The sequence below is a fragment of the Acidimicrobiales bacterium genome (genome assembly GCA_016794585.1).
GTDB lineage: Bacteria > Actinomycetota > Acidimicrobiia > Acidimicrobiales > DATDAH01 > JAEUJM01.
Genome location: JAEUJM010000019.1, coordinates 115,343 through 162,235, shown reverse-complemented (window position 1 = coordinate 162,235; position 46,893 = coordinate 115,343). Strand labels below are relative to the sequence as shown.

Annotated in this window: 64 protein-coding genes (1 of these 64 running past the window's edge); 54 read left to right on the top strand and 10 right to left on the bottom strand. The window is 71.3% G+C overall.

Going from position 1 to position 46,893, the window contains the following annotated elements; all coding sequences use genetic code 11:
• A partial coding sequence (gene rpsJ / locus JNK12_11840; protein ID MBL8776623.1) for a 30S ribosomal protein S10 occupies positions 1–304 on the top strand: 304 nt, incomplete at its 5' end.
• 413 nt (positions 305–717) lie between these two features.
• Positions 718–939 carry a hypothetical protein gene (locus JNK12_11835; GenBank protein ID MBL8776622.1) on the top strand — a complete coding sequence of 74 codons (222 nt, stop codon included), beginning with the start codon at positions 718–720 and terminating at the stop codon, positions 937–939.
• A gap of 30 nt (positions 940–969) precedes the next feature.
• On the opposite strand, the gene JNK12_11830 is transcribed toward JNK12_11835, so the two are convergent.
• From JNK12_11830 to JNK12_11820, 3 genes are read right to left on the bottom strand one after another with little or no spacing between them, the layout of a single operon-like run.
• Positions 970–1,209, bottom strand: coding sequence for a hypothetical protein (locus JNK12_11830; GenBank protein MBL8776621.1), 240 nt, complete (start codon positions 1,207–1,209; stop codon positions 970–972).
• Positions 1,209–1,397, bottom strand: coding sequence for a hypothetical protein (locus JNK12_11825; protein ID MBL8776620.1), 189 nt, complete (start codon positions 1,395–1,397; stop codon positions 1,209–1,211). The genes JNK12_11830 and JNK12_11825 overlap by 1 nt, the downstream gene beginning before the upstream one ends.
• The gene (locus JNK12_11820) at positions 1,394–1,687 is read right to left on the bottom strand and encodes a hypothetical protein (protein MBL8776619.1); all 294 of its coding nucleotides are present in this window, start codon (positions 1,685–1,687) and stop codon (positions 1,394–1,396) included. The genes JNK12_11825 and JNK12_11820 overlap by 4 nt, the downstream gene beginning before the upstream one ends.
• Positions 1,688–1,797: 110 nt before the next feature.
• Here JNK12_11820 and JNK12_11815 point away from each other — a divergent pair, with 110 nt between their 5' ends.
• Entirely contained in the window at positions 1,798–2,715 is a 918-nt protein-coding gene (locus JNK12_11815) for a catalase family peroxidase (protein MBL8776618.1), read from the top strand.
• A gap of 157 nt (positions 2,716–2,872) precedes the next feature.
• Here the strand turns inward: JNK12_11815 and JNK12_11810 are convergent, their stop codons facing one another.
• From JNK12_11810 to JNK12_11800, 3 genes are read right to left on the bottom strand one after another with little or no spacing between them, the layout of a single operon-like run.
• The gene (locus tag JNK12_11810; GenBank protein ID MBL8776617.1) at positions 2,873–3,298 is read right to left on the bottom strand and encodes a nuclear transport factor 2 family protein; all 426 of its coding nucleotides are present in this window, start codon (positions 3,296–3,298) and stop codon (positions 2,873–2,875) included.
• Complete coding sequence (ygiD, locus tag JNK12_11805; GenBank protein MBL8776616.1) at positions 3,295–4,080, bottom strand: 4,5-DOPA dioxygenase extradiol; 786 nt, start codon at positions 4,078–4,080, stop codon at positions 3,295–3,297. Before ygiD ends, JNK12_11810 begins: the two co-directional genes overlap by 4 nt.
• A 37-nt stretch (positions 4,081–4,117) precedes the next feature.
• Complete coding sequence (locus tag JNK12_11800; GenBank protein ID MBL8776615.1) at positions 4,118–4,843, bottom strand: HAMP domain-containing histidine kinase; 726 nt, start codon at positions 4,841–4,843, stop codon at positions 4,118–4,120.
• 128 nt (positions 4,844–4,971) lie between these two features.
• Between JNK12_11800 and JNK12_11795 the strand changes: the two genes are divergently transcribed.
• The 36 genes from JNK12_11795 (at position 4,972) to glmM (ending at position 28,753) form a co-directional block, all read left to right on the top strand.
• A complete protein-coding gene (locus JNK12_11795) occupies positions 4,972–7,404 on the top strand; it encodes an SMP-30/gluconolactonase/LRE family protein (GenBank protein MBL8776614.1) in 2,433 nt (810 codons plus the stop codon).
• Positions 7,405–7,594: 190 nt separating this feature from the next.
• Positions 7,595–8,242: a 50S ribosomal protein L3 gene (gene rplC, locus JNK12_11790; GenBank protein MBL8776613.1), complete on the top strand. Its 648-nt coding sequence runs from the start codon at positions 7,595–7,597 to the stop codon at positions 8,240–8,242.
• Positions 8,242–8,898 (top strand): 50S ribosomal protein L4, encoded by a 657-nt coding sequence (rplD, locus tag JNK12_11785; GenBank protein ID MBL8776612.1) that lies wholly within the window; start codon positions 8,242–8,244, stop codon positions 8,896–8,898. The genes rplC and rplD overlap by 1 nt, the downstream gene beginning before the upstream one ends.
• Complete coding sequence (gene rplW / locus JNK12_11780; protein ID MBL8776611.1) at positions 8,895–9,185, top strand: 50S ribosomal protein L23; 291 nt, start codon at positions 8,895–8,897, stop codon at positions 9,183–9,185. The genes rplD and rplW overlap by 4 nt, the downstream gene beginning before the upstream one ends.
• A 7-nt stretch (positions 9,186–9,192) precedes the next feature.
• Positions 9,193–10,029 (top strand): 50S ribosomal protein L2, encoded by an 837-nt coding sequence (rplB, locus tag JNK12_11775; protein ID MBL8776610.1) that lies wholly within the window; start codon positions 9,193–9,195, stop codon positions 10,027–10,029.
• A gap of 5 nt (positions 10,030–10,034) precedes the next feature.
• A complete protein-coding gene (gene rpsS / locus JNK12_11770) occupies positions 10,035–10,310 on the top strand; it encodes a 30S ribosomal protein S19 (protein MBL8776609.1) in 276 nt (91 codons plus the stop codon).
• A complete protein-coding gene (gene rplV / locus JNK12_11765) occupies positions 10,310–11,056 on the top strand; it encodes a 50S ribosomal protein L22 (GenBank protein MBL8776608.1) in 747 nt (248 codons plus the stop codon). The genes rpsS and rplV overlap by 1 nt, the downstream gene beginning before the upstream one ends.
• Complete coding sequence (gene rpsC / locus JNK12_11760; GenBank protein MBL8776607.1) at positions 11,056–11,955, top strand: 30S ribosomal protein S3; 900 nt, start codon at positions 11,056–11,058, stop codon at positions 11,953–11,955. Before rplV ends, rpsC begins: the two co-directional genes overlap by 1 nt.
• A gap of 1 nt (position 11,956) precedes the next feature.
• Positions 11,957–12,373, top strand: a complete 417-nt coding sequence (gene rplP, locus JNK12_11755) for a 50S ribosomal protein L16 (protein ID MBL8776606.1) — start codon at positions 11,957–11,959, stop codon at positions 12,371–12,373.
• The gene (gene rpmC, locus JNK12_11750; GenBank protein ID MBL8776605.1) at positions 12,373–12,606 is read left to right on the top strand and encodes a 50S ribosomal protein L29; all 234 of its coding nucleotides are present in this window, start codon (positions 12,373–12,375) and stop codon (positions 12,604–12,606) included. Before rplP ends, rpmC begins: the two co-directional genes overlap by 1 nt.
• Complete coding sequence (rpsQ, locus tag JNK12_11745; GenBank protein ID MBL8776604.1) at positions 12,603–12,881, top strand: 30S ribosomal protein S17; 279 nt, start codon at positions 12,603–12,605, stop codon at positions 12,879–12,881. The genes rpmC and rpsQ overlap by 4 nt, the downstream gene beginning before the upstream one ends.
• The gene (gene rplN / locus JNK12_11740; protein MBL8776603.1) at positions 12,878–13,246 is read left to right on the top strand and encodes a 50S ribosomal protein L14; all 369 of its coding nucleotides are present in this window, start codon (positions 12,878–12,880) and stop codon (positions 13,244–13,246) included. Before rpsQ ends, rplN begins: the two co-directional genes overlap by 4 nt.
• Before the next feature lie 8 nt (positions 13,247–13,254).
• Positions 13,255–13,560: a 50S ribosomal protein L24 gene (locus JNK12_11735; GenBank protein MBL8776602.1), complete on the top strand. Its 306-nt coding sequence runs from the start codon at positions 13,255–13,257 to the stop codon at positions 13,558–13,560.
• The gene (rplE, locus tag JNK12_11730; protein MBL8776601.1) at positions 13,560–14,135 is read left to right on the top strand and encodes a 50S ribosomal protein L5; all 576 of its coding nucleotides are present in this window, start codon (positions 13,560–13,562) and stop codon (positions 14,133–14,135) included. The genes JNK12_11735 and rplE overlap by 1 nt, the downstream gene beginning before the upstream one ends.
• Positions 14,135–14,320 (top strand): type Z 30S ribosomal protein S14, encoded by a 186-nt coding sequence (locus tag JNK12_11725; protein MBL8776600.1) that lies wholly within the window; start codon positions 14,135–14,137, stop codon positions 14,318–14,320. The genes rplE and JNK12_11725 overlap by 1 nt, the downstream gene beginning before the upstream one ends.
• A 13-nt stretch (positions 14,321–14,333) precedes the next feature.
• Positions 14,334–14,738 carry a 30S ribosomal protein S8 gene (gene rpsH / locus JNK12_11720; GenBank protein MBL8776599.1) on the top strand — a complete coding sequence of 135 codons (405 nt, stop codon included), beginning with the start codon at positions 14,334–14,336 and terminating at the stop codon, positions 14,736–14,738.
• A gap of 13 nt (positions 14,739–14,751) precedes the next feature.
• Entirely contained in the window at positions 14,752–15,297 is a 546-nt protein-coding gene (rplF, locus tag JNK12_11715; protein MBL8776598.1) for a 50S ribosomal protein L6, read from the top strand.
• Positions 15,298–15,302: 5 nt separating this feature from the next.
• The gene (gene rplR / locus JNK12_11710) at positions 15,303–15,668 is read left to right on the top strand and encodes a 50S ribosomal protein L18 (protein MBL8776597.1); all 366 of its coding nucleotides are present in this window, start codon (positions 15,303–15,305) and stop codon (positions 15,666–15,668) included.
• 18 nt (positions 15,669–15,686) lie between these two features.
• On the top strand, positions 15,687–16,298 hold the full coding sequence (rpsE, locus tag JNK12_11705) for a 30S ribosomal protein S5 (protein MBL8776596.1): 612 nt from the start codon (positions 15,687–15,689) through the stop codon (positions 16,296–16,298).
• A gap of 3 nt (positions 16,299–16,301) precedes the next feature.
• Positions 16,302–16,577 (top strand): 50S ribosomal protein L30, encoded by a 276-nt coding sequence (gene rpmD / locus JNK12_11700; protein ID MBL8776595.1) that lies wholly within the window; start codon positions 16,302–16,304, stop codon positions 16,575–16,577.
• Positions 16,574–17,062, top strand: coding sequence for a 50S ribosomal protein L15 (gene rplO, locus JNK12_11695; GenBank protein MBL8776594.1), 489 nt, complete (start codon positions 16,574–16,576; stop codon positions 17,060–17,062). The genes rpmD and rplO overlap by 4 nt, the downstream gene beginning before the upstream one ends.
• 57 nt (positions 17,063–17,119) lie before the next feature.
• Positions 17,120–18,451 carry a preprotein translocase subunit SecY gene (gene secY, locus JNK12_11690; protein MBL8776593.1) on the top strand — a complete coding sequence of 444 codons (1,332 nt, stop codon included), beginning with the start codon at positions 17,120–17,122 and terminating at the stop codon, positions 18,449–18,451.
• Complete coding sequence (locus JNK12_11685; GenBank protein ID MBL8776592.1) at positions 18,448–19,017, top strand: adenylate kinase; 570 nt, start codon at positions 18,448–18,450, stop codon at positions 19,015–19,017. The genes secY and JNK12_11685 overlap by 4 nt, the downstream gene beginning before the upstream one ends.
• A 36-nt stretch (positions 19,018–19,053) precedes the next feature.
• Positions 19,054–19,794 carry a type I methionyl aminopeptidase gene (gene map / locus JNK12_11680; protein ID MBL8776591.1) on the top strand — a complete coding sequence of 247 codons (741 nt, stop codon included), beginning with the start codon at positions 19,054–19,056 and terminating at the stop codon, positions 19,792–19,794.
• Positions 19,795–19,879: 85 nt separating this feature from the next.
• Positions 19,880–20,902, top strand: a complete 1,023-nt coding sequence (locus JNK12_11675; protein MBL8776590.1) for a hypothetical protein — start codon at positions 19,880–19,882, stop codon at positions 20,900–20,902.
• Positions 20,899–22,287: a hypothetical protein gene (locus JNK12_11670; protein MBL8776589.1), complete on the top strand. Its 1,389-nt coding sequence runs from the start codon at positions 20,899–20,901 to the stop codon at positions 22,285–22,287. The genes JNK12_11675 and JNK12_11670 overlap by 4 nt, the downstream gene beginning before the upstream one ends.
• A 273-nt stretch (positions 22,288–22,560) precedes the next feature.
• Entirely contained in the window at positions 22,561–22,674 is a 114-nt protein-coding gene (gene rpmJ, locus JNK12_11665) for a 50S ribosomal protein L36 (protein MBL8776588.1), read from the top strand.
• A gap of 14 nt (positions 22,675–22,688) precedes the next feature.
• Positions 22,689–23,066, top strand: a complete 378-nt coding sequence (rpsM, locus tag JNK12_11660; protein ID MBL8776587.1) for a 30S ribosomal protein S13 — start codon at positions 22,689–22,691, stop codon at positions 23,064–23,066.
• Positions 23,066–23,464 (top strand): 30S ribosomal protein S11, encoded by a 399-nt coding sequence (gene rpsK / locus JNK12_11655; protein ID MBL8776586.1) that lies wholly within the window; start codon positions 23,066–23,068, stop codon positions 23,462–23,464. The genes rpsM and rpsK overlap by 1 nt, the downstream gene beginning before the upstream one ends.
• On the top strand, positions 23,464–24,081 hold the full coding sequence (gene rpsD, locus JNK12_11650) for a 30S ribosomal protein S4 (protein MBL8776585.1): 618 nt from the start codon (positions 23,464–23,466) through the stop codon (positions 24,079–24,081). The genes rpsK and rpsD overlap by 1 nt, the downstream gene beginning before the upstream one ends.
• A gap of 84 nt (positions 24,082–24,165) precedes the next feature.
• Positions 24,166–25,104 carry a DNA-directed RNA polymerase subunit alpha gene (locus tag JNK12_11645; GenBank protein ID MBL8776584.1) on the top strand — a complete coding sequence of 313 codons (939 nt, stop codon included), beginning with the start codon at positions 24,166–24,168 and terminating at the stop codon, positions 25,102–25,104.
• Between the two features lie 9 nt (positions 25,105–25,113).
• Positions 25,114–25,467, top strand: a complete 354-nt coding sequence (rplQ, locus tag JNK12_11640; GenBank protein ID MBL8776583.1) for a 50S ribosomal protein L17 — start codon at positions 25,114–25,116, stop codon at positions 25,465–25,467.
• A gap of 13 nt (positions 25,468–25,480) precedes the next feature.
• Positions 25,481–26,320, top strand: a complete 840-nt coding sequence (gene truA / locus JNK12_11635; protein ID MBL8776582.1) for a tRNA pseudouridine(38-40) synthase TruA — start codon at positions 25,481–25,483, stop codon at positions 26,318–26,320.
• Positions 26,321–26,526: 206 nt separating this feature from the next.
• Entirely contained in the window at positions 26,527–26,976 is a 450-nt protein-coding gene (gene rplM / locus JNK12_11630; protein ID MBL8776581.1) for a 50S ribosomal protein L13, read from the top strand.
• A gap of 24 nt (positions 26,977–27,000) precedes the next feature.
• On the top strand, positions 27,001–27,393 hold the full coding sequence (rpsI, locus tag JNK12_11625; protein ID MBL8776580.1) for a 30S ribosomal protein S9: 393 nt from the start codon (positions 27,001–27,003) through the stop codon (positions 27,391–27,393).
• Positions 27,394–27,406: 13 nt separating this feature from the next.
• Positions 27,407–28,753, top strand: coding sequence for a phosphoglucosamine mutase (glmM, locus tag JNK12_11620; protein MBL8776579.1), 1,347 nt, complete (start codon positions 27,407–27,409; stop codon positions 28,751–28,753).
• A 40-nt stretch (positions 28,754–28,793) separates the two neighbouring features.
• On the opposite strand, the gene JNK12_11615 is transcribed toward glmM, so the two are convergent.
• On the bottom strand, positions 28,794–29,702 hold the full coding sequence (locus JNK12_11615; protein MBL8776578.1) for a ChbG/HpnK family deacetylase: 909 nt from the start codon (positions 29,700–29,702) through the stop codon (positions 28,794–28,796).
• Positions 29,703–29,838: 136 nt separating this feature from the next.
• On the opposite strand from JNK12_11615, the gene JNK12_11610 reads away from it, so the two are divergent.
• The 5 genes from JNK12_11610 to JNK12_11590 are packed head-to-tail and all read left to right on the top strand — an operon-like array spanning position 29,839 to position 36,774.
• Positions 29,839–33,315, top strand: a complete 3,477-nt coding sequence (locus tag JNK12_11610; GenBank protein MBL8776577.1) for an SIS domain-containing protein — start codon at positions 29,839–29,841, stop codon at positions 33,313–33,315.
• 30 nt (positions 33,316–33,345) lie between these two features.
• Positions 33,346–33,714: a holo-ACP synthase gene (locus JNK12_11605; GenBank protein ID MBL8776576.1), complete on the top strand. Its 369-nt coding sequence runs from the start codon at positions 33,346–33,348 to the stop codon at positions 33,712–33,714.
• Positions 33,711–35,078, top strand: a complete 1,368-nt coding sequence (locus tag JNK12_11600; GenBank protein MBL8776575.1) for an NAD(P)H-hydrate dehydratase — start codon at positions 33,711–33,713, stop codon at positions 35,076–35,078. The genes JNK12_11605 and JNK12_11600 overlap by 4 nt, the downstream gene beginning before the upstream one ends.
• Positions 35,079–35,135: 57 nt before the next feature.
• Positions 35,136–35,633, top strand: a complete 498-nt coding sequence (locus tag JNK12_11595; GenBank protein MBL8776574.1) for a CBS domain-containing protein — start codon at positions 35,136–35,138, stop codon at positions 35,631–35,633.
• Positions 35,605–36,774 (top strand): alanine racemase, encoded by a 1,170-nt coding sequence (locus JNK12_11590; GenBank protein ID MBL8776573.1) that lies wholly within the window; start codon positions 35,605–35,607, stop codon positions 36,772–36,774. Before JNK12_11595 ends, JNK12_11590 begins: the two co-directional genes overlap by 29 nt.
• Positions 36,775–36,784: 10 nt before the next feature.
• On the opposite strand, the gene mscL is transcribed toward JNK12_11590, so the two are convergent.
• A complete protein-coding gene (mscL, locus tag JNK12_11585; GenBank protein MBL8776572.1) occupies positions 36,785–37,156 on the bottom strand; it encodes a large conductance mechanosensitive channel protein MscL in 372 nt (123 codons plus the stop codon).
• Between the two features lie 88 nt (positions 37,157–37,244).
• On the opposite strand from mscL, the gene JNK12_11580 reads away from it, so the two are divergent.
• From JNK12_11580 to tsaD, 5 genes are all read left to right on the top strand, one after another.
• Entirely contained in the window at positions 37,245–38,102 is an 858-nt protein-coding gene (locus JNK12_11580) for a P1 family peptidase (GenBank protein MBL8776571.1), read from the top strand.
• A 143-nt stretch (positions 38,103–38,245) separates the two neighbouring features.
• Positions 38,246–38,728: a tRNA (adenosine(37)-N6)-threonylcarbamoyltransferase complex ATPase subunit type 1 TsaE gene (gene tsaE, locus JNK12_11575; protein MBL8776570.1), complete on the top strand. Its 483-nt coding sequence runs from the start codon at positions 38,246–38,248 to the stop codon at positions 38,726–38,728.
• Complete coding sequence (tsaB, locus tag JNK12_11570) at positions 38,722–39,429, top strand: tRNA (adenosine(37)-N6)-threonylcarbamoyltransferase complex dimerization subunit type 1 TsaB (protein ID MBL8776569.1); 708 nt, start codon at positions 38,722–38,724, stop codon at positions 39,427–39,429. Before tsaE ends, tsaB begins: the two co-directional genes overlap by 7 nt.
• On the top strand, positions 39,426–40,058 hold the full coding sequence (gene rimI / locus JNK12_11565) for a ribosomal protein S18-alanine N-acetyltransferase (GenBank protein MBL8776568.1): 633 nt from the start codon (positions 39,426–39,428) through the stop codon (positions 40,056–40,058). The genes tsaB and rimI overlap by 4 nt, the downstream gene beginning before the upstream one ends.
• Positions 40,055–41,059: a tRNA (adenosine(37)-N6)-threonylcarbamoyltransferase complex transferase subunit TsaD gene (gene tsaD / locus JNK12_11560; protein MBL8776567.1), complete on the top strand. Its 1,005-nt coding sequence runs from the start codon at positions 40,055–40,057 to the stop codon at positions 41,057–41,059. Before rimI ends, tsaD begins: the two co-directional genes overlap by 4 nt.
• A 10-nt stretch (positions 41,060–41,069) precedes the next feature.
• On the opposite strand, the gene JNK12_11555 is transcribed toward tsaD, so the two are convergent.
• Positions 41,070–42,674 (bottom strand): SGNH/GDSL hydrolase family protein, encoded by a 1,605-nt coding sequence (locus tag JNK12_11555; protein ID MBL8776566.1) that lies wholly within the window; start codon positions 42,672–42,674, stop codon positions 41,070–41,072.
• Between the two features lie 141 nt (positions 42,675–42,815).
• On the opposite strand from JNK12_11555, the gene groES reads away from it, so the two are divergent.
• The 3 genes from groES (at position 42,816) to JNK12_11540 (ending at position 45,392) form a co-directional block, all read left to right on the top strand.
• On the top strand, positions 42,816–43,106 hold the full coding sequence (gene groES / locus JNK12_11550) for a co-chaperone GroES (GenBank protein ID MBL8776565.1): 291 nt from the start codon (positions 42,816–42,818) through the stop codon (positions 43,104–43,106).
• Positions 43,107–43,112: 6 nt separating this feature from the next.
• On the top strand, positions 43,113–44,759 hold the full coding sequence (gene groL, locus JNK12_11545; GenBank protein ID MBL8776564.1) for a chaperonin GroEL: 1,647 nt from the start codon (positions 43,113–43,115) through the stop codon (positions 44,757–44,759).
• Between the two features lie 249 nt (positions 44,760–45,008).
• Entirely contained in the window at positions 45,009–45,392 is a 384-nt protein-coding gene (locus JNK12_11540; GenBank protein ID MBL8776563.1) for an SRPBCC family protein, read from the top strand.
• Here the strand turns inward: JNK12_11540 and JNK12_11535 are convergent.
• A complete protein-coding gene (locus JNK12_11535; protein ID MBL8776562.1) occupies positions 45,389–46,150 on the bottom strand; it encodes a two pore domain potassium channel family protein in 762 nt (253 codons plus the stop codon). The two genes, JNK12_11540 and JNK12_11535, sit on opposite strands and share 4 nt — an antisense overlap.
• A gap of 39 nt (positions 46,151–46,189) precedes the next feature.
• Here JNK12_11535 and JNK12_11530 point away from each other — a divergent pair, with 39 nt between their 5' ends.
• Positions 46,190–46,345 (top strand): hypothetical protein, encoded by a 156-nt coding sequence (locus JNK12_11530; protein MBL8776561.1) that lies wholly within the window; start codon positions 46,190–46,192, stop codon positions 46,343–46,345.
• Positions 46,345–46,893 carry the 5' portion of a CoA pyrophosphatase gene (locus JNK12_11525; GenBank protein MBL8776560.1) on the top strand. 132 nt of this gene lie beyond the right edge of the window, so the window shows 549 of its 681 coding nt (coding positions 1–549); the start codon lies at positions 46,345–46,347; its stop codon lies beyond the right edge, outside the window. The genes JNK12_11530 and JNK12_11525 overlap by 1 nt, the downstream gene beginning before the upstream one ends.

Sequence of the window (46,893 nt, the reverse complement as noted above, 5' to 3'; positions counted from 1 at the left end):
GATCCGGATCCGTCTCAAGGCGTACGACCACGAGATCATCGATCAGTCGACGAAGAAGATCGTCGAGACCGTGCTGCGTACGCAGGCCGACATCCGGGGCCCGATCCCGCTGCCGACCGACAAGCACCGCTACACGGTGATCCGCTCCCCGCACAAGGACAAGGACTCCCGCGAGCACTTCGAGATGCGCATCCACAAGCGCCTGCTCGACATCCTCGATCCCTCGCCCAAGACGGTCGACTCGCTCCAGCGTCTCGACCTCCCGGCCGGCGTGGACATCGAGATCAAGATCCAGAACGCCTAGTCAGCGTTTCTCTCTCGGCGGTGGGACCTCGGCCTGCGGGCCGGCGGGTCCTGCCGCCGAGTTCCGTTTCGGGCCATGCTCGCTCGTCCCTCGCTGCGCGTGGCCCGAAGCCGTCTCGGCGTCACCCCCCGGCCCTCCGGCCGAGCCCTGGCGGCCTGCGGGCCGACCGCTGACCGGAACCTGATGGGTCAAGGGGCGACCGCTCGGCTGGATGAGCTCTGCGGTGCCGTTCGTGCGTTTCTGCTGAGACACCCTCGTACCGGGGTCACCCCTTCCCCGCCGGCCGAGGCTGGCGACCACCGGGCCGTTCGCTCGCTCGATCCGCGGTGGCGCCTGCGCGGCCGCTGCACTACTTGCGCCCTCGAAGCGTCTCGGGAAGCGGTCGTCGGAGGGCGGTCGGTAGCGTGGCGGGCGTGCGGGACCAGCAGCGACGACGGCTTCGATTGGTCGTTTCGCCGCTGGTCGCCGTCACTCTCGTCTTCATCGTCGACGGCCTCCGCAACGGGCGGTCATTGGCGCAGGTCGCGGGCTTCGTCGGGCTCGAGGTCGCCCTCGCCGCCGTGATCTGGTTGATCGTCTGGGAGGCGACGACGCCGGACGGCCAGTCTCGGGGGACGGACCGCTCGGATCAGTGAGCTTCACTGCAGCCTGCCCGAGTGGTGCGGTCAGAGCGTCGACGGTGGCTCGTCGGTCAGGCTCCTCCAGTTCCAGAGCTCCATGAGGCCGAAGACGACGATGAGCGATGCACCGATGAGTACCGCCGTCGCGGCCCAGCCGCCCGTCACGCCCGCCAGCCGGCTGAGCATGACGACGAGAAAGCCGAGGACGGTCAGCAGGCGGCCGCGGTGGTAGGCGTCTGATCGCGTGCCGCCGAACATACGGGTGGCGAGGCGCCGGTCGGGCATCAGCGGGTGGCGAGGATGGCGACGGCGAGGACGAGGGTCTGGAGGGTCAGCGCCACCGCGAAGCAGGTGAGGAAACGACGCTGGGCGGCGGCGAGGTGAGCTTCGAGGCGAGCTTCGAACTGGGTGCAGGCAGCGTCGAAGCGATCACCGGGCCGGTACGGCGCCCTCGGTGCCGACGTGCTCGTCATCGGAGGGTGAGGATGACGGTGATCAGGACAGCGCTGAGGCTCATCACCGTTCCAGTGAGGGCGGCGTTGGTCTGACGGGCGCGGGACTCGATGACGCTGGTCAGGCGGTGCTCAAGGGCGTCCATGCGGAGCTGGATGCGCTCCTCGACCTGGTCGAGGTCGGCCTTGGTGGCGACGTCGCCCCAACCCATCGGGGGGAGGTGCTCCGTCAGGGTCTCGGCTCGGGATGGGCCCATGAGCTCGACCAACCTCTCGTGCAGTTCGTGACGGGTGCGTTCGGTGACGAACATCGGGGGAACCTCCAGGCAAGTGAGAGATCTGGAGGGGGAAGCGATCCCAGAGTAGTGCTGGGGTGTGACGACTCGCGGCGGCGGTTTCGTCGCGTCGCTAGCGTGACCGCATGGGGGAGATGAGCGGGGAAGCGCTGGTCGACGCGATCGAGGGGGCGTCGGGGCGGCATCCCGGGAAACGGCGGGCGCACGCCACCGGGATCGTGGCGACGGGGACGTTCACGGCCACGCCGGCGGCTGCGGACTTGTGCACCGCGGTGGCGATGCAGGGTGGTGCGGTGCCGGCCACGGTGCGGTTCTCGAACGGCACGGGGAATCCCGCCACCCGCGACGACGACCAGGACGGGCGGGGGATCGCCCTCAAGCTGCGGGCCGACGGGGACCCGGCGTGGGACCTGATCGGGCTGTCGCTCCCGCAGTTCTTCGTGCGCACGCCCGAGGACTTCGTCGCCTTCGTTGCCGCCCGCACCCCCGATCCGGCCACCGGCGAGCTCGACATGGCCAAGGTCGGCGCCTTCCTCGATGCGCACCCGGAGGCGCTCGGCGCCGCCGGCGCGGCCATCGCGGCGCCGATCCCGGCCAGCTACGCCCAGGTCCGCTACCACGGCATCCACTCCTTCTTCTGGACCGGGCCCGACGGCGCCCGGCGGGCGGTGCGCTACGAATGGGTGCCCGACGCGGGCGAGGCCGCGGTCGATCCGGACGAGTCCGGCCGACCGCCCGACCACCTGCGGCGGGAGCTGGCCGAGCGGCTCGCCGCCGGCCCGGCGTCGTTCGCCCTGTGGGTCGTGCTCGCCGGAGAGGGCGACGCGGTCGACGACCCGACCGACCGTTGGCCCGACGAGCGCGAGCGTGTCGAGGTCGGCCGGCTCGAGCTCACCGCGCTCGGCCCGGCCGACGCCGAGGACACCTTGATCTTCGATCCGGTGAACGTGCCCCCGGGCGTCGAGTGCTCGGCCGACCCGTTGCTCGCCGCCCGCTCCCGGGCCTACGGCGTCTCCTACGCGCGCCGCACCGCCGACCTCTGACCCGGGCGGCGGACCGCCACCCCGTTCTGGTGTGGAGTTGGCAACGCAGGTGTGGCCAGGGCGGTGCCAGAAGCGGAGACCTTTCGTTCTGGTAGTGAGTTGGCGACGCAGGTGTTGCAGACCACGTACCAGAACGAAGCGGGGGGCCGATGGCGGCTCAGGCGTCGGCGGGCGGGTGGAAGTCGCTGTGGAGTCGGGTGAGGCGGGAGGTGGCGATGCGCCAACCGGCGTCGGTCTTGCGGTAGGTCTCGTGGTAGTGGCCGTGGCCGTCGAGGCGCAGGCCGTTCGGCCAGATCACGATGTCGTGGAGGGCCCAGATGCCGGTGGCGGAGGTGGGGGAGGTGAGCTCGATCTCCGGCATGTGGCCCTGGTGCACGGTGACCGCGTCGGCCAGCACCTCCTGGAGGAAGGCGATGAACGCGTCGGCCCCGGTGATCACCTGGCCACCGGCCTCGGTGCTGTCGGCCACCAGCTCGTCGGTGAAGACGGACCGGAGGCCCGGCCAGTCCTTGGTGTCGAGACAGCGGAAGTAGCGCGCCTTCAGGCGCTTGAGGTCCTCGATGTCCTCGGCGGTGGTGTTCACAGGCCGAGTGTGTAGCTCGTCATCGACAGCGAGCCGTAGGCGTAGCCGTCGACGAGCGTGGCACAGGGCTCCCCGGCGGCCTGGGCGAGGCCGGCGAGGTACAGCAATGGCAGGAAGTGGTCCGGGGTGGGGACCGCCCGGTCGTAGTCGGGATGGCCGGCCAGGGCGAGGACGGACGCGGGATCGCTCGTGATCGCCGCCCGGGTCGCGTCGTCGAAGCGGTGGGCCCAGTCCTCGCCGGCCTCGGGCGTGCCCCACTCGATGAGGCGCAGGTTGTGCACGACGTTGCCGCTGCACAACACGAGGACCCCCTCGTCCCGCAGGGGGGCGAGGCGGGCGCCCAGGTCGAGGTGGTACTCCCACGGCTTGGTGGCGTCGATGCTGAGCTGGACGACCGGGATGTCGGCGTCGGGGAAGGCGTGCACGAGCAGCGACCACGTGCCGTGGTCGATCCCCCAGCTGTCGCGGTCCTGGCCGACCCAGACCGGGTCGACCACCTCGGCGATCCGGGACGCCAGCTCGGGATCCCCGGGTGCCGGGTACCGCACGTCGAAGAGGGCGTCGGGAAACCCGTAGAAGTCGTGGATCGTGGGCGGATCGGGCTGCGCGGTCACCGCCGTGGCGTTGATGTACCAGTGAGCCGACACGGCGAGGATGGCCCGCGGCCGGGGCACGCTGTCACCGAACAGGCGCCACCCGTCGGTGTAGCGGTTGTGCTCGAGGGCGTTCATGGGGCTGCCGTGCCCCAGGAAGGCGGCCGGCATCGTCGTGGCCTCGCTCATGGGTCGAGTGTTGCAGAGAAACGTGCGCGCGCAAAGATTAGGGGGCGATCGCGAGGTCGACGCAGAAGCGTGCGCCACCCTCGGGACCGTCCTCCACCCACGCCCGACCCCCGAGCGCCGCCGCGAACCGGGCGACGAGGTGCAGGCCGACCCCAACGCCGTCGCCGGCGGTGACGGACCCGCGGCGGAACGGCAGGAACACCGTCTCCCGATCCGAGGCCGCCACGCCGGGCCCGCTGTCCCAGACGACGAGCAGGAGTCGGTCGCCCTGGCGTCGAGCCTCCACGCCGATGCGGTCGGCCGGGCCCGTGTGCAGCGCGGCGTTGTCCAGCAGCGCTTCGAACAGGTGGCGCAGCAGGGTGCGGTTGACCCGGGCCGACACCGACGCGCCGTCGAGGTCAACCTCTCGGTCGCGGGCGCGGGTGGCGGCCTGGGCCGACCGAGCGACCTCGGCGACGTCGATCTCGTCGATCGGCAGCGCCACGTGCTCCTCGGCGCGCACCACCCGCTCCAGGAGGAGCAGGTCCTCGTTCGTCCGCTGCAGGTCGCCGGCGCTCTCCGTCAGCAGTGCGAGGGCGCGACGCCATTCGGGCCCGTCCGGGGCCAGCCGGCCGCCGGCGAGGAGCTCGGCCGCATGGATGACCGTCGCCAGCGGGGACCGCAGGTCGTGGGTGAGCGCGAGCAACAGGTCGGCCGCCAAGGCGTCGGACGGGACGTCGGACGCCGGCACCGGAGGATCCGGGGGGAGCACGTCTGCGGTCACGGCGTCCTCCGAGGGCAGTCGGTGCGTTCGCACCGGGACGGGACCCACCCGCCCGCGCATTCCCATGGTACTCGGGACCGATCACCCGGCCGGCCGCCGCGCCATCGCGCTCGTCTAGGTTGTGCACCATGCCGAGGGCCGGAGGCAGCGCAGGGCGGGCGCGTGGTCGCGTCCGGGCACGGAGGACGGCGTGGTGCGCGGCGGCGGTGGTGGTGCTCGCCACCTCGTTGGCGGTGGTCGCCACGGGGCCCTCGGCCAGTGCCGGCCCCCTGCCCGCGTTCAACCTGACCTGGGGGTCTCAGGGAGCGACCAACGGGTTGTTCAGCAGCCCCAAGGGGGTCGCCTTCAGCCCGGTGACCGACCAGGTGTACGTCGCCGACAGCGTCAACAACCGGATCCAGGTCTTCACCCGGGACGGTGCCTTCGTCCGCAAGTGGGGCCGGCTCGGCACCACCAACGGCCGGTTCAACGATCCGCGCGGCGTCGCCGTGGACTCGGCGGGCAACGTCTACGTGGTCGACCGCCTGAACCACAGGGTCCAGAAGTTCACCTCGACGGGGACCTTCGTCACCGCCTGGGGGAGCCTCGGCAGCGGCGACGGCCAGTTCCGCAACCCGCGCGGCATCGCGCTCGACCCCAACGGCACGGTCTACGTGGCCGACACCGGCAACGACCGCGTCCAGAGGTTCTCGAACACCGGCGCGTTCCTGGGGAAGTGGGGGTCCACCGGCTCGGCCAACGGTCAGTTCTCGATCCCCTCCGACGTCGCAGTGGGGTCCAACGTCGTGTACGTGGCCGATTCCGGGAACGACCGGGTGCAGCGCTTCAACAGCTCGGGTGTGTTCGCTGCCAGCTACGGCGGCACCGGGTCGGGCCCGGGCCAGTTCGAGGCACCGCGCGGCATCGTGTACGACCCCGTCTCGTTCGAGTTCGTGGTGATCGACACCGGGAACGACCGGCTGCAACGGTTCGACCTGAACGGCGTCTACCTCCAGGAGCAGGGCGAGACGGGCACCGGCGACGGCCAGTTCAAGTCGGCGGAGGACGTCGGCATCGACGTACGCGGCAACCTGTTCGTCGCCGACACCTCGAACCACCGGGTGCAGCGCTTCGGCTTCGCCGGACCGGCGCCGCCCTTCGTCCGGGCCTTCGGCACCAGCGGTTCGGGGCCAGGGCAGTTCGACACCCTCGGCCAGCTCGCCACCGACGCCGAGGGCAACGTCTATGCCGCCGACACCGGCAACGACCGCGTCACCAAACACGCTCCCGACGGCCCGACGCTGCTCACCATCCCCGGCACGGTCGGGGTGACCGGGGTGGCGGTCGGCGACGACGGCACGATCTACGTGGTGACCCCGGGGACGGTCACGGCCTTCAGCGCAACCGGCGCCCAGCTGCGCCAATGGGCTGCGGCCGGCGCCACGGCGATCGCGATCAGCCCGGTCTCGGGTGACCTCTTCGTGGTCGACGACGGTGACGACGAGATCGAGGCGTTCGACGACCAGGGCAGCTTCCTCCGCCGGTTCGGCAGCGTCGGCGCGCCCTGCACCGGCAACCTCACCGCCCCGGGCGGCGTGGCCGTCGACACCGACGGCCGTGTGTACGTGAGCGACCGCAGCGGGGACTGCGTGCAGGTCTTCACCGAGGCGGGTGCCTTCGTCGAGGCCTGGGGCGAGCCCGGCGCCGGCCCCGGCACCTTCACCTCCGGTCGCCAGGTGACCGTGGGTCCGGACGGGAGCATCTCGGTGGTGGACGACCTCATCGACCTGGTCCAGACCTTCACCCCCGAAGGCGACGTCCTCGCGAGCTGGGGGACACAAGGCCTCGGGCTCACCTTCGGCAACCTCGAGAACCCCACCGGCGTCGCCGCCGACCCCTTCGGCAACGTGTTCGTCGCCGACCGCGACAACCACCGGATCCAGCGCTTCGCGGCGTCGGGCGCCATCGACGGGACCGTGACCGGCCCCGGTGGTCCCCTCGCGGGTGCCTTCGTCGCCGCGGTCCAGTGGGGCTCGTTCGGCCTGGCCCGCGCCGGGTTCACGGATGCGACGGGCGGCTACGACCTCGCGGTGCCCCCCGGGCGCTACACCCTCGTGTTCATCGACCCGCTCCAGGGTGCCGCCCTGGAGTGGCACGAGGACCACGCCTTCATCACCCAAGTCGCGCCCGAGGACCTCGTGGTGGTGAACGCCGGCGCCACCGTGACCGTGGACGCGGCCCTCGCGGCCAGCGGTGTGCCGGCGGCCACGAACCCGGCCACCCTCAGTGGCATGGTGACGGGCCCGGGCGGCGCCATGGCCGGCGTGTTCGTGGTGGCCACGGACTTCGACACCGGCCGCATGCGGGGGGCGACCACCAACGCCTCGGGCAGCTACGTGATCTCGGGCCTGCACCCGGGCACCGGTTACCGGGTCGAATTCGTCGACCCGACCGCGGCGACGCTCGTCGAGTGGCACGACAACCAGCCTGCGGTCGCCATCGAGGCGGCCGCGGTGCTCTCGCTGCCCGCCGGCGGGGCCCAGGTGGTCAACGCCGTGCTGGCCGACGATCCCGGGCGCTGAGCCCAGGGGTCGGTTGGCGGGAACGCGATCGGCCCCGATAGAGTGATCCGGCTTCGCAACTGACGTCCGCGTGCGCCTGCTCGCAGGAACCACGTGGCACAACCTGAACCGCGCTCCGCCGGGGGTCTGACCTCCTGCGGAGCGTTCGCGTGAACGGGCACCCTCGCCCGTCCGAGAAAGAGACACCCCGATGGCGACAAAGGCAATCGTCGGCGAGAAAGTCGGCATGACCCAGGTCTGGGACGAGAACAACCGCGTCGTGCCCGTGACCATGGTCAAGGTCGCGCCGTGCCGCATCGTGCAGATCAAGACCCCCGAGACCGACGGCTACAGCGCGCTGCAGGTGACCTTCGGTCACCGTGACGCCTCCAAGCTCACCCAGCCGAAGGCCGGGCACTTCGCCAAGGCCGGCGTCGACGCAGGGGCCCGCCTCGTCGAGCTCCGCCTCGACGACGTGAGCGCCTACGAGGTCGGTCAGGAGATCAAGGTCGACGTGCTGGCCCAAGGCGACCTCATCGACGTGACCGCGGTCAGCAAGGGCAAGGGCTACGCCGGCGTCATGAAGCGTCACGGCTTCAAGGGCCAGCGCGCTTCGCACGGTGCCCACCGCGTGCACCGCATGCCCGGGTCGATCGGCGCCTGCGCCACCCCGGCCCGGGTGTTCAAGGGCACCCGCATGGCCGGCCGCACCGGCGGTGAGCGCGTCACCACGCTGAACCTCACCGTGGTCGAGGCCGACGCCGAGCGGGACCTGCTGCTCGTCCGTGGCGCGGTCCCCGGCCCCAAGGGCGGGATCGTGCTCATCCGCAACGCCGTGAAAGCCGGGGTGAAGAGCTGATGTCCGTCAAGGTCGTGAAGAAGGCGAAGCTCGACGAGGCCGTCTTCGGCATCGAGCCCAACCAGGCCGTGCTCCACCAGGTGGTCACCGCCCAGCTGGCGGCCCGCCGGGCCGGCACGCAGAGCACCAAGACCCGTGCCGACGTGCGCGGCGGTGGCGCCAAGCCCTGGAAGCAGAAGGGCACCGGCCGTGCTCGCCAGGGCTCGATCCGGTCGCCGCAGTGGCGTGGCGGCGGCGTGGCCCTCGGGCCGAAGCCGCGCAGCTACGCGCAGCGCACCCCCAAGAAGATGGTCAAGCTGGCCCTGCGCTCGGCGCTGTCGGACCGGGCGGCCGAGGACAAGGTCCTGGTCGTGGAGAGCTGGGGCTTCGACGCTCCGTCCACCAAGGCCGCGGTCGCCGCGCTGGCCGACCTCGGGGTCGAGGGTCGCTCGCTCGTCGTGATCGAGCCGTCCGACACCGACGCATGGAAGAGCTTCCGCAACCTCGGTGAGGTGCACACCATCAGCCCCGCCGAGCTCAACGCCTACGACGTGTTGGTCTCGGACTGGGTGATCTTCACCACCGCCACGCTGCCTTCGGGCGACGCGCCGGCCACCACCGCCGACGACGCAGCCACCGACGACACCACCACCGAGGACGAGGAGACGGCATCGTGAAGGACCCCCGCGACGTCATCCTCGAGCCCGTGGTCAGCGAGAAGTCCTACGGGCTGCTCGAGGACAACGTGTACACGTTCAAGGTCCACACCGGCGCCTCGAAGCCCGAGATCCGCGATGCGGTCCAGGCGATCTTCGGGGTGAAGGTGGTCAAGGTCAACACGCTCAACCGCAAGGGCAAGCGCAAGCGCAACCGCAAGTCGTTCACCTACGGCACGCGGCCCGACACCAAGCGCGCCCTCGTCACCCTGGCCGAGGGTGACTCGATCGACCTGTTCGAGGGATAGGACACCGATGGCCATCCGCAAACGCAAGCCCACGAGCGCCGGCCGGCGCTTCCAGACGTCCTCGGACTTCTCGGAGATCACCAAGACGACGCCCGAGCGCTCGCTGCTCGCGCCCAAGCCGAAGACCGGCGGCCGCAACAACGTCGGGCGCAAGACCGCCCGCCACAAGGGCGGTGGCCACAAGCAGCGCTACCGCGTCATCGACTTCAAGCGCACGAAGGACGGCGTCCCCGCGAAGGTGGCGGCGGTCGAGTACGACCCCAACCGCAACTGCCGCATCCTGCTGCTCCACTACGTGGACGGCGAGAAGCGCTACATCATCGCCCCCGACAAGGTCTCCGTCGGCGACGTGCTGCAGAGCGGCCACGGCTCGGAGATCCGGCCCGGCAACGCCCTGCCCATGCGCTACATCCCCGTCGGCACCACGGTGCACAACGTCGAGCTGAAGCCCGGCGGCGGCGCCAAGATGGCCCGCAGCGCCGGCGCCAGCGTCCAGCTGGTGGCCAAGGAGGGCGACTTCGCCACCCTGCGCCTGCCGAGCACCGAGATGCGCCGCGTGCCGATCGACTGCCGCGCCACGGTCGGTGAGGTCGGCAACAGCGAGGCCGAGCTGGTCAAGATCGGCAAGGCCGGCCGCAACCGCTGGAAGGGCGTCCGCCCCCAGACCCGTGGTGTGGCCATGAACCCCGTCGACCACCCGCTCGGTGGTGGCGAGGGCAAGACCTCGGGTGGTCGCCACCCGGTGTCGCCGTGGGGCAAGCCCGAGGGCCGCACGCGTGACCAGAACAAGGAATCCCAGAAGCTGATCGTCCGCCGCCGACGTACCCGCGGCTCCCGGAGGTAGTTGGCATGCCACGCAGCCTGAAGAAGGGGCCGTTCGTCGACGACCACCTGTTGAAGAAGGTCGACGCCCTGAACGCCAAGAACGAAAAGAGCGTGATCAAGACCTGGTCGCGTCGCTCCACCGTGATCCCGGAGATGGTGGGCCACACCATCGCCGTGCACGACGGCCGCAAGCACGTGCCCGTGTACGTCACCGAGTCCATGGTCGGCCACAAGCTCGGCGAGTTCGCTCCCACGCGGACCTTCCGCTTCCACGCGGGCCAGGAACGGTCGGGTCGCTGATGGCCTTCGGCGTCAAGACCAACGAGCGTCCGGGCACCCGTGCCCAGGTGCGCCACGCCCGCTTCTCGGCCTACAAGGCCCGTGAGGTCCTCGACCTCATCCGGGGCGAGCCCGTCGGGCGCGCCCTCGAGATCCTCCAGTTCTCCGAGCGCGACCCCGCCATCGTGATCGGCAAGTGCCTGGCCTCGGCCGTGGCCAACGCCGAGCACAACGACTCGCTGCCCGCCGACGAGCTCTTCGTGTCGGCCTGCTACGCCGATGAGGGCCCGACCCTGAAGCGCTGGCGCCCCCGTGCCCGTGGCCGTGCCACCCGCATCCGCAAGCGCACGTGTCACATCACGGTGATCGTCAGCCGCTTCTCCGACGACCAGATGGCCGCCATCCGTCGCCGGGACGAGGCCAAGGCCGCCTCCTCCGGTGGTCGCAGCCGTACCCGTGACGCCGCCGCCTCGCGCCGGCGCCGGGTCGCCCGCAGCCGGGGCGAGGACGTCGCCACCGAGGCCAAGGCCGCCGAGGCCGAGGCCACCGAAGAGGTCGTCGAGGACGAGGTTCCGGCCGACGCGGTCGACGAGACCACGACGGCCGAGGCGACCGACAGCGCCGAGGGCGAGACCGCGGACGACGACGCCGCCGATGAGGAGGCCGTCGAAGAAGCGGTCGCCGAGGCCGGCACCGACGACGAGGTCGTCGAAGAGGCGGAGGCCGATGCCGACGCCGCCGACGATGCAACCGAGGAGCAGGACTGATGGGCCAGAAAGTCAACCCGTACGGCTTCCGCCTCGGGGTCACCACCGACTGGAAGTCGCGGTGGTTCGCCAACCGCAACGAGTACGCGGACTACGTGATCGAGGATTGGAAGATCCGCGACTACCTGATGACGCAGCTCCCGCACGCGGCCATCAGCCGCATCGAGGTCGAGCGGTCTCGTGACCGCCTGCGCATCGACGTGCACACCGCCCGCCCCGGCATCGTCATCGGCCGTCGCGGCGCCGAGGCCGACCGCCTTCGCGCCGGCCTCACCGCCATCTCGGGCAACGCCCAGGTGCAGCTCAACATCCAGGAGATCAAGCAGCCCGAGCTCGACGCCGCGCTGATCGCCCAGGGCGTCGCCGACCAGCTCGCCGGCCGGGTGGCGTTCCGCCGGGCCATGAAGCGAGCAGTGCAGAGCGCCCAGAAGGCCGGCGCCCTCGGCATCCGGGTCCAGTGCTCGGGCCGCCTCGGCGGCTCCGAGATGGCCCGCACCGAGTGGTACCGCGAGGGTCGGGTGCCGCTGCACACGCTGCGGGCCGACATCGACTACGGCTTCCGCGAGGCCCGCACCACTTACGGCCGGATCGGCGTGAAGGTGTGGATCTACAAGGGCGACATCCTGCCCTACAAGACCGTGGTCGAGGACAAGATCTCCCGTGAGGCCGCCCTGGCGGTCGGCGACTCCGCCGCTCCCGGCGAGGCCCGCAAGGTCGTGTCCTCCTCGGCGGCCCGCCGTCGCTCCGAGGACACCGAAGCCCCCGCGCCCGAGGAGGTGGCCCCGCTCGTCAAGGAGGCCGACCCCGAGCTCGAGCGCCTGCTCGCCGAGGAGGAGGAGATCGAGCGCTCCACCCGCGAGCACCACGAGACCCCGCACTTCCGGCCGGGAGACGAGTGACATGTTGATGCCCAGGAAGGTCAAGCACCGCAAGCAGCACCGCGGGCGCACCAAGGGCGTGGCCAAGGGTGCCACCACCGTCAGCTACGGCGACTACGGCATCCAGGCCCTCGAGCCCGGGTGGATCACCGCCCGCCAGATCGAGGCCGCCCGTATCGCGATGACCCGCCACATCAAGCGTGGCGGCAAGGTCTGGATCAACATCTTCCCGGACAAGCCCATCACCGAGAAGCCGGCCGAGACCCGCATGGGCTCGGGCAAGGGCAACCCGGAGAAGTGGGTGGCCGTGGTCAAGCCGGGCCGCATCATGTTCGAGCTCTCGTACGCCGATCCGGTCATCGCCCGCGCCGCCCTCGAGCGGGCCATCCAGAAGCTGCCCATCAAGGCCCGCTTCGTGTCCCGTGAGGAGGCCCTCTGATGGCACCGTCGGTCATCCACGACCTCTCCGACGACGAACTCGTCGACCGCCTCGCCGAGACGAAGCAGGAGCTGTTCAACCTGCGCTTCCAGCACGTCACCGGCCAGCTCGACAACTACTCCCGTCTCCGCCAGCTGAAGCGGGACATCGCCCGACTCCACACCGAGCTCCGTGCCCGCGAGATCGCCGCGGCCGAAGCCCTCGAGAACACCCAGAAGGAGGACGCATCATGAGCGAGGACACCACGCCCGCCGAGCGTCCCAACAACCGCAAGGTGCGCGACGGCCTGGTCACGTCCAACGCCATGGACAAGACCGCGGTCGTCTCGGTGACCGACCGGGTGCGCCACCGGCGCTACTCGAAGACCATGCAGCGCACCACCAAGCTCTACGTGCACGACGAGGACAACGACCTCAACGTCGGCGACCGCGTCCGCGTGCAGGAGACCCGCCCGCTCAGCAAGAACAAGCGCTGGCGCGTCCTCGAGGTCCTGGAGCGTGCCAAGTGATCCAGCAGGAGTCCCGCCTCCGCGTGGCGGACAACTCGGGCGCCAAGGAGGTGCTGTGCATCAAGGTGCTCGGCGGCTCGAAGCGTCGGTACGCCTCCATCGGTGACGTCTTCGTCGCCACCGTCAAAGACGCCATCCCCGGTGCCGCCGTGAAGAAGGGCGACGTCGTCAAGTGCGTCGTCGTGCGCACCAAGAAGGAGAAGCGCCGTCCGGACGGGTCCTACATCCGCTTCGACGAGAACGCCGCCGTGCTCTTGAACGAGCAGGCCCAGCCCCGCGGCACCCGCATCTTCGGCCCCGTGGGCCGTGAGCTGCGCGACAAGAAGTTCATGCGCATCGTGTCCCTGGCCCCGGAGGTCTTGTGATGGCCGGCATGAGGATCCGCAAGGGCGACCGCGTCCGTGTCCTCACGGGCAAGGACCGCGGCAAGGAGGGCGAGGTCTCCCGCGCCCTGCCCGCGAAGAACAAGGTCATCGTCGACGGTGTCAACGTGGCCAAGAAGCACCAGAAGCCCACCCGCGCCACCATGCAGGGCGGGATCATCGACAAGGACATGCCCATCCCGGTGGCCAACGTCGCCATCTTGTGTTCGTCCTGTGGCCCCACCCGCATCGGCTACCGGTTCGACCCGGACGGCACCAAGGTGCGGACCTGCAAGAAGTGTGGAGGTGACCTCTGATGGCCGACGCCACCACCTACCCGGTGCCGCGCTTCAAGGTCCGGTACAACGAAGAGGTCCGCGCCGCCCTGAAGGACGAGCTCGGCCTGGGCAACGTCATGGACGTGCCCCGCTTCGAGAAGATCGTGATCAACATGGGCGTGGGTGAGGCCGTGGCCAACTCCTCGCTCCTCGAGGGTGCCGTGCGCGACCTCACCGTGATCACCGGCCAGAAGCCGCTCGTCACCAAGGCGAAGAAGTCCATCGCCCAGTTCAAGCTGCGTGAGGGCAACGCCATCGGCGCCAAGGTCACCCTCCGGGGTGATCGCATGTGGGAGTTCCTCGACCGGCTCATCAGCCTGTCCATCCCCCGCATCCGCGACTTCCGCGGTCTTCCCCCCAACTCGTTCGACGGCCGGGGCAACTACACCTTCGGCGTCACCGAGCAGCTCATCTTCCCCGAGGTCGACTACGACTCGGTCGACCACACCCGGGGCATGGACATCACCATCGTCACCACCGCCCGTACCGATGCCGAAGGCAAGGCCCTCCTGGCCGCCTTCGGCTTCCCGTTCCGCCGTGAGGGGAACCAGTAATGGCCAAGAAAGCACTCGTCGAGAAGCAGCAGCGCACCCCCAAGTACAAGGTGCGCGGGTACACCCGCTGCCGCCGCTGTGGCCGGCCCCGCGCCGTCTACCGCAAGTTCGGGCTCTGCCGTCTCTGCCTGCGCGAGCTGGCACACGCCGGGGAGATCCCCGGTCTGACCAAGGCCAGCTGGTGAGGGGCGTGAACCGATGACGATGACCGACCCGATCGCCGACATGCTCACCCGCATCCGCAACGCCAACGTGGCGATGCACGACGAGGTGTCCATGCCGTCCTCCAAGCTCAAGGAGTCGCTGGCTGCGGTCCTCAAGTCCGAGGGCTACATCACCGACTTCGCCGTGGCCGACGCCGTCGACCGCCCCGGCCGTGTCCTCACCATCGAGATGAAGTACTCGCCCGAGCGGGCGCGGGTCATCTCGGGCGTGAAGCGCATCTCCAAGCCGGGTCTGCGCGTGTACACCAAGGCCGAGAAGATCCCCCGGGTCCTCGGTGGCCTGGGCGTGGCCGTGCTGTCGACGAGCCAGGGCCTCATGACCGACCGCGAAGCCAGGAAGCGCCGCATGGGCGGCGAGATCCTGTGCTTCGTCTGGTGAGGGGAGACACACCATGAGCCGCATCGGCCAAGCCCCCATCACCGTCCCCGGTGGCGTCGACGTCACCGTCGCCGACGGTCAGATCACCGTGAAGGGCCCCAAGGGCACCCTGAGCCGCCCCATCCCGGGCACCATCACCGTCCGCCAGGAGGGTGAGGAGCTGCTCGTGGAGCGCCCCGACGACGAGCGCGAGAGCCGTGCCCTGCACGGCCTCACCCGCACCCTGGTCAACAACATGGTGATCGGGGTGACCGAGGGCTTCCGCAAGGAGCTCGAGATCCAGGGCGTCGGCTACCGGGCCACCGCCCAGGGGCCCGCCGCGCTCGAGTTGGCCCTCGGCTTCAGCCACACCGTCAAGGTGACCGCCCCCGAGGGCATCACCTTCGACGTCCCCAGCCCGACCCGCATCGACGTGGTCGGCATCAACAAGGAAGTCGTCGGCCAGGTGGCCGCCAACATCCGGGCGCTGCGCAAGCCCGAGCCCTACAAGGGCAAGGGCGTGCGCTACGTCGGCGAGTACGTCCAGCGCAAGGCCGGCAAGGCCGCGAGCGTCGGGTAGGAGACATGAGCCTCAGTCCGCAGAAGAAGCGACAGGACCGCCAGCGCCGTCACGGTCGGGTCCGCAAGAAGGTCACCGGCACCGCCGAGCGGCCGCGCCTGGCCGTGTTCCGGTCCAGCCGCCACATCAGCGCCCAGGTCATCGACGACCGCGCCGGCCACACCCTCGCGGCCGCCTCGACCGTCGAGGCCGACCTGCGCACCGGTGGCACCGGCAACATCGACGCCGCCGCCAAGGTCGGCAAGCTGGTCGCCGAGCGCGCCAAGGCCGCCGGCATCGAGAAGGTCACGTTCGACCGTGGTGGCTTCCGTTACCACGGCCGGGTGGCCGCGCTGGCCGACGCCGCCCGTGACGCCGGGCTCGAGTTCTAGGAAAGAGACGAGCACACGATGAGCAACGCCAACCCCCGCGACCGCGACCGGGCGCCCCGGGACAACCCCCGCCAGAGCAGCGACTCGGGCCTGCGCGAGTCGCGCGTCATCAACATCAACCGCGTGGCCAAGGTGGTCAAGGGCGGTCGTCGGTTCTCCTTCACCGCCCTCGTGGTGATCGGCGACGGCAACGGCCGCGTCGGCCTCGGCTACGGGAAGGCCAAGGAGGTGCCCCTCGCCATCCAGAAGGGCACCGAGGAGGCTCGCAAGAACCTCTTCACCGTGGCCCTCGCCGGCAGCACCATCGTCCACCCCGTCATCGGCGAGACCGGTGCCGGCCGCGTGCTGCTCAAGCCCGCGGCCCCCGGTACCGGCGTGATCGCCGGCGGTGCCGCCCGCGCCATCCTCGAAGAGGCCGGCATCCACGACGTGCTGTGCAAGTCGCTCGGCTCGGCCAACCACATCAACGTGGCCCGTGCCACCATCGCCGGGCTCAAGGCCCTGAAGCGCCCCGACGAGGTCGCCCGTCTCCGGGGTCTCGACCCCGAGGACTTCGTGCCCAAGGGTCTGCTCAACGCCTACAAAGAGACCCAGCGGGGCCCGGCGCCCAAGCCCGAAGAGGTGAAGTAGCCCATGGCTGACGCAACCCTCAAGGTGACGCAGTACCGCTCGGCCATCGGGTCGAAGCCCAAGCAGCGCGGCACCCTCCGTGCCCTGGGCCTCGGCAAGATCGGTCGCAGCCACGAGCTGCCCGACCGCCCCGAGATCCGCGGCATGCTCGCCCGCGTCCCCCACCTCGTGAAGGTGGAGGAGGTCGCGGCCGAGAAGCCCGCCAAGAAGGCCCCCGCCAAGAAGGCCGCCGCCGACAAGGCCGTCGCCGACGACACGGCCGAGGAGACAGACGCATGAAGGCCCACGACCTCACCCCCAACCCCGGGGCCCGCACGTCGCGCAAGCGCGTCGGCCGCGGCATCGGTGGCAAGGGCGGCAAGACCGCCGGCCGTGGCACCAAGGGCCAGCGGGCCCGCAACACCGTCCCCGCCGGCTTCGAAGGTGGGCAGATGCCCCTCCACATGCGGGTGCCGAAGCTCAAGGGCTTCAACAACCCGTTCCGCGTGGAGTACCAGGCCATCAACCTGGACACGCTCCAGGAGTGCGGCCTCGACGACGTCACCCCCGAGGCGCTGCACGCCAAGGGCCTGACCCACAAGGGTGCCCTCGTCAAGGTGCTCGGCCGAGGCTCGATCGACCGCAAGGTCACCGTCAAGGCCCACGGCTTCTCGAAGTCGGCCGAAGCGGCCATCACCGCCGCGGGCGGTACGGTTGAAGTCCTGCCCCTGCCGTGGGGCGACCGGCGTCCGCCGGCCAAGGGCAACGCCCTGACCAACCGCTAGACGACCGACCATCCCGACCAGCAACGGCTCGACCAGCAGCGGAAAGGGAGCCCCCGGGTGCTCACCAGTCTGAAGAACATGTTCAAGGTTCCGGACCTCCGGAACAAGATCCTGTTCACCCTGCTGATGCTGATGCTGTACCGCTTCGGGGCGTTCATCCCCGCGCCGGGCATCGACCTCGGCGCCATCGAGACCCTGAAGGACTCCGCCGACCAGGGCGGCGTCCTCGGGTTCCTCCAGCTGTTCTCGGGCGGCGCGCTCACCCAGTTCGCGGTGTTCGCGCTCGGGATCATGCCCTACATCACCTCATCGATCATCATGCAGATCCTCGCCGTGGTGATCCCCAAGCTCGAGGAGTGGCAGAAGCAGGGGGCGGTCGGCCAGCGCAAGATCACCCAGTGGACGCGCTACCTGACCGTGGCCATCGCGATCATGCAGTCCACCGGCCTCGCCTTCTTGTTCCACAACGGCGGCGGCGGCTTCGGGGGCAACGGCAACAACACCGGCCTCGACCTGATCCCCAACTTCACCATCCCGCGCGTGCTGCTGATCGTGCTCACGCTCACCGCGGGCACGGCGCTGCTGATGTGGATGGGCGAGCTCATCACCCAGCGCGGCATCGGCAACGGCATGTCGCTCCTGATCTTCTCGTCCGTGGTCAGCCAGCTGCCGGCGCAGGGCGGGCGGGTCAAGGCCGAGGCCGGCAACGCGGCGCTGTTCATGTTGCTGGCGCTGTTCATCGTCCTGCTCGTCTGCATCGTGTTCGTCGAGCAGGGCCAGCGCCGGATCCCCGTCCAGTTCGCCAAGCGGGTGGTCGGCCGACGCATGTACGGCGGCCAGAGCACCTACATCCCCCTCAAGGTCAACCAGTCGGGCGTGATCCCCATCATCTTCGCCAGCTCGGTGCTGTACCTGCCGCTGCTGCTGTCGCAGGTGCTGCCGTCCGACGAGGGCAGCTGGGGCGTGAACGTCCAGCGCTGGGTGGACGACTACCTGGCCTCGCCGACCAGCCCGCTCTACCTGCTGATCTACGGCCTGCTCATCATCGGGTTCGCGTACTTCTACACCGCCATCACCTTCGATCCCGCCCAGCAGGCCGACACCATCCGCAAGCAGGGTGGCTTCATCCCGGGCATCCGGCCGGGCCCGCAGACCGAGAAGTACCTGGCCCACATCCTGTCGCGCATCACCTTGCCAGGCGCCCTCTTCATCGCCTCGGTGGCGCTGCTGCCCTCGATCTTCCTCACCATCGTGCTCCCCGCCGGTAGCGCCGGCAGCTTCGCCTTCGGCGGCACGTCGGTGCTCATCGCCGTGGGTGTGGCGCTCGAGACCATGAAGCAGATCGACAGCCAGCTGATGATGCGCAACTACGAGGGGTTCTTGAAGTGAGCAGCCCCGACTCGCCGGTGCGCCTCGTCATCCTGGGCCGCCAGGGCTCGGGCAAGGGCACCCAGTGCGCGCTGCTCGTGGACCACTACGGCATCCCGCACATCTCCACCGGTGACATGTTGCGTGAGGCCGTGGCCGAGGGCACCGAGTTCGGCCTGCAGGCGAAGGCCATCATGGACCGGGGCGACCTCGTGTCCGACGACATCATCGTCGGCGTGGTCGAAGAGCGCCTGGCCAAGGACGACGTGGCCGGCGGCTACCTCCTCGACGGCTTCCCCCGCACGGTGGGGCAGGCCGAGGCGCTCGGCACCATCGCCGCGCCGCGGGTCGTGGTCAACCTCGACGTGCCCACCGACCTCGTGCTCGAGCGCATGTTGCTGCGGGGCCGGGCCGACGACACCACCGAGGCCATCGAGCGCCGGCTCGAGCTCTACGAAGAGCAGACCGCTCCGCTCGTGGCGTACTACGACGACCACGACATACTGGTCACCGTCGATGGCGTCGGGGAGGTCGACGAGGTCTTCGCCCGAGTGGTGAAGGCCGTCGACGCCGCCGTCGCACCGTGACCGACCAGTCGTAATGCCGTGAGGAGGGACGCCCCCGTGCGCCGCACGCCCGAAGAGATCGCGATCATGCGCCGGGCGGGCAAGGTCGTGGCCGAGATGCACGAGTGCATCCGCGCCGCCATCCGACCGGGGGTCACGACCCTCGAGCTCGACAAGATCGGCCGCGACGTCATCGAACGCCGAGGCGCCCGCTCGAACTTCCTCGGCTACCACGGGTTCCCCGCGGTGATCTGCACGTCGCCGAACGACATGATCGTCCACGGCATCCCCGGCTCGTACCGGCTGGAGGAGGGCGACATCATCTCCATCGACTGCGGCGCCATCATCCAGGGCTGGCACGGCGACGCCGCCTTCACCGCCCCGGTGGGCCAGGTGAGCGAGGAGGCGGCCAAGCTCATCAAGGTCACCGAGGAGAGCCTCTACGCGGGCATCGACCAGATGGTCGACGGCAACCGCATCTCCGACATCGGCCACGCCGTGCAGACGGTGGCCGAGGCCGCCGGCTTCTCGGTGGTGCGCGAGTACGTCGGCCACGCCATCGGCACGGCCATGCATGAAAAGCCCGAGGTCCCCAACTACGGCGATCCCGGCAAGGGCCCCAAGCTGCGTGTGGGCAACGTCTACGCGGTCGAGCCCATGGTCAACGTGGGCAGTCCCGCCACCCGCCTGCTCGACGACGGCTGGAGCGTGCTCACCGCCGACGGCTCCCTCTCGTGCCACTGGGAGCACACCATCGCCATCACCGAGGATGGCCCCGAGATCCTCACCCTGCCGTGAAGGCAAGGGGGCGCCCGTCGTGATGCACCGGGCGGCGACCTTCGTCCTACGCCATCGTTGGGTCATCCTCAGCTCCATCTTGGGGATGGTCACCCTGACCGCCGTCCTGGCTCTGCTCCAGCCGAAGGAGTGGGAGACGACGGCGACCGTCACGCTCGACCCGTTTCCGATAGCGGGCCTGCACGCGGGCACTGTCGGCGCGAGTCGTGAGGACGCTATGGCCGGGGAGGTCGCTGCGGCCCGCAGCGAACGGTTCCACGATGGGTTGGCTCAGGACTCCACTCATGACATCACGTTCACCGTGGAGGGCGACGCGTCGACGGCTTCGATGCGGTTCACCGCTACGTCTGACTCTGCCAAGCGCTCCTTCGAGGCCGCGGCCAGCGTCGCCAACGGTTACGTGGCATGGGGGAGACGCCAGCAAGCCGCGGAACGTGCCGCCGCCTTGCAGGGCGAGATTGATGAGCTCAGGGCCGAGCCCGATGGGACGTACGACCCTGAGGTCCTCGATCACCTGAGCGCCGACCTCGCAGCGACCCAGGCCGTCCTCAATCGACTACCCGGCGCCGGGGGGACCCTCACCGACTTGCCGCCGCCCCCCGAACAGCCAGTGCGCCCTGATCTCATGCTCCGCCTGCTCCTCGCAGCGGCGGTCGGCTTGATCGTGGGCCTTGTGGTGTCGCTCATGCTGGATCGGCGTCAGTTGTGGACGGACGCCGTCATTCCCGAGTGGGGGGGGGTCGGTGGTACGCGCGAGCGACGTGGACGCGTCGCCCTGGCAGTCCTCGGGGTCCTACTCCCGCTCGTGCTCGCCGCGCCTGCGCTGGTTGCGGTGGTGTCGGTGTGGGAGCTTCGACCGGTCACTGCTGACACCGAGGTCACCGATTACGCATGTCTCGAGTCCTGGGTCGATGCGGTGCCCGACGGCAGCGCCGTGGCGGTGTCCGAGGACTCGCCCGCGTTCTTCCGTGACCACCTCCACGAGTACGTTCTGCCTCGTCTCACGGTTCCAGGTGAGGGGCGGCCCGCTCCGTTCGTCCTCCGCGTCGCGCCAGGTGACGGGCCACAGGCCTGTGGCGGTTACCACATAGAGGCGCCGAACCCGTGAGCGCGTTGGTGTTTGCGCTCGCCGCGTCAGCGCTCGTGGGCGCGACCGTCGGCTGGCCGGTCGCCCGGTTGGTCGGCGGCACGCGCGCATGGTCGCTTGCCTTGACTCCAGCGGCGGCCGGGGTGGCCTGCTCGCTTGCAGTTGCTCTTAGCATCCTTGCTGAGAGCTCGATGTGGCCATGGCTGCTCATGATCGCGATGGGTGAGTGGGCAGTGCTGCTTCGGTACCGGTCGACAGCTTCCTACGTCCGCTCTGGCTGGTGGGAGACGAGTCCGCTTGTCGTGGCCGCCGTGGTTGCCGCAGCGCCGCTGTTGCTCGTTGACGTTCCGCCGGTCGAGTCCGATGCCAGATCGGCGTGGTGGTTCCATGCAGAGCTGTTCAGGCATGGGGGCTCGATCGCCCACGCAGGCATGGCCGAACCCGCCTTTCGGTTCAGTCGTCCCGCATACCCGCCCTTCGTTCCTGCCGCCATCGCCGCGGTGTGGCACCTCGGTGGAAACCTTGACCGAGAGGTGGCCTTGAGGATCAGCCAGGCGGTGGTTGCCTCGGGGGTCGCGCTCACCGCGTTCGTCGTAGCGACGACCCTCCGCCTGAACCGCCGAGGTTCGATGTTCATCGCCGCATTGGTCGCGGCCACGTGCTGGGGCATGAACGCCGAGGTGGGCCTGAGCGGATTCGTCGATCTCACGTGGCCCTTGTTTCTCGTTCCTGCCGCAGTGCTTCTTCTGTGCGGACGCGACGATCGCCGGACGATCGCGTGCGCTGCTGTTCTCGTCGCGGCAGCGGCTCTAATGAAGACCGAAGCGCAGCCAGCCGCCCTCCTGCTGGTGGCCATAGCGGTGGTGCAAGCCGGCCGGGCGTGGCGCCGACTGCTGCCAGTGGCTCTATCCGCCGTCGGATCGATCGGGTTGTGGACCTTGGTCACGGTGGTCACCGACGCGCCCGCCGAGGAACGAGGCGATTGGTCACGGGTCGTCGACCTGCTGCGGCCTGGTACCGAACCCCACCAGCGCCTTTTGGACGTCCTGTCGAGCATTGCCCATGAGAGCGGCCTGCTCGTCCTCGCGGGCGTCAGCGGTGTCCTCGCTGTCGTTTTGATCGCTCGCTGGGCCCACATCCCGCTTGGTCAGAAGGGCCTCGTCTCGCTGCTGATGCTCGCCGGGGGCTACGTGGCATTTCTCGCCATCAGCCTGGCGGTCTCGGAGGAGAATCTCGACGGATACTTCGTGTCCGGCACCTACCGCTACGTCATCCTCGTGCGTTTGCTCGTGATGGTGGACCTCACGATCGCCTGGGTGGCGATCCTCCGCTCGCTCCAGGTCATCAACGCGCGTGAGACGGTGACTCCGGGCACCCCGCAGGCGCCAGCGCAAGTCGCCTCGTGACTCGACGAAATACTGATCCGGTTTGCGCCGAGTCCGGTGGGGCAAGACTCGGGATCGGCCGGGCCACCGCCGAGGGGCGTCACCACGGCGCCCCGAACCCTCCACCGGCGACCGCGGTGGGTCTGCTAAGGCGCGAGTTGGTGTGGGTGGGGGAGCGCCGCTAGCCTGACCCTTCGGCTCAGAGCCGGCTGTCGCCTCGCGCGTGACGGCCCTGGTTGTGGGCTTCGTGGTCCGCCGGCATCCGGCTGGTCCCCATCGTCGCGAGGAACCCCAGTGAAAGTACGACCCAGCGTCAAGAAGATGTGTGAGAAGTGCAAGGTGATCCGCCGCCACGGTCGCGTGCGCGTCATCTGCCAGAACCCCCGTCACAAGCAGCGGCAGGGTTGAGGGAGAAGATCTGAATGGCTCGCATCGCCGGCGTCGACATCCCCCGTGAGAAGCGGTTGGAGATCTCGCTCACCTACATCTTCGGCATCGGCCGGACCACCGCGCAGCAGGCGTGCGCCGCGGTGGGCATCGACCCCAACACCCGGGTGCGCGACCTGACCGACGAAGAGGTCAGCCGCATCCGCAACTGGATCGACGAGCACATCAAGGTCGAGGGCGACCTTCGTCGTGACATCCAGCAGGACATCAAGCGCAAGATGGAGATCGGTTGCTACCAGGGCCTGCGCCACCGGCGCGGCCTGCCCGTTCGCGGTCAGCGCACCCACACCAACGCACGGACCCGCAAGGGCCCGAAGAAGACCGTTGCCGGTAAGAAGAAGGTGATGAAGTAGTGGCCAAGCCCAAGCCTGGGGGCCGTCGTCCCCGCCGTCGCGAACGCAAGAACGTCGCGTACGGCGTGGCGCACATCAAGAGCTCGTTCAACAACACGATCGTGTCGATCACCGACCAGGAGGGCAACGTCCTCGCCTGGGCGTCGGCCGGCAACGTCGGCTTCAAGGGTTCGCGCAAGTCGACCCCGTACGCCGCCCAGATGGCCGCCGAGCAGTGCGCCCGGCGAGCCATGGAGCACGGGATCCGCAAGGTCGACGTCGTGGTCAAGGGCCCCGGCTCCGGTCGTGAGACCGCCATCCGGTCGCTGCAGAACACCGGCATCGAGGTCACCGGCATCAAGGACGTGACCCCGGTGCCCCACAACGGGTGCCGCCCGCCCAAGCGGCGGAGGGTCTGATGTCTCGCTACACCGGTCCGCGGGCGCGCGTGTCGCGTCGCCTCGGCGTCAACATCTTCGGCACCAAGGGCGAGGTCATCGCCCTCGACCGCCGGCCCTACCCCCCGGGTGAGCACGGACGCAGCCGCCGCCGCGGCAACGTCTCGGAGTACCTGTACCAGCTCCAGGAGAAGCAGAAGGCCCGCTTCACCTACGGCCTCACCGAGCGCCAGTTCCGCAACCTCTACGAGGAGGCCAACCGCAAGGAAGGCGTCACCGGCGAGAACATGCTGCGGTTCCTCGAGCTGCGCCTCGACAACATCGTCTACCGCGCCGGCTGGGCCGCCACCCGCCCGCAGGCCCGGCAGTTCGTCAACCACGGCCACATCAACGTGAACGGCCGCCGCGTCGACATCCCGAGCGCCCGCGTGCGCAAGGGCGACGTCGTGGAGCTGCGCCCGAAGGCGCTCGAGATGATCGCCGTGCAGCAGAACCTCGACGTGCTCGACCGTGCCGCCCCGGCGTGGTTCGACATGTCCGACGGTGGGAAGGTCGCCACCATCCGCGAGCTCCCCGTGCGCGAGCAGATCGACGTCCCCGTCCGCGAGCAGCTCATCGTCGAGCTGTACAGCAAGTAAGCCGTCTCCCCCCGCCGCTCACGCGGCAGCACCCCGGGTTCCCACCCGGTCCACCCCCGACATCTCTTTGAGGTAGCCGCAACCATGCTGGTCATTCAGCGCCCGACGGTCGAGCCCAGCTCCGAAGAGGAGGCCAACCGGCAGAAGTTCGCCGTCAGCCCTCTCGAGCCCGGCTTCGGCCACACCCTCGGCAACTCGCTGCGCCGCACCCTGCTCTCGTCGATCCCCGGGGCGGCCGTCACCCAGGTCCGCTTCGACGACGCGCTGCATGAGTTCGACACCATCGCAGGCGTCACCGAGGACGTCACCGACGTCATCTTGAACCTCAAGGACCTCGTGATGATCTGCCACTCGGAGGAGCCCGTGACGCTCCGCCTCGACGTGCGCGGCCCCGCCGACGTCACCGCGGCGGCGCTCAACACGAACCCCGAGGTCGAGATCCTCAACCAGGACCTCCACATCGCCACCCTGAACGGCAAGGCGCACCTCGCCATCGACATCACCGTCGAGCAGGGCCGCGGCTACGTGTCGGCCGACCGCAACAAGACGTCGTCGACCATCGGGGTCATCCCCGTCGACTCGATCTTCTCGCCGGTGCGCCGCGTGAGCTTCGAGGTGTCCCCGACCCGCGTCGAGCACGACACCGCCTACGACCGCCTCGAGCTCGACATCCTCACCGACGGCTCGATCTCGCCCCGCGAGGCCCTCGCCTCGGCCGGCGCCACGCTGCGCTCGCTCGTGCAGCTGGTCGAGGAGATGAGCGACGAGCCCCAGGGCCTCGAGCTCGGCGAGGTCGCCACCGCCAGCGTCGGCTCGCCCGACCTCGACCTGCCCATCGAAGACCTCGACCTCTCCGAGCGTCCCCGGAACTGCCTCAAGCGCGCCCAGGTCAACACCGTGGGCGAGCTGCTGGAGAAGACCGAGGAAGACCTCCTGGCCATCACCAACTTCGGCCAGAAGTCGCTCGACGAGGTCATCGTCAAGCTCGACGAGCGGGGCCTGAAGCTCCGCACCCGCGACTAGGAGCCCGCCGTGCCCGCAACGCCCCCCAAGAGCCGCCGTCTCGGCGGATCGGCCTCGCACCACAAGGCCCAGATGGCCAACCTCGTCTCGTCGCTCGTCGCCGCCGAGGCCATCGTGACCACCGAGGCCAAGGCCAAGGCCCTGCGCCCCGTGGCCGAGAAGATGATCACGAAGGCCAAGAAGGGCGGCCTGCACAACCACCGCCAGGTCGTCGCCTACCTCAACGACAAAGAGGTCACGGCCAAGCTGTTCGACGAGATCGGCCCCCGCTACGCCGATCGCCAGGGTGGCTACACCCGCATCCTGAAGCTGGGCACGCGCCACGGGGACAACGCCCCGATGGCGCGCATCGAGCTCGTCTAGGCCCCTGGCCCCCGTGGCCCCCGACGCCGAGCAGCAGGACCTGCTCGCCACGGCGCCGGACCCCCAGCACCCACCGGTCGCGGCCCCGTACACGGGGCCGCGGTCTCGCGTCCGCCTGACCGTCGCGTACGACGGCGCCGGCTTCCACGGCTTCTGGCCGAACGACGGCGTGGCCACCGTGGGCGGCACCCTCCAGTCGGCCATCGAGCAGGTGCTCGACCAGCCCATCGCCATCACGTGCGCCGGTCGCACCGACGCCGGCGTGCACGCCTGGGGCCAGGTCGTCTCCTTCGATGCCCCGCAAGGGGTCGACCTGCTGGCCTTCCGGGACTCGCTCAACGCGCTGTGCGGGCCGGCCATCGTGGTGCGTGAGGCGGCGGTGGCGCCGGACGACTTCGATGCCCGGAACTCGGCGACCGCCCGGGCCTACCGCTACACGGTGCTGAACCGGCCGGTGCCCGACCCGTTCCTGGCCGCGACCACCTGGCACGTGCACCGTCCGCTCGACCTGAGCCTGCTGCGGCTCGGCTGCGATCCACTCGTCGGCCACCACGACTTCACCTCGTTCTGTCGCAAGCCACCCCCGCTGGCCAACGGCGAGCCGAGGTCGCTGATGCGCCGGGTCACCGACGCCCGCTGGGTCGACCTGGGCGACGGACTGCTGCGCTTCGACATCGAGGCGTCGTCGTTCTGCCACACGATGGTGCGCAGCATCGTCGGGGCGCTGGTGGCGATGGGCGACGGACGACTGCGCCCCGGCGACATGCGGGGGCTCATGGCTGCTCGCGACCGCCGGGGCATGCCCGCGGTCGCCCCGGCGCACGGCCTCTGCCTCTGGGAAGTCCGCTACTGAGCGCGGCACCGGCCCCGGGACGGCCCACCCCGCCGTTCTGCCCGCACCGGCCTGTTCCGGAGAACCGCCTCGTGTCGGCCGAGCGAAGCGGGTGGGGGCGAGTTGTGGACCCGACGGCGCGCGCCGTATCGTGGTCGGTCGCCTGTCGCGGCCGTTCTCGGCTCGCGCGGCAAAGCCCGGTTCCACCCAACCCGAAGGTTTGCGCTGTGCCCACCTACACCCCCAAGGCCGGAGAGATCGAGCGCTCCTGGCTGGTCGTCGACGCTGAGGGCCTGGTTCTCGGCCGCCTGGCCACCGAGGTCGCGAGTCGGCTGCGCGGCAAGCACAAGCCCACCTTCGCCCCCCACATGGACATGGGCGACCACGTCATCATCGTGAACGCCGACAAGGTCGTCCTCACCGCCGGCAAGGCCGACCGCAAGTTCGTGCACCGCCACTCGGGCTACCCGGGCGGCCTCAAGACGCAGACCTACGCCGACCTCATGGACAAGAAGCCCGAAGAGGCCGTGCGCCGCACGATCAAGGGCATGATGCCGAAGAACCGCCTCGGCCGTTCGATGCTCAGCAAGCTCAAGGTCTACGCCGGCCCGAACCACCCCCACAGCGCCCAGCGCCCCGAGCCCCTCGTGCTCGAGCACGCGCGGGCCCGCGACTGAACGATCGAGATCGAGAGCCTCTGAATGTCCAAGCCCCTGGTGCAGACCACCGGTCGCCGCAAGTCCGCCATCGCCCGTGTCCGCGTGCGTGAGGGCTCCGGCGTCATCACCGTCAACAAGCGCACCGTCGAGGACTACTTCCCGTCCGAGACCCACCGCATGATCCTCACCGAGCCGCTCAAGGTGGCCGAGCTCACCGAGGCGTACGACATCGACGTCACCATCCACGGTGGCGGCCCCTCGGGCCAGGCCGGCGCGCTGCGCCTCGGCATCGCCCGGGCCCTCATCTCCCTCGATCCCGAGCTGCGCCCGGCGCAGAAGGCCGCTGGCTTCCTGAGCCGCGACGCTCGCGAGAAGGAGAGCAAGAAGTACGGCCTCAAGAAGGCCCGCAAGGCACCGCAGTACTCCAAGCGGTAGTCCTTCCCCTCCGATGACCCTGCGGTTCGGCACCGACGGGGTGCGGGGAGTGGCCGACACCGAGCTCACCGACGAGCTCGTCGAGGCCCTCGGCCGCGCCGCGGCGCGCGTCCTGCCCGCCGACCGCTTCCTCATCGGACGCGATCCCCGGGCCTCCGGTCCGCGCATCGAGGCGGCGCTGGCGCGCGGCTTCGCCGCCGAAGGGGTGGGCGTCGACCTGCTCGGCGTGGCGCCGACGCCGGCGGTGGCCTGGCTGTCGGCCGCCGACGGCCAGCCCGCGGCCATGATCTCGGCGTCGCACAACCCGGCGCCCGACAACGGGGTGAAGCTCTTCGCCGCGGGGGGACGCAAGCTCTCCGACGAGGTCGAGGAGCGCCTCGAGGCCGAGCTGGACGCCCTGCTGCACGCCGAGGGCGCCCCGGGGCCCGCCGGTGCAGTGGCCAACGCCAGGGCATCGAGCTCCGAGCCCGTCCACGATCGGGTCCGACGGTGGTGCGACGCCGTGACGGCGTCGATCGACGGGCGGCGCCTCGACGGCCTGCGCCTCGTGATCGACTGCGCCAACGGGGCCGCGTCCGAGGTCGCTGCGCCGGTGTTGCGGGGCCTGGGTGCCGAGGTCGACGTGCTCCACGACGATCCCGACGGCAACAACATCAACGAGGCGTGCGGCTCGACCCACCCCGAGTCACTGCAGGCCCGGGTCGTCGAGGTCGGCGCCGACGTGGGCCTCGCCTTCGACGGCGACGCCGACCGGGTGCTGGCCGTGGACGCCGCCGGCCGCCTCGTGAGCGGCGACCACCTGATCGGCCTCTGCGCCATCGACCGGCACGAGCGGGGCCGCCTCCCCGACGACACCGTGGTGGTCACGGTGATGACCAACCTCGGGTTCCGGCTCGGCATGGCCGAGCGGGGCATCACCGTCGTCGACACCCAGGTCGGCGACCGCTACGTGCTGGAGGCCCTCGAAGCCGGCGGCTGGTCGCTCGGCGGCGAGCAGTCGGGCCACATCATCTTCCGCGACCTCGCCTCCACCGGCGACGGCCTGCTCACCGGCGTGCAGGTGCTCGACGTCGTGGCCCGCACCGGCCGGCCCCTCGCCGACCTCGCCGACGCCACCATGACGCAGCTCCCGCAGGTGTTGCACAACGTGCGCCTCGCCCGCCGCGACCCCGCGGTGGTCGAGCACCTCGCCGCCGACATCGCCGCGGTCGAGGGCGAGCTCGGTGACCACGGACGGGTGCTGGTCCGGCCCAGCGGCACCGAGCCGGTCGTGCGGGTGATGGTCGAGGCGCCCACGGCCGAGCAGGCCGAGGCCGCCGCCGTCCGCCTGGTGGACGCCCTGCACGCCCTCGCCGGCTGAGCCAACCGCGAGGCGGCCCACCGGCGGCGCCGGTGAGCGGTCAGGATCGGGTCCCGGTCGGGGTCTCGTCGCCGTCGGGGCCGGTCGGCGTCCCCTCGGTGAGGTCCACGAGTCGCCCGCCCGAGGGCGGGCCGTACGGCACCAGGTGGTGCCCGCCCCGGCGCACCGCCTCGGCCACCGCCGCCGAGGTCAGGGCGGCGAGCTCGGCATCGCGGCGGGCCCCGGGCCAGGGGTAGCGGGCCAGATCGCCGTCATCCGCCTCGCCCGGGTGCACCGCCAGTTCGACGGTGGCGCCGGGATCGGCCGACAGCCCGTCGAGCAGTGCGAGCAACGCGGACTCGTCGAGGTGCCCGCTCTCGTCGATGCCGAAGTAGGCATCGGGGTGCCACACGGCGGCGGCGTCGGCACGGCGGCGAAGGGTGCGGGCGAAGTGGCGCACGCCGACGCCGGTGGGCGTCCGGGCCCGCGACCACGGCACGCGGAGCGCGGGGACGGACCACTGCTGGGCCAGGGCGGTGACCACGCGGCCCACCATCGGCCACAGGTGGAGGTTGTGGTGGGTGTCCAGGTGGGTGGGCCGGCGACCGGTGGCGCAGAAGGCCTCGAACTGCGCCGTGAACTCGCGCTCGAGGTCGGCCGGGTCGACGCGGCCGACCGCGAGGCGCGGCACGAGCGCCACCGAGCTGAGGGCGAAGCGACCCGTGCGATCCACGAGGCTCGGGACCTCGGCGGCGGTGAGCAGCGGTGGGTCCTCGCCCACCGCGGCGAGGTGGAGCCCGACGCTCAGGTCGGGGACGTCGTCGAGCCAGCCCACGGTGGCGGCGAAGGCCGGGGCCACCGTGATCGCCGAGGTCGCGGTGACGATGCCGCCACGGTGGGCGCGGAGGATCGCCCGCGAGATGCCACGGGTCAGCCCGTAGTCGTCAGCGTTCACCACCAGCCCCGCCACGCTCGCTCCTCCCCACCGCCGCGAACGCTGGCCACCGTACCGTCCGCCTGCCGGACCCGTTCCGTCGGCTGGGCCGTCGTCGGCCGTCGTCCCTCTAGACTGTCCTCCCGCGGGCAGGACGGAGGCAGCAGTCATCATGTGCGGGATCATCGGGGTCGTACGCCGGCCCTCCACCCGAGCCACCCCCCAGCCGGAGGAGATCCTCGATCCCCTCGGCGTCGCCGCTGCCGCGCTCGAGGCCCAGCCCAGCGATCCTGCCGGCGTCCTCGACGTGCTGGCACGGTCGGCGACCGCCCTGGAGGCGGCCGACCGCCTCCTGCGCGGCACCCCGGGGGTCACCTGCCTGCTGCGCCACCGCTCGCTCGTGGCCGAAGCCGGCGCCCTGGTGGACACCACGACCGGCCGCCTGGCGGCGCTCGAGGCCCAGCTCGACGCCGGCGCCGCCGGCCTCGGTCCCGACCTGCTCGAGGCCGTCAACGCCGCCCTCATCCGCGTCAAGGACGCTGCGTGGGCTGTGCAGCGAGACCGCCTGCCCACCGCCGAGAAGGTGCGGTCCCTCGCCGGCGCCGAGGCCGGTACCGCCGCCATCGAGGCCTTCACCTCGGTGCAGCAGGCCCTGTCCGCGCTCGATCGCCTCGAGGTGCGGGGCCGTGACTCCGCGGGGCTCCACCTGCTCGTCACGGGTCACGGCCTCGACCTCACGTCGCCGGCGGTGGCCCCCCTCCTGGGCGACCGCGAGGGCGACCGCCTCTTCGAGTCGCTGGCCGTGCGTGCGTCGGCCGCCGACGCCGGTGAGGCCGTCCTCAGCTTCGTGTACAAGGCCGCCGCCGAGATCGGGGAGCTCGGCGACAACACCGCCGCCCTGCGGTCCGCCATCGAGAGCGACGAGCTCCTCCACCTGGCGCTCGCCGCCGACGGGGCGCAGGCCCTGGTCCTCGGCCACACGCGGTGGGCCAGCGTCGGCATCATCTCCGAGGCCAACGCCCACCCCCTCAACTCCGACGAAGAGGCCGGCGGCACGTCCGGGCCCTACGTCACCGCGGCGCTCAACGGCGACGTGGACAACTTCGCGGACCTCAAGTCCGCCCACGGCCTGGTGCTCGCCCCCGAGATCACCACCGACGCCAAGGTGATCCCCACCCTCGTGTCCCGACGGGTGGCCGCCGGCGAGTCGCTCGACTCGGCCTTCCGCGCCGCCGTCGCCTCCATGGAGGGCTCGGTCGCCATCGGGGCCAGCGCGGCGACCTCGCCCGACCATCTGCACCTGGCCCTGCGGGGCAGCGGCCAGGCGCTCTACGTCGGCCTCGCCGAGGACCTCTACATCGTGGCCAGCGAGCCCTACGGGGTGGTGGAGGAGACCGCCGCCTACCTGCGCCTCGACGGCGAGACCCCGGCCAACCCCGAGAACCCCACGGCCAGCCGGGGCCAGATCGTCGTGCTCGACGGCAGCCGGGCGGGCACGCTCGACGGCATCGACCGCCACGCCTACGACGGCACCCCCTTGCCCGTCACCGAGGCCGATCTCGCCACCGCCCAGATCACCACCCGCGACATCGACCGGGGCGCCTTCCCGCACTTCCTCCTCAAGGAGATCACCGAGGCGCCCACCTCGTTCCGCAAGACCCTGCGGGGCAAGCTGCTCGACCACGCCGGCGAGCTCTCCGTGGTCCTCGGGGCCGACACGATCCCGGACGACCTGCGCGCCGACCTCGCCGACGGGCGCATCACCCGGGTGATCGTCACCGGCCAGGGCACCGCCGCGGTCGCCGGCGAGAGCCTGGCCGTCGCCCTGTCGGATGCGCTGAAGGACACCGCCGTGCGGGTCGACGCCGTGCTCGCCACCGAGCTCTCCGGCTTCGCCATGCGGCCCGACATGTCAGACACGCTCGTCGTGGCCATCAGCCAGTCGGGGACGACCACCGACACCAACCGCACGGTCGACGTGGTGCGGGCGCGCGGCGCCCGGGTCATCGCCATCGTGAACCGCCGCAACAGCGACCTCACCGACAAGGTCGACGGCGTGCTCTACACCTCCGACGGACGCGACGTGGAGATGAGCGTCGCCTCGACGAAGGCCTTCTACTCCCAGATCGCCGCCGGCTTCCTGCTCACGGTCGCACTGGCGGACGCCTTCGGGGTCGCTCCCGCCGCCGATCGCCAGGCGCTGCTGGCCGCCCTGCGTGATCTCCCCGAGGCCCTCGAAGCCACCATCGCCACACGGCCCGCCGTCGCCGCCGCCGCTCAGCAACTGGCCCCGCACCGCCGGTACTGGGCCATCGTTGGCAACGGCGCCAACCGGGTGGCCGCCCGCGAGATCAGGATCAAGCTCTCCGAGCTCTGCTACAAGTCCATCGCCTGCGACAGCACCGAGGACAAGAAGCACATCGACCTGTCGTCCGAGCCACTCATCCTCGTGTGCGCCGCCGGCCTCGAGGGCTCGAACGCCGACGACGTGGCCAAGGAGGTGGCCATCTACCGGGCCCACAAGGCCGCGCCGGTGGTCATCGCCACCGAGGGCGAAGGGCGCTTCGCAGCGGCACTCCAGGCCCTCACCGTCCCCGCCACCGACCCGCGCCTGGCCTTCGTGCTGGCGGCCATGGTCGGCCACCTCTTCGGCTACGAGGCGGCGCTGGCCATCGACGGGCTGGCCAAGCCTCTGCGCTCGGCGCGAGCGGCGATCGAGGGCACGGTGGCCCACAGCATCGCCACCGCCGACCCCGAGCGGCTGCTCACCGGCCTGACCTCCACCCTCGAGCCCCTCGCCGGCCAGTTCTTCGACGGCCTGCGGGCGGGCGAGTACGACGGCCACCTCGAGGCCAGCACCGCGGTGCGGGTGGCCTCGATGTTCCGCTACGCCCTGGGCGTCACGCCGCTCGACCTCTACCAGATCGAGAACGGCAAGGTCGGCACCCCGGCGGTGGTGGTCGAGGATCTCACCGCCGCCCTCGGCCGCGCCATCGAGGAGCTCACCCGCCCCATCGACGCCATCAAGCACCAGGCCAAGACCGTGACCGTGGGCATCTCCCGCTCGGACGAGACGCTCCTGGCCGCCCCGCTGGTCCGGGCCGTGCTCGACGCCGGCGCCGCCCGCGACCGCCTCAGCTACCGCTCGCTGCGCACGCTGGCCGACCTCGACCCCGCCGTGGTCGAGGTCACCGGCTTCACCCGCTACCGGATCGACGGTCGGGTGGACACCGGGGAGGCCACCTCGGTGGTGGTCGACCGCGGGGGCATCGCCCGGGAGCTCACCTCCCGTACCGAGCGCAACCCGGCGCTGCGGGGCACCAAGAACCGCGTCGCCACCGACCGCGAGGTGCTGGTGGCCAAGGGTCGCCGCGACGGCCGCACCCTGGTCATCGTCCCCGAGATCAAGGACAACCAGGCCACCGGGCTCACCCTGCTCCACGTCCGCTTCGCCTCCCACCTGCCCGTGGCCACCATGCGCGCCGTGCTCCAGGGCTACCGCGGCCGGTTCGCGGCGCTGCGCGACTCGGTCACGGAGACCGAGCCGACCTTCCGCGAGGACCTGCTCCGCGACCTCGACGTCGTCACCCTGCTCACCGAGCCGGTCACCGACCTCGCCGAGCGGTGGCGGGCCAACGGCGCCTCGTGACGGGCCCGGGCGAGCCGTCGTGAGGGCCCGGTGATCGGGATCGGGACCGACCTGGTCGACCTGGACCGCTTCCGGGACGCCCTGGAGCGCACCCCGGGGCTCGTCCCCCGCCTCTTCTCGCCCGCCGAGCAGGCCTACGCCGAGCGCCGCAACGACCCCACCGAGCGCTACGCGGCCCGGTTCGCGGCCAAGGAGGCCGTCATGAAGGCACTGGGGGTGGGCCTCGGCGCCTGCGAGTTCACCGACATCGAGGTGGTGCGCGACGAGGACTCGGGTGCGCCGGCGGTGGCCCTGCGGGGCCGGGCCGCCGTCCTCGCCGAGGAGGCCGGCGTGACCCGCTGGCTGCTCACCCTCACCCACTCGCACGCCGCCGCCCACGCCATCGCGGTCGCGCTGTGATCCCCGTCGTCACCCCCGAGGAGATGGGCGCCATCGACGCGGCGGCGCCAGCGCCCGTCGAGGAGCTCATCGAGCGGGCCGGGACCGCGGTGGCCCAGGCGGCCATCCAGCTGCTCGGGGGCACCTACGGGCGGCGGGTCGTGGTGCTGGCGGGCAAGGGCAACAACGGCAACGACGGCCGGGCCGCCGCGGCGCGGCTCAGGCGTCGGGGCGTGCGCGTCGAGGTCGTGCGCGCCGATCTGGCCCCCGACCACCTGCCAGCGTGCGATCTGGTGATCGATGCCGCCTACGGCACCGGCTTCCGCGGCACCTATGAGGCGCCCGATCCCGGCGCCGCCCCCGTGCTCGCGGTCGACATCCCCTCCGGGGTCGACGGCCTCACCGGGGTCGCCTCGGGCCGGGTGCTCCGGGCGACCCGCACGGTGACCTTCGCGGCCCTGAAGCCAGGGTTGGTGTTCAACGACGGCCTCGAACTGGCCGGCGACGTCCACACCGCCGACATCGGCCTCGACGTCTCCGGCGCGTCGGTCCACCAGATCGAGGCGGCCGACGTCGCCGCGTGGCTGCGCCGACCCCCGGTCGACGCCCACAAGTGGCAGCGGGCGGTCTGGTGCATCGCCGGGTCGCCCGGGATGACGGGAGCCGCCCACCTGGCCGCCCGCGCCGCGCAGCGCGCCGGTGCCGGCTACGTCCGCCTCAGCTCGCCCGGGGTGGTGGACGACCCGCTGCGCCCGACCGAGGCCGTGGGCCACGCCCTGCCGCCCGAGGTGTGGACCCCCGACGTCGGCCACGACGCCCACCGCTTCGGCGCCTTCGTCATCGGGCCCGGCCTCGGCCGCACCGAAGAGGTGGCCACCGGCGTCCGTGCCCTGCTCCGCGAGCTGGCCCAGCCCGTCGTGCTCGACGGGGACGGGTTGTCCACCCTCGGCTCGCGGGCGATCCACTTCTTGACGTCGCGCCGGGATCCGTTGATCCTCACCCCCCACGACGGGGAGTTCGAGCGCCTCGCCGACCACCCACCGGGACCCGATCGCATCGCCTCGGCCCGTGCCCTGGCCGCCGAGACCGGCGCCGTGGTGCTGCTCAAAGGGCACACCACGGTCGTGGCCGAACCGGGCGGCGAGGTGCTGCTCTCCGCCAGCGGGGACAGCCGCCTCGCCACCGCCGGCACGGGCGATGTCCTCGCTGGGGTGATCGGCGCCCTCTGCGCCTCCGGCGTCGACCCGTTCCACGCCGCCGCCGCCGGTGCATTCATCCACGGCGTGGCCGGCACCCTAGGCTGGCGGCGAGGACTGGTGGCCGGCGACCTCGTCGACCTCCTGCCCGAGGCGGTCGAGCGCATCACCTCGTCCGACGGCCCCTGAGGCACCACCGGCCCGACCCTTGCCCCTCCGACCTGCAGCCCAATCGACAGGACCCCGATGCTGACCCAGGACCTGCCCGTTCGTGACGTCATGACCACCGAGGTGGTGACGGTCACCCCCGACCAGTCCATCGAGGACGCCATGGGCGCTCTCGTCACCGCCGGCGTCGACGCCGCCCCGGTCGTGGACGCCGCCGGCACCGTGGTGGGCGTGCTCTCCACCGGCGACCTCATCGTGCAGGACGCCCAGGTGCACGGCCCCACGGTCATCAGCCTGTTCGGCGCCTACATCGAGCTCCCGTCGTGGCGCAAGGAGTTCGAGGACGACTTCAAGAAGGCCGTGGGCGCGGTCGTCTCCGAGGTGATGGACGACGAGCCCATCACCTGCGGCCCCGACGACACCGTCGGCGCCGCCGCGACGCTCATGCACGACAACGACGCCTCCCGCCTCCCGGTCGTCGATGGCGGCCAACTGGTGGGCATCATCGCCCGGGGCGACATCCTGCGGGCCATGGTCGAGGCCGGCCGTGACACCTCCGGGACGACCGACGCCTGATCCCACCGGCGCCGGCGTCCCCGTCACGGGACGCCCGGCCTGGGCCGAGGTCGACCTCGCCGCCGTCGCCCACAACGTCGCCGTCCTCATCGAGCGGGTGGCGCCGGCGCAGGTGTGTGCCGTGGTCAAGGCCAACGGCTACGGCCATGGTGCGGTCCCCGTCGCCCGGGCCGCCGTCGGCGCCGGCGCGTCCTGGCTGGCCGTGGCGCTGGTGGACGAGGGGGTCGAGCTGCGTGACGCGGGCCTCGACGCGCCCGTGCTCGTGCTCTCCGAGCCCCGCCCCGAGGAGATGCCCCGGGTGGTGGCCGAGAGGTTGACCCCTGCCGTCTACACGCTGGAGGGCGTCACCGCCCTGGCCGAGGCGGCCCGGGTGGCAGGGGTCGTGGTCCCGGTGCACCTGAAGGTCAACACGGGCATGAATCGGGTGGGTGCGCAGCCCGGCGAGGTGCTCACGCTGGCTCGAGCCATCGACACCGACCCGGCGCTGCGCCTGGACGCGCTCTGGACCCACTGCGCGGTAGCGGACGAGCCCGACCACCCCTTCACCGCCGAGCAGCTGGCGCGCTTTCGGGCCGCGGCCGCCGAGCTCGAGGGTGAGGGGTTGCACCCGCCCCTGTTGCACGCCGCCAACTCCGCTGCCGCGCTCGTGCATCCCGAAGCCCGCTTCGACCTCGTCCGAGCCGGGATCGCCGTCTACGGCATCGATCCGGCGCCGGCGCTGACCGGCGTGGCCGCCCTCCAGCCGGCCCTGTCGCTGCACGCCCACGTCACCCACGTGAAGCGCGTGGGCGCCGGCGAGCGGGTGTCGTACGGCCTCCGCCACGAGTTCGGCCGCGACGCCACCGTCGCCACGGTCCCCCTGGGCTACGCCGACGGCGTGCCCCGGCGCCTCAGCGGGGTGGGCGGCGAGGTCCTCGTCGGAGGCCGGCGCAGACCCATCGTCGGCGTGGTCACCATGGACCAGCTGATGGTCGACTGCGGCGACGACCCGGTGGCGGTCGGCGACGAGGTCGTCCTCATCGGCCGCCAGGGCGCCGAGGCGGTCACCGCCAACGAGTGGGGCGACCGCCTCGGCACCATCGGCTACGAGGTGGTGTGCGGGATCGGCCCGCGGGTGCCCCGGGTCTACCGGGGCGGCTGAGGCTCCGCCGTTACTTGGCGGCGATCTGCTCGAGCAGCAGGACCATCTTCTCCTCGTTGGTGGGGTCGGCCGGTGCGGCGCCGGCGGCGCGACGCTCCCGCAGGGCGTTCATGGGCACGACCAGGAAGAAGTACAGCGCCGCACCCACGAGCAGCAGGTTGACGATGGCGGTGATGAGCACGCCGTAGCGGATCACGCTGTCGCCGATGCCGATGGTCAGGTCGTTGAAGTCGGGCTTGCCGATGATGGCCGCCACGATCGGCATGATGATGCCGTCCACGAGCGCGTTGACCACCTCCTTGAAGGCGAGGCCGAGGATGAGGCCGACGGCCAGGTCGATGGCGTTGCCCTGGATGATGAACTTCTTGAAGCCTTCGAGCATGGGGGTTGCTCCCTCTCCGTAGCGGTGCGACGTCCCGTGATCGGTCGTCGCGCGGTTCCCGCCCCGACCGTAGACCTACGCTCGTGCCGTGATCACCGAGGTGCCCGGGGTCTGGGCCGGCCATTGGACCGACGCCGTCGGCCGGACGGGCTGCACCGTGGTCCTGTTCCCCGAGGGCACGGTCGCCTCGGGCGAGGTGCGGGGCGGGGCCCCGGCCACCCGCGAGACCGCGCTGCTGGCGCCCGAGCGCCTGGTGGACCGGGTCGACGCCGTCGTCCTGTCGGGCGGCTCCGCCTTCGGGCTGGCCGCCGCCGACGGCGTCATGCGCTTCTGCGAGGAGCAGGGCGCCGGCTTCCCCACCTCGGCCGGCCCGGTGCCCATCGTCGTCGGGTTGTCGCTCTACGACCTGGGGGTGGGCGATGCCCGGGCCCGCCCGGGGGCCGAGCAGGGCTACGCCGCGTGCGTGGCCGCCCGCCCGGAGCCGATGACGCTCGGGCAGGTGGGCGCAGGCACCGGTGCGACGTTCGGGACCTGGGGTGGTGCCGGTGCCGGGCGTCCCGGTGGTCTCGGTGGAGCGGTGCAGCGACAGGGCGACCTCGTCGTGGCGGCGCTCCTCGCGGTCAACGCCTCCGGCTGGGTGGACACCGGCGACATCGACCCCCGTCCCGGTGGCGGGGGCCTCGCCACCAACACCACCATCGGGGTGGTGGTCACCAACGCCCGCCTCGACAAGGTCGGGTGCCACCTGCTGGCCCAGTCGGCCCACGACGGTCTCGCCCGCGCCCTCGTCCCGGCCCACACCCGCTTCGACGGCGACGCCGTGGTCACGGCGTCGGTCGGCCCCGACGAGGCCAAGGTGGACGCCCAGGTGGACCACGTGCGCTGGCTGGCCATGACCACCGTCGAGCAGGCCATCCGCGCCGTCGGCGCGATCCGCCGGGCCTGACCGTCCCGATCCTGCCCTGCCGGCCCGTTCGGCCCCTTCTGGGACCACCGTGTTGTCGCAGGGAACAACGGGGTGGACCCGGAACGAGGGGGGTGGGGTCCGGGGAGGGGTCGAGTGGGGGCGACGGCCCTAGCCTGGGCACGATGTTCGAGGTCGCCACCACCTCGGCGGCGGGCACCAGGGCCGTCGCCGCCGCCGTCGCCGGTCAGGTCCGCGCCGGGGACCTGCTCGTGCTCGCCGGCGACCTCGGGGCCGGCAAGACCGCCTTCACCCAGGGCTTCGGCGCGGCGCTGGGTGTCGAGGTGCCCATCACCAGCCCCACGTTCACGCTGGCGCAGCGCTACGAGGGTCGCCTGCGGGTCCACCACCTCGACGTGTACCGCCTCAGCGGGCCCGAGGAGGCCGCCGACCTCGACATCGCCGACCTGCTCGAGGACGAGGCCGTCACCCTGATCGAGTGGGGCGACACCATCCGTCCCGCCCTGCCCCCCGACTTCCTCGAGGTGCGCTTCACCCTCGGCGAGGGCGACGACGATCGCAGCATCGCCTTCACCGCCGTCGGCCCCGGTTGGACCGACCGCCTGCCGGCGCTGGCCGAGGCCATCGCCGAGGTCGTCCCGTGCTGATCCTCGGCATCGACACCGCCACCGATCAGGTGAGCGTGGCCATCGGCGGCCACGAGGGCGTGCTCGGCTCGGTGGCCGTCGCCCGTGGGCGCCGCCACGCCGAGACCCTGACCCCCGCCATCGAGTTCCTGGCGGCCCAGACCGATGTCGGCCTCGACGAGATCGGGGTGGTCGCCGTCGACGTCGGGCCGGGGCTGTTCACCGGCCTGCGGGTCGGGATCGCCACGGCGAAGGCCATGGCGTACGCGCTGCGGGTGCCCATGATCGGCGTGGCCAGCCTCGACCTGGTGGCCTTCCCGTTGCGGGAGACCGGCCGCCTGATCGTCGCCGCCGTGGACGCTCGACGGGGTGAGCTGTTCTACGCGCTCTACCGGCCGGTGCCCGGCGGCGTGCAGCGCCTCGGCGAGTACCAGGTGGGCTCGCCCGGCGACCTGGTCTCCGAGCTCGTGGCCCGGGGCGAGGAGTGCCTGCTCGTGGGCGACGGCGCCCGCCGCTACAACGACGACTTCGAGGGCCTCAGCCGGGTGCGGGTCGCCGATCAGGAGGTCGCCCACCCGAGCGCGGCCTCGCTCGTGCAGCTCGCCCACGCCCAGGCGCTGCGTGAGGAGTTCATCCAGCCGTGGGAGCTCGAGCCGCTGTACCTGCGCACCCCCGACGCGATCGCCAACTGGACCTCCCGCGCCGACGAGGGGCCCTCGTGATCGACCCGACCGAGCTCGAGGTCGTGGCGGTCCCCGCCGGTGCCCCTGACGACCTCGCCATCGTGCCCATGCGCCGCCGACACCTGCGCGGGGTGCTGCGCATCGAGACGCAGGCGTACCCCAAGCCGTGGACCTACGGGCTCTACCTCAGCGAGCTGGCCCTCGGGGGCCTGCGCTGCTACCTCGTGGCCCGCAGCCGGGGCGAGGTCGTGGGCTACGGCGGCGTGATGTACATCGGCCCCGACGCCCACGTCACCACCCTGGCCACCGCCCCCGAGTTCCATCGCCGGGGGATCGCCGGCCGCGTGCTGCTGGGCCTCGCCCGCGCCGCGGTGGCCCACGGCGCCGAGAACCTGACCCTCGAGGTCCGGGTGAGCAACGACGCGGCCATCGCCCTCTACCGTCGGTTCGGCTTCGTCCCGGCCGGGGTGCGCAAGAACTACTACGCCGAGGTCAAGGAGGACGCGCTCGTGATGTGGGCCAACGACATCGGCACCGACGAGTACGCCACCCGCCTCGCCCGGCTCGCGGCCGAGCTCGACCCCACGGGCACGGTGCCGACCGCCGGCCTCCGGGTGACCGCCGAGGCCGACCGCACCGACGCCGCACCCGGGGAGGACCGCACGTGATCGCCGACGACGCCCGCATCCTCGGCATCGAGACGTCCTGTGACGAGACGGCGGCGGCCGTGCTCCAGGGGCCGCGGCGGGTGCTGTCCTCGGTGGTCAGCAGCCAGATCGACCTCCACGCCCAGTTCGGCGGGGTGGTGCCCGAGATCGCCGGCCGGGCGCACGTCGAGCTGGCGGTGCCGGTGGTGGCCGAGGCCGTCGTCGGCGCGGGCCTGACCGAGGGCGACATCGACGCCGTCGCCGCCACGGTGGGCCCCGGCCTCATCGGCTCGCTGCTGGTCGGGGTCAGCACCGCCAAGGCCCTCGCCCTCACCTGGGGCGTGCCCTTCGTGGGCGTCAACCACCTCGAGGCCCACCTGTACGCCGCCGGACTGGAGGCGCCCGAGGTCGAGCCACCCTTCGTGACCCTGCTCGTGTCCGGCGGCCACACGCTGCTCGTCGCCACCGAGTCGTACGGCCAGCACCGGGTGCTCGGCTCGACCATCGACGATGCCGCCGGCGAGGCCTTCGACAAGGTGGCCCGCTACCTCGACCTCGGCTACCCCGGCGGCCCGGTCATCGACCGCCTGGCCGTCGAGGGCGACCGCGACGCCATCGCCTTTCCCCGGGCGATGCGCCACGACGGCCTCGACTTCTCCTTCAGCGGTCTCAAGACCTCGGTGGTCAACCACGTGCGCAAGCACCCCGACGTGGCCGTGGCCGACGTGGCCGCCTCGTTCCAGGAGGCCGTGGTCGACGTGCTGGTGGCCAAGACCCTGGCCGCGGCCGACGAGGTCGGCGCCGACGTGCTGTGCCTCGGCGGCGGCGTGGCCGCCAACTCCCGCCTGCGCGAGGTGTTCCTCGACGCCTGCGACGCCAGCGGCCGCAAGGGCTACGTCCCCAGCCTGGCCATGTGCACCGACAACGCCGCCATGGTGGCCGCCGCGGGCTGGTGGCGCCTGCACCACGACGGGCCCACGAGCCTCGGCGCCGGCGCCGACCCGTCCCTGCGCCTGGTCTGAGTCCGTCGGCCTACTCGGCAGTTGCCGGGTCCAGCGCCGGGCGCACGTGGCCCCACAGGTCCTCGGCGGCGAGGCGGGCGCCGAGCTCGTTGGTGTGGGCGCCGTCGAGGTACACGTCGTCCTCGACGCCGTCGTAGACGCGGGTGCCGTCGATGGTGCCCGGCGGGAGCCCGTCGAGGAAGGCGGGGTCCCAGCCGTGGGCCTGGGGCTGGAGGACGAAGCGCACAGGCACGTCGTGGCGGGCGGCGACGTCGCGGGCGGCGGCGTGGCTGCGGGCGTACACGTCGAGTGCGGTGTCCACCACGATCGCCGGGCTGGCCACCCGCTCGCTCTGCATCCACGAGGGCAGCTCGCCGGGTGCGCGGGTGAAGCGGTCGACGAGGCGGGCCACGCCGCTGTTGCGGCGATAGGCGGTGGCGAGGTCCCGCACGCTGTCGAGGTAGCCGGGCTCGGTGTAGTACCGCTGGTGGACCTCGCCGCCGAGGTGGCGCATCAGCTGCGATCCACCGTGGGTGGGGTCCTCCGAGAAGTCGCTCTGCTGCACGGCGAAGTCGTTGAGGCCGTCGTAGAAGACCGCCAGGTCGTAGCGCTCGCCGGCGGCGAGGAGTCGCTCGAAGTACTGGTACTGCTGCCAGGCGACCCAGCCGTACATGCCGTAGTTGTGCACCTCGAGGGCGATCCCTTCGGACTCGGCGACGCGTGCCAGCTCGGAGGCGATGGTGTGATCGTCACGTTGGCCCACCCCCCACACGACCGAGCCCCCGAAGATGGCCACCCGGAGGGGTTCCTCGCCGTCGGGCACGGCGGGCTGGTACGAGATCCGTTCGAGGTCCGTGGTGTTGATGTAGCGGCTCTCGTAGGGATGGAAGCCGTACATCAGGTAGGGCTCGTAGTCCTGGCGCTCGGCGAAGAGACGCAGGCCGTCCTCGGTGTACTGCTCGGCCCAGGGCTCGTCGCGGACGGCGGGCGCGTCCATGGTGTCGACGAGCCAGCGTTGGGCCTGGAGGAACGCCGCCTGCTCGCCCGGCGCGATCCCGGTGCCGCCGAGGAACGCACCGAGCGCGACGTCGAGCGCCACCAGCGCCACGACCGCGAGGGCGAGCCGGCCGAGCAGGCCCCCCGTGGTCAGGCGCCGACGGGAGGGCTCGCCGCCGACAGCCCGCCGGGGCGCGGCCTCGATCGGGCCGGTCTCCTCCGTCGGGGTCTCGCCGCCCGCCGCGACCCGGGGTGCGGGCGTCCTGGGGACCCAGCCGTCCGCCCCGCGCGGCACGCCGAACGGCCGTCGACGCAACGGGGTGGTCACGACCCAGAAGGGCACGATGACCACGACGAAGAGGGCGCCCAGCGCCACGAACGAGAGGGCGCGTCCCGCACCGTGGCGCAGGGAGGCAACGCCACGGCGGACCGCCGGACCGAACCCCGGATGGAGGGTCTGGGCCTGGCCGAGCGCCAGCGCCAAGAGGGCGACGGCGAGGGCCGCCAGGGGGCGACCCCACGCCACCAGGGCGAGGGCCAACGACGCCGCGACGAACGGACCGACCCACTTGCGGGTCGCACGGGCCGCTCCGGGACCGCTGCGGGTCGCCGGAGGGCCGGTCGTCACCACCGTCCCCATGCGCAGAGTCTCGCACTCCGGGTTGCCGCCTTCGCGGTCGCGGTCGTAGCATTAGCACTCGGCACCCGAGAGTGCTAAAGCTTCCACCAGAAGCACGCAGCCGAGAAGCAACGTCCGAGAAGACACAGGGAGTTACCCGCAATGAACCTCCAGCCCCTCGACGACCGCATCGTCGTCAAGCCCGGCGAGTCCGAGGAGACCACCGCCAGCGGCCTGGTCATCCCCGACACCGCCAAGGAGAAGCCCCAGCAGGGCGAAGTCCTCGCCGTCGGCCCCGGCAAGCGCTCCGATCAGACCGGCGAGCTCATCCCCATGGACGTGAGCGTCGGTGACACCGTCGTCTACAGCAAGTACGGCGGCACCGAGATCTCCTCGGGCGGCCAGGATCTCCTGATCCTCTCGGCCCGCGACGTCCTCGCGATCGTCAAGTAGGCGCCGATGTCGAAGATCCTGAAGTTCGACGAGGACGCCCGCCGCGGCCTCGAGGCCGGCGTGAACAAGCTGGCCGACGCGGTGAAGGTGACCCTCGGCCCCAAGGGCCGCAACGTGGTGCTGGACAAGAAGTTCGGCGCCCCCACCATCACCAACGACGGCGTCTCCATCGCCCGTGAGGTGGAGCTCGAGGACCCCTTCGAGAACATGGGTGCCCAGCTCGTGAAGGAGGTGGCCACCAAGACCAACGACATCGCGGGTGACGGCACCACCACCGCCACCGTGCTGGCCCAGGCCATGGTCAAGGAGGGCCTCCGCAACGTGGCCGCCGGCGCCAACCCGATGAGCCTCAAGAAGGGCATCGAGAAGGCCGTCGCCGCCGCCGTCGAGTCCCTGGCCGACCAGGCCAAGGAGATCGACGAGAAGTCGGAGATCGCCCAGGTCGCCGCCATCTCGGCCGCCGACCCGGCCATCGGCAAGGTCATCGCCGACGCCATCGACAAGGTGGGCAAGGACGGCGTGGTCACCGTCGAGGAGTCGAACACCTTCGGCATGGACCTCGACTTCACCGAGGGCATGCAGTTCGACAAGGGCTACCTGTCGCCGTACTTCGTCACCGACGCCGAGCGCCAGGAAGCGGTCCTCGAGGACCCGTACATCCTGTTCATGAACGGCAAGATCGGTTCGGTCCAGGACCTGCTGCCCGTCCTCGAGAAGGTCATGCAGAGCGGCAAGCAGCTGCTCATCGTGGCCGAGGACGTCGAGGGCGAGGCCCTCGCCACCCTGGTGGTCAACAAGATCCGCGGCACGTTCCACGCCGCCGCGGTCAAGGCCCCCGGCTTCGGCGAGCGCCGCAAGGCGATGCTCCAGGACATGGCGGTGCTCACCGGCGGTCAGGTCATCTCCGAGGAGATCGGCCTCAAGCTGGACAACACCACCCTCGACCTGCTCGGTCGGGCCCGCAAGGTCGTCATCACCAAGGACACCACCACCATCGTGGAAGGTGCCGGCGACAAGGCGGACGTCGACGGTCGCATCGCGCAGATCCGGCGTGAGATCGAGGAGAGCGACTCCGACTGGGACCGCGAGAAGCTCCAGGAGCGCCTCGCCAAGCTGGCCGGCGGCGTCGCCGTCGTCCAGGTCGGTGCCGCCACCGAGGTGGAGCTCAAGGAGAAGAAGCACCGCATCGAAGACGCCCTGTCGGCCACCCGGGCCGCCATCGAGGAGGGTGTGGTCGCCGGCGGCGGCACCGCCCTGCTCCGCACCCGGGAGTCGGTGGAGAAGGTGGTCAAGAAGCTGAAGGACGACGAGTCGACCGGCGCCAAGATGGTGCTCGTCAGTCTCGACGCCCCGGCCCGCCTGATCGCCGAGAACGCCGGCCACGAAGGTTCCGTCGTCGTCCGTCAGACCTCGGGCGAGATCGGCCCCATCGGGTTCAACGCCGCCACCGGCGAGTTCGAGGACCTGATCAAGGCCGGCGTCATCGACCCCGCCAAGGTGACCCGTGCAGCGCTGCAGAACGCGGCGTCGATCGCGGCCATGCTCCTGACCACCGAGGCCCTCGTCGCCGACAAGCCCGAGGAAGAGTCGGCCATGCCGGCGATGCCGGGCGGCGGCATGGGCGGCATGGGCGGAATGGGGGGCATGATGTGATCCTCCCGCTGGGGCGCGGCTGACCGCCCCCGGCGGGTCCTGTCACCGATCCGGTATCCGAGAATCGCCACGGAAAGGCATGTGGCGATCTCTCGGACCCTCCGGATCGGCGCCACCCCCCGGGGGCTCGCTCCTCGCCCCGGTGGGGCTGATCACCTCATGCTCATTCCGAGTCTGGAAGAGCGCCGGCCCTTCGGGCCGGCGCTCTTCGGGTTTTCGGACGCCGTGGCGCGTCTAGGGTCAGGCGCCATGGATTCGGAGACTGCAGAGATCGAGATCGACGCTTCGCCCTCGGAGACGTGGGCGGTCGTGGGGGACTTCGGGGGGCTGATCTGGATGCCCGGGATCGACGAGTGCACCGTCGACGGCGACGTCCGGACGATCTCGATGATGGGCATGGAGATCAAGGAGCAGCTGAAGGGCCGTGACGAGGACGCCCGCTCCATCGCCTACGCCATCGTCGACGGCCCCGTGCCGCTCGACAGCCACCTCGCCACCATCACCGTGCACGACGGCGCCGACGGCGGCTCCCGGGTGACCTGGCAGGTCGACGTGGAGCCCGAGGGCGCCGCCATGTTCAAGGACATCTACCAGGGAGCGCTCGGCGCCCTGAAGGACAAGCTCGAGGGCTAGGGCACCTCGTCGGGCGGCACGCCGCCGTCCTCGGATTCGGCCTGCTGGACCTCCTCGACCGCTTCCTCCTCGGAACGGGCGAGGAGGCGGCCGGTCTGGTGGCGGACCCGCCCGAGGTTGCCGACCAGCGCGGCCACGAGGGTCACCAGGAAGATCTGGCCGACCAGCGACTCGATCATGGCGAACGACCGCGCCAGCTGGCCCACGGGCACGATGTCGCCGTAGCCGAGGGTGGCCAGGGTGACGTAGCTGAAGTAGAGCAGCCCGAACTGGGGACTCTCCCCGAGGTTCCCCCCGAACACGCTGGGATCGATGTCCCACATCGCGTGGTAGACGAACGCGAAGGCCATGCCGAACAGCAGGTAGGCGCAGATGGCGCCCAGCACGGTCTGGCCGCTGATCACCAGGTGCTGGAAGATGCGGCGCAGGATCACCACCGGGGTCACGACCACGAGGACGCCGAGGAGCAGGCTCGAGAAGGCCTCGCTGTCGGTGACCCCGGCCAACGCGTTACCGGCCAGGCCGAGCAGGGCCAGGGTGACGGCGCCGAGGGCGAGCCGGTGGGTGCGGGGCGTCACGTGGGAGATGCGCAGGGCCAGGAGCAGCACCGCCGCCATCAGGAACCCCTGGATGGTGGCCCCCCACTTGTTGTCGTCGAGGAAGGGGATCAGGACGAACTGGGCGAGGATGACCACGAGCAACAGCCCATAGCTGTCGACCAGCTTCGGCGGCTTGGCCGGATCCTGTGCACGCCCCACAGCTCCGTTTGCTAGCACACGCGCCGGTACCATCGGCCCATGGACCAGCGCCCGCCGCCCGACCCCGCCAAGCTCCTCTCGTACTGGATGGAGTGGGAGAAGGGCGAGACCACGCCGGGCACCGTGATGAAGAACCTGAAGGTCGGCGGCCTGCGAGAGCTCCTCGAGGCCATGGTCGAGCCGCCCACGCCTTGATGCCGGGCGCTCGGGGCGGATCGCAGGTCATCCCCCGCCCGGCCGACGTACAGCCCGGCGGGCCCGCCCCGTGGGCGGGTCTGGCGCCGGACGAGCGCCGCGTCCCCCTCGGAACCGTGGTCGAGGCGGTGGAGCGCCTCGGCGAGCCGCGTCCCATCACCGGCGGCGCACCCCCGGGGGCGCGACCGTCGGCCGTGCTCGTCCCTCTTTACGAGGACGCGGGCGAGACGGTGGTGGTGCTCACTCGCCGTGCCCAGCACCTGCGCGCGCACAAGGGCGAGGTGAGCTTCCCGGGTGGTCGCCAGGAGCCCGGCGAGGTGCCGACGGAGACCGCACTGCGCGAAGCCGAGGAGGAGACCGCCCTGCCCCCGGCCACCGTCGAGGTGATCGGCGAACTCGACCCCCTCGCCACTTTCTCGAGCCAGTCCCTCATCGTGCCCGTGGTGGGACGACTCGCCGGGCGTCCCGAGCTCGTGGCCCAGGAGGCCGAGGTCGAGGCCATCCTCCACGTACCGCTTTCCGAGCTGCTGCACGACGACGCCTACCGG

What these genes read in the sequence shown, in the direction of transcription:
- JNK12_11830 (MBL8776621.1), bottom strand. Translation starts at nt 1,209, where the DNA reads ATGCCCGACCGGCGCCTCGCCACCCGTATGTTCGGCGGCACGCGATCA.
- JNK12_11825 (MBL8776620.1), bottom strand. Translation starts at nt 1,397, where the DNA reads ATGACGAGCACGTCGGCACCGAGGGCGCCGTACCGGCCCGGTGATCGC.
- JNK12_11820 (MBL8776619.1), bottom strand. Translation starts at nt 1,687, where the DNA reads ATGTTCGTCACCGAACGCACCCGTCACGAACTGCACGAGAGGTTGGTC.
- JNK12_11815 (MBL8776618.1), top strand. Translation starts at nt 1,798, where the DNA reads ATGGGGGAGATGAGCGGGGAAGCGCTGGTCGACGCGATCGAGGGGGCG.
- ygiD (MBL8776616.1), bottom strand. Translation starts at nt 4,080, where the DNA reads ATGAGCGAGGCCACGACGATGCCGGCCGCCTTCCTGGGGCACGGCAGC.
- JNK12_11795 (MBL8776614.1), top strand. Translation starts at nt 4,972, where the DNA reads ATGCCGAGGGCCGGAGGCAGCGCAGGGCGGGCGCGTGGTCGCGTCCGG.
- rplC (MBL8776613.1), top strand. Translation starts at nt 7,595, where the DNA reads ATGGCGACAAAGGCAATCGTCGGCGAGAAAGTCGGCATGACCCAGGTC.
- rplD (MBL8776612.1), top strand. Translation starts at nt 8,242, where the DNA reads ATGTCCGTCAAGGTCGTGAAGAAGGCGAAGCTCGACGAGGCCGTCTTC.
- rplB (MBL8776610.1), top strand. Translation starts at nt 9,193, where the DNA reads ATGGCCATCCGCAAACGCAAGCCCACGAGCGCCGGCCGGCGCTTCCAG.
- rpsS (MBL8776609.1), top strand. Translation starts at nt 10,035, where the DNA reads ATGCCACGCAGCCTGAAGAAGGGGCCGTTCGTCGACGACCACCTGTTG.
- rplV (MBL8776608.1), top strand. Translation starts at nt 10,310, where the DNA reads ATGGCCTTCGGCGTCAAGACCAACGAGCGTCCGGGCACCCGTGCCCAG.
- rpsC (MBL8776607.1), top strand. Translation starts at nt 11,056, where the DNA reads ATGGGCCAGAAAGTCAACCCGTACGGCTTCCGCCTCGGGGTCACCACC.
- rplP (MBL8776606.1), top strand. Translation starts at nt 11,957, where the DNA reads ATGTTGATGCCCAGGAAGGTCAAGCACCGCAAGCAGCACCGCGGGCGC.
- rpmC (MBL8776605.1), top strand. Translation starts at nt 12,373, where the DNA reads ATGGCACCGTCGGTCATCCACGACCTCTCCGACGACGAACTCGTCGAC.
- rpsQ (MBL8776604.1), top strand. Translation starts at nt 12,603, where the DNA reads ATGAGCGAGGACACCACGCCCGCCGAGCGTCCCAACAACCGCAAGGTG.
- JNK12_11735 (MBL8776602.1), top strand. Translation starts at nt 13,255, where the DNA reads ATGAGGATCCGCAAGGGCGACCGCGTCCGTGTCCTCACGGGCAAGGAC.
- rplE (MBL8776601.1), top strand. Translation starts at nt 13,560, where the DNA reads ATGGCCGACGCCACCACCTACCCGGTGCCGCGCTTCAAGGTCCGGTAC.
- JNK12_11725 (MBL8776600.1), top strand. Translation starts at nt 14,135, where the DNA reads ATGGCCAAGAAAGCACTCGTCGAGAAGCAGCAGCGCACCCCCAAGTAC.
- rpsH (MBL8776599.1), top strand. Translation starts at nt 14,334, where the DNA reads ATGACGATGACCGACCCGATCGCCGACATGCTCACCCGCATCCGCAAC.
- rplF (MBL8776598.1), top strand. Translation starts at nt 14,752, where the DNA reads ATGAGCCGCATCGGCCAAGCCCCCATCACCGTCCCCGGTGGCGTCGAC.
- rplR (MBL8776597.1), top strand. Translation starts at nt 15,303, where the DNA reads ATGAGCCTCAGTCCGCAGAAGAAGCGACAGGACCGCCAGCGCCGTCAC.
- rpsE (MBL8776596.1), top strand. Translation starts at nt 15,687, where the DNA reads ATGAGCAACGCCAACCCCCGCGACCGCGACCGGGCGCCCCGGGACAAC.
- rpmD (MBL8776595.1), top strand. Translation starts at nt 16,302, where the DNA reads ATGGCTGACGCAACCCTCAAGGTGACGCAGTACCGCTCGGCCATCGGG.
- rplO (MBL8776594.1), top strand. Translation starts at nt 16,574, where the DNA reads ATGAAGGCCCACGACCTCACCCCCAACCCCGGGGCCCGCACGTCGCGC.
- JNK12_11675 (MBL8776590.1), top strand. Translation starts at nt 19,880, where the DNA reads ATGGTCACCCTGACCGCCGTCCTGGCTCTGCTCCAGCCGAAGGAGTGG.
- rpsM (MBL8776587.1), top strand. Translation starts at nt 22,689, where the DNA reads ATGGCTCGCATCGCCGGCGTCGACATCCCCCGTGAGAAGCGGTTGGAG.
- rpsD (MBL8776585.1), top strand. Translation starts at nt 23,464, where the DNA reads ATGTCTCGCTACACCGGTCCGCGGGCGCGCGTGTCGCGTCGCCTCGGC.
- JNK12_11645 (MBL8776584.1), top strand. Translation starts at nt 24,166, where the DNA reads ATGCTGGTCATTCAGCGCCCGACGGTCGAGCCCAGCTCCGAAGAGGAG.
- rpsI (MBL8776580.1), top strand. Translation starts at nt 27,001, where the DNA reads ATGTCCAAGCCCCTGGTGCAGACCACCGGTCGCCGCAAGTCCGCCATC.
- glmM (MBL8776579.1), top strand. Translation starts at nt 27,407, where the DNA reads ATGACCCTGCGGTTCGGCACCGACGGGGTGCGGGGAGTGGCCGACACC.
- JNK12_11610 (MBL8776577.1), top strand. Translation starts at nt 29,839, where the DNA reads ATGTGCGGGATCATCGGGGTCGTACGCCGGCCCTCCACCCGAGCCACC.
- JNK12_11595 (MBL8776574.1), top strand. Translation starts at nt 35,136, where the DNA reads ATGCTGACCCAGGACCTGCCCGTTCGTGACGTCATGACCACCGAGGTG.
- mscL (MBL8776572.1), bottom strand. Translation starts at nt 37,156, where the DNA reads ATGCTCGAAGGCTTCAAGAAGTTCATCATCCAGGGCAACGCCATCGAC.
- tsaE (MBL8776570.1), top strand. Translation starts at nt 38,246, where the DNA reads ATGTTCGAGGTCGCCACCACCTCGGCGGCGGGCACCAGGGCCGTCGCC.
- JNK12_11555 (MBL8776566.1), bottom strand. Translation starts at nt 42,674, where the DNA reads ATGGGGACGGTGGTGACGACCGGCCCTCCGGCGACCCGCAGCGGTCCC.
- groES (MBL8776565.1), top strand. Translation starts at nt 42,816, where the DNA reads ATGAACCTCCAGCCCCTCGACGACCGCATCGTCGTCAAGCCCGGCGAG.
- groL (MBL8776564.1), top strand. Translation starts at nt 43,113, where the DNA reads ATGTCGAAGATCCTGAAGTTCGACGAGGACGCCCGCCGCGGCCTCGAG.
- JNK12_11540 (MBL8776563.1), top strand. Translation starts at nt 45,009, where the DNA reads ATGGATTCGGAGACTGCAGAGATCGAGATCGACGCTTCGCCCTCGGAG.
- JNK12_11530 (MBL8776561.1), top strand. Translation starts at nt 46,190, where the DNA reads ATGGACCAGCGCCCGCCGCCCGACCCCGCCAAGCTCCTCTCGTACTGG.